At 46.7% G+C, this 47,743-nt stretch carries 43 protein-coding genes; 7 read left to right on the top strand and 36 right to left on the bottom strand.

All coding sequences use genetic code 11. The features are described 5' to 3' along the window. Positions 1–297: 297 nt before the first annotated feature. The gene (locus IT291_03670) at positions 298–588 is read left to right on the top strand and encodes a type II toxin-antitoxin system RelE/ParE family toxin (protein ID MCC6220323.1); all 291 of its coding nucleotides are present in this window, start codon (positions 298–300) and stop codon (positions 586–588) included. 3 nt (positions 589–591) lie between these two features. Then, positions 592–894 (top strand): helix-turn-helix domain-containing protein, encoded by a 303-nt coding sequence (locus IT291_03665; GenBank protein MCC6220322.1) that lies wholly within the window; start codon positions 592–594, stop codon positions 892–894. A gap of 155 nt (positions 895–1,049) precedes the next feature. Here IT291_03665 and IT291_03660 read toward each other — a convergent pair whose 3' ends face one another. From IT291_03660 to IT291_03650, 3 genes are read right to left on the bottom strand one after another with little or no spacing between them, the layout of a single operon-like run. Then, positions 1,050–4,475 (bottom strand): MFS transporter, encoded by a 3,426-nt coding sequence (locus IT291_03660; GenBank protein MCC6220321.1) that lies wholly within the window; start codon positions 4,473–4,475, stop codon positions 1,050–1,052. Positions 4,476–4,488: 13 nt separating this feature from the next. Continuing rightward, the gene (locus IT291_03655) at positions 4,489–5,871 is read right to left on the bottom strand and encodes a pyridoxal-phosphate dependent enzyme (GenBank protein MCC6220320.1); all 1,383 of its coding nucleotides are present in this window, start codon (positions 5,869–5,871) and stop codon (positions 4,489–4,491) included. Positions 5,872–5,924: 53 nt separating this feature from the next. Next, a complete protein-coding gene (locus IT291_03650; GenBank protein ID MCC6220319.1) occupies positions 5,925–6,332 on the bottom strand; it encodes a DUF4845 domain-containing protein in 408 nt (135 codons plus the stop codon). 235 nt (positions 6,333–6,567) lie between these two features. On the opposite strand from IT291_03650, the gene IT291_03645 reads away from it, so the two are divergent. Continuing rightward, positions 6,568–6,918, top strand: a complete 351-nt coding sequence (locus tag IT291_03645; GenBank protein ID MCC6220318.1) for a hypothetical protein — start codon at positions 6,568–6,570, stop codon at positions 6,916–6,918. On the opposite strand, the gene IT291_03640 is transcribed toward IT291_03645, so the two are convergent. Continuing rightward, positions 6,901–8,568 carry a ComEC/Rec2 family competence protein gene (locus tag IT291_03640; GenBank protein MCC6220317.1) on the bottom strand — a complete coding sequence of 556 codons (1,668 nt, stop codon included), beginning with the start codon at positions 8,566–8,568 and terminating at the stop codon, positions 6,901–6,903. The two genes, IT291_03645 and IT291_03640, sit on opposite strands and share 18 nt — an antisense overlap. On the opposite strand from IT291_03640, the gene IT291_03635 reads away from it, so the two are divergent. After that, entirely contained in the window at positions 8,549–9,298 is a 750-nt protein-coding gene (locus IT291_03635; protein ID MCC6220316.1) for a M48 family metallopeptidase, read from the top strand. The genes IT291_03640 and IT291_03635 overlap by 20 nt on opposite strands. Positions 9,299–9,309: 11 nt before the next feature. Here IT291_03635 and IT291_03630 read toward each other — a convergent pair whose 3' ends face one another. From IT291_03630 to IT291_03500, 27 genes are all read right to left on the bottom strand, one after another. Further along, positions 9,310–9,699, bottom strand: a complete 390-nt coding sequence (locus tag IT291_03630) for a hypothetical protein (protein ID MCC6220315.1) — start codon at positions 9,697–9,699, stop codon at positions 9,310–9,312. 5 nt (positions 9,700–9,704) lie between these two features. After that, a complete protein-coding gene (locus IT291_03625) occupies positions 9,705–10,139 on the bottom strand; it encodes a hypothetical protein (GenBank protein ID MCC6220314.1) in 435 nt (144 codons plus the stop codon). A 59-nt stretch (positions 10,140–10,198) separates the two neighbouring features. After that, positions 10,199–11,026, bottom strand: coding sequence for an EscU/YscU/HrcU family type III secretion system export apparatus switch protein (locus IT291_03620; protein ID MCC6220313.1), 828 nt, complete (start codon positions 11,024–11,026; stop codon positions 10,199–10,201). A gap of 36 nt (positions 11,027–11,062) precedes the next feature. After that, entirely contained in the window at positions 11,063–11,788 is a 726-nt protein-coding gene (locus tag IT291_03615) for a hypothetical protein (protein MCC6220312.1), read from the bottom strand. Positions 11,789–11,918: 130 nt separating this feature from the next. Then, the gene (locus tag IT291_03610; protein MCC6220311.1) at positions 11,919–12,173 is read right to left on the bottom strand and encodes a flagellar biosynthetic protein FliQ; all 255 of its coding nucleotides are present in this window, start codon (positions 12,171–12,173) and stop codon (positions 11,919–11,921) included. 18 nt (positions 12,174–12,191) lie between these two features. Next, a complete protein-coding gene (locus tag IT291_03605; protein MCC6220310.1) occupies positions 12,192–12,902 on the bottom strand; it encodes an EscR/YscR/HrcR family type III secretion system export apparatus protein in 711 nt (236 codons plus the stop codon). A gap of 23 nt (positions 12,903–12,925) precedes the next feature. Beyond that, on the bottom strand, positions 12,926–13,984 hold the full coding sequence (locus IT291_03600; GenBank protein ID MCC6220309.1) for a FliM/FliN family flagellar motor switch protein: 1,059 nt from the start codon (positions 13,982–13,984) through the stop codon (positions 12,926–12,928). A 30-nt stretch (positions 13,985–14,014) separates the two neighbouring features. Next, positions 14,015–14,500 carry a hypothetical protein gene (locus tag IT291_03595; protein MCC6220308.1) on the bottom strand — a complete coding sequence of 162 codons (486 nt, stop codon included), beginning with the start codon at positions 14,498–14,500 and terminating at the stop codon, positions 14,015–14,017. Between the two features lie 34 nt (positions 14,501–14,534). Then, on the bottom strand, positions 14,535–14,765 hold the full coding sequence (locus tag IT291_03590; protein MCC6220307.1) for a hypothetical protein: 231 nt from the start codon (positions 14,763–14,765) through the stop codon (positions 14,535–14,537). Between the two features lie 23 nt (positions 14,766–14,788). Continuing rightward, on the bottom strand, positions 14,789–15,736 hold the full coding sequence (locus IT291_03585) for a hypothetical protein (GenBank protein ID MCC6220306.1): 948 nt from the start codon (positions 15,734–15,736) through the stop codon (positions 14,789–14,791). A gap of 8 nt (positions 15,737–15,744) precedes the next feature. Beyond that, positions 15,745–16,980, bottom strand: a complete 1,236-nt coding sequence (locus IT291_03580; GenBank protein ID MCC6220305.1) for an FHA domain-containing protein — start codon at positions 16,978–16,980, stop codon at positions 15,745–15,747. 45 nt (positions 16,981–17,025) lie between these two features. After that, positions 17,026–18,543 (bottom strand): FHA domain-containing protein, encoded by a 1,518-nt coding sequence (locus tag IT291_03575; protein MCC6220304.1) that lies wholly within the window; start codon positions 18,541–18,543, stop codon positions 17,026–17,028. Positions 18,544–18,557: 14 nt separating this feature from the next. Continuing rightward, complete coding sequence (locus tag IT291_03570) at positions 18,558–21,125, bottom strand: hypothetical protein (GenBank protein MCC6220303.1); 2,568 nt, start codon at positions 21,123–21,125, stop codon at positions 18,558–18,560. Between the two features lie 32 nt (positions 21,126–21,157). After that, positions 21,158–23,416 carry an FHIPEP family type III secretion protein gene (locus IT291_03565; protein ID MCC6220302.1) on the bottom strand — a complete coding sequence of 753 codons (2,259 nt, stop codon included), beginning with the start codon at positions 23,414–23,416 and terminating at the stop codon, positions 21,158–21,160. A gap of 21 nt (positions 23,417–23,437) precedes the next feature. After that, complete coding sequence (locus tag IT291_03560; protein ID MCC6220301.1) at positions 23,438–24,352, bottom strand: type II secretion system F family protein; 915 nt, start codon at positions 24,350–24,352, stop codon at positions 23,438–23,440. 16 nt (positions 24,353–24,368) lie between these two features. Next, positions 24,369–25,394, bottom strand: a complete 1,026-nt coding sequence (locus IT291_03555; GenBank protein ID MCC6220300.1) for a type II secretion system F family protein — start codon at positions 25,392–25,394, stop codon at positions 24,369–24,371. A 10-nt stretch (positions 25,395–25,404) separates the two neighbouring features. Beyond that, positions 25,405–26,841, bottom strand: coding sequence for a CpaF family protein (locus tag IT291_03550; GenBank protein MCC6220299.1), 1,437 nt, complete (start codon positions 26,839–26,841; stop codon positions 25,405–25,407). A gap of 74 nt (positions 26,842–26,915) precedes the next feature. Then, entirely contained in the window at positions 26,916–27,842 is a 927-nt protein-coding gene (gene cpaB / locus IT291_03545; protein MCC6220298.1) for a Flp pilus assembly protein CpaB, read from the bottom strand. A gap of 286 nt (positions 27,843–28,128) precedes the next feature. Continuing rightward, a complete protein-coding gene (locus IT291_03540) occupies positions 28,129–28,320 on the bottom strand; it encodes a Flp family type IVb pilin (GenBank protein ID MCC6220297.1) in 192 nt (63 codons plus the stop codon). Between the two features lie 85 nt (positions 28,321–28,405). Then, the gene (locus tag IT291_03535; protein MCC6220296.1) at positions 28,406–28,582 is read right to left on the bottom strand and encodes a hypothetical protein; all 177 of its coding nucleotides are present in this window, start codon (positions 28,580–28,582) and stop codon (positions 28,406–28,408) included. Positions 28,583–28,620: 38 nt separating this feature from the next. Next, on the bottom strand, positions 28,621–29,940 hold the full coding sequence (locus IT291_03530) for an AAA family ATPase (protein MCC6220295.1): 1,320 nt from the start codon (positions 29,938–29,940) through the stop codon (positions 28,621–28,623). Positions 29,941–30,286: 346 nt separating this feature from the next. Continuing rightward, a complete protein-coding gene (locus IT291_03525) occupies positions 30,287–31,603 on the bottom strand; it encodes a serine/threonine protein kinase (GenBank protein MCC6220294.1) in 1,317 nt (438 codons plus the stop codon). Positions 31,604–31,627: 24 nt separating this feature from the next. Further along, on the bottom strand, positions 31,628–32,569 hold the full coding sequence (locus IT291_03520) for an FHA domain-containing protein (protein MCC6220293.1): 942 nt from the start codon (positions 32,567–32,569) through the stop codon (positions 31,628–31,630). A gap of 85 nt (positions 32,570–32,654) precedes the next feature. After that, entirely contained in the window at positions 32,655–33,620 is a 966-nt protein-coding gene (locus IT291_03515) for a serine/threonine-protein phosphatase (GenBank protein MCC6220292.1), read from the bottom strand. A gap of 221 nt (positions 33,621–33,841) precedes the next feature. After that, a complete protein-coding gene (locus IT291_03510) occupies positions 33,842–34,309 on the bottom strand; it encodes a hypothetical protein (GenBank protein ID MCC6220291.1) in 468 nt (155 codons plus the stop codon). 39 nt (positions 34,310–34,348) lie between these two features. Beyond that, a complete protein-coding gene (locus IT291_03505; GenBank protein ID MCC6220290.1) occupies positions 34,349–37,273 on the bottom strand; it encodes a response regulator in 2,925 nt (974 codons plus the stop codon). Positions 37,274–37,295: 22 nt separating this feature from the next. Then, a complete protein-coding gene (locus tag IT291_03500; protein MCC6220289.1) occupies positions 37,296–37,895 on the bottom strand; it encodes a response regulator in 600 nt (199 codons plus the stop codon). A 186-nt stretch (positions 37,896–38,081) separates the two neighbouring features. Between IT291_03500 and IT291_03495 the strand changes: the two genes are divergently transcribed. From IT291_03495 to IT291_03485, 3 genes are read left to right on the top strand one after another with little or no spacing between them, the layout of a single operon-like run. Beyond that, positions 38,082–39,422, top strand: coding sequence for a hypothetical protein (locus IT291_03495; GenBank protein ID MCC6220288.1), 1,341 nt, complete (start codon positions 38,082–38,084; stop codon positions 39,420–39,422). A 19-nt stretch (positions 39,423–39,441) separates the two neighbouring features. After that, positions 39,442–41,034 carry a sigma 54-interacting transcriptional regulator gene (locus IT291_03490; GenBank protein ID MCC6220287.1) on the top strand — a complete coding sequence of 531 codons (1,593 nt, stop codon included), beginning with the start codon at positions 39,442–39,444 and terminating at the stop codon, positions 41,032–41,034. Beyond that, a complete protein-coding gene (locus tag IT291_03485; GenBank protein ID MCC6220286.1) occupies positions 41,031–41,429 on the top strand; it encodes a hypothetical protein in 399 nt (132 codons plus the stop codon). Before IT291_03490 ends, IT291_03485 begins: the two co-directional genes overlap by 4 nt. Here IT291_03485 and IT291_03480 read toward each other — a convergent pair whose 3' ends face one another. The 5 genes from IT291_03480 to tal are packed head-to-tail and all read right to left on the bottom strand — an operon-like array spanning position 41,430 to position 47,532. Further along, complete coding sequence (locus tag IT291_03480; protein MCC6220285.1) at positions 41,430–42,605, bottom strand: acyl-CoA dehydrogenase family protein; 1,176 nt, start codon at positions 42,603–42,605, stop codon at positions 41,430–41,432. It lies immediately after the preceding gene. Positions 42,606–42,607: 2 nt separating this feature from the next. Next, a complete protein-coding gene (locus IT291_03475; GenBank protein MCC6220284.1) occupies positions 42,608–43,915 on the bottom strand; it encodes a glucose-6-phosphate dehydrogenase assembly protein OpcA in 1,308 nt (435 codons plus the stop codon). After that, positions 43,915–45,474 (bottom strand): glucose-6-phosphate dehydrogenase, encoded by a 1,560-nt coding sequence (zwf, locus tag IT291_03470; GenBank protein ID MCC6220283.1) that lies wholly within the window; start codon positions 45,472–45,474, stop codon positions 43,915–43,917. The genes IT291_03475 and zwf overlap by 1 nt, the downstream gene beginning before the upstream one ends. Next, the gene (gnd, locus tag IT291_03465) at positions 45,471–46,364 is read right to left on the bottom strand and encodes a decarboxylating 6-phosphogluconate dehydrogenase (GenBank protein ID MCC6220282.1); all 894 of its coding nucleotides are present in this window, start codon (positions 46,362–46,364) and stop codon (positions 45,471–45,473) included. The genes zwf and gnd overlap by 4 nt, the downstream gene beginning before the upstream one ends. Before the next feature lie 46 nt (positions 46,365–46,410). Then, entirely contained in the window at positions 46,411–47,532 is a 1,122-nt protein-coding gene (gene tal / locus IT291_03460; protein ID MCC6220281.1) for a transaldolase, read from the bottom strand. Between the last annotated feature and the right edge of the window lie 211 nt (positions 47,533–47,743).

Here is a 47,743-nt window from a genome sequence, read left to right as displayed (position 1 = left end):
CTAATTCTACTGTCACCGACGAGAACCAGTCACCGCTAACTAGTTAATTTTACACTGACTTTTGAGAATTGCTTGGATCTAGATTGGCCTCAATTAGGGTGAATTGCTTTCGTGAAAATCGGTGATTTACAAAAAGGATTCTTGTAAATGGTATAAACAGCAAATACTGTTTCCAGAAAGTAAAATATTTAAGTTACTGTTTGGAAACGGTATAATATTTACAAAATATTACCAATAGGTCATAATCATATTGTTGTGGATATTCGTCACTATCGGACAGTATCAGGTAGAAAGCCTGTGGAGGAGTTTATAAAGACGCTTTCATCCACAGTGCAAGAGGTAGTCTACGATGCGCTTACATTACTTGAGGATGGTGAAACGCTCCCGATGCCACTAAGCAGGAGTTTGGCAAATATCCATAAGGGGTTGCACGAGATAAGGGCGAGAGATAGTTCTGGAGCATATCGCATTATCTATTATATCAAGGTGGGTGAGGCTGTTTACTTGCTTCATGGGTTTACGAAAAAAACTCAAAAGACGCCGCAAAAAGAATTGCGACTCGCATTAAGAAGGTTAAAGGAGTTGTAAATTATGCCATGGGAGAAATTAAACCTAGAAGAACTAGCAGAGAAGCTGGGAATTGACTATTCTGAGGTTAGAGCGAAGCACGATTTAGTCAGGAAAATTAAGGCAGCACGAAAGAAGCATAGTTTGACCCAAGAAGACCTAGCGAAAATGCTTGGCAAATCCCAGTCATGGATTGCCAAGGTGGAAAGTGGCTTAGGAACAAAAAATATTTCTTTTGAGACTCTTTTAAAAATCCTTTCTATGTTGGGATATGACTATAAGATTGTCACAAAAAAAGTCTCAAACCCCGAAAAGGTAGCTGCCTAGCTATACTGTTTCCAGAAAGTAAAATATTTAAGTTACTGTTTGGAAACGGTATTTGTTGTTTATTGGCAAGTGCTTACGCACTTGCTGTTTATACCATTTACAAAAATCCTTTTTCTAAATGCTATAAATGCTTGCATATTCTAGCGACCTCGATACTAGTACGAGCGTAGCGACGCACTGTTATCAGCGTCGCCAGGACTCCCTAATCTCCCTAGCGCATATTGCTTAAGCGCCCGCAAATCGAGCTTGCCGCTGCCTAGAATTGGGAACGCATCGATGGGGATAAAATTTTCGGGTTTGGGAATCCATAGATTAGAAAGGCCGCGTTCTCTTAGTTGCTTTACAATGTGGTTAGCATCTAGTTCGCCAAGACTTAAGACTACTAGCTTCTCGCCCTTTCTCTCATCGGGCACGCCAACAACTACGCAGCGCCTTTCGTCGGTTCCTAAGACTTTTTGGATTTCTTCTTCAATTTTAACGTGCGGAACCATTTCGCCGCCGATTTTGCTAAAGCGGGATAAGCGATCGGTAATGGTTACAAAGCCGTCCTCATCGATACGCGCTATGTCGCCAGTAATATACCAGCCGTTCTCAATTACTTCTTTAGTTTTTTCCTCATCCTGCCAATATCCCAGCATAACATTCGGACCTTTTACTAACAAAAGCCCTTCAGTGTTGGGAGCAAGCGTTTGGTGCGTTTCCACATCTACAATTTTTACAGCTACTCCCGGCAAGGGATGTCCTACCGTCGACAACTTTTCACCCACCTGTCCGTTATTGCCATCGACAAAGCTATCGATATTTAACATAGCTACTGGCGAAAGCTCAGTGGCACCATAACCCTCGCGCGGCATAATGCCGTACTTCTTCGCAAAAGCACTAGCCGTAGCGACCGGAAGTTTTTCGGCGCCTACAACCACGTATCTTAAAGATGCAAACTGCTGCTCGCTACACTTTCGCGTATACATGGCTAAAAACGTAGGGGTCGTCATTATCATAGTAGCTTTATGCCGCTCAACCATCATGCCGATAGTAGCCACATCAGTTGGGTTGCTGTGATATACTACTTTAATGCCAGAAAGTAAGGGAAGCCAAAGAGTGGCCATAAACCCAAAGGAATGAAAAAACGGCAAAATGCCCACAACTACGTCTCCATTTCTCACCTGACAAACGTCGCACACCGCACAGACGTTTGAGGCGATGTTGCCGTGAGAAAGCATTACACCTTTGGGGTCTCCAGTACTTCCGCTAGAAAATATTAAAGTTGCCAAATTATCATTAGCTTCGCTTCTAATAGGTAGAAAAACTGCCTTTAAAAAAGATTCTATCTTTTGCAAAACTCCTAGCTCATTTGCTAACTCTTCTACGAAATTTATCTTTACTTTACTTGAGAGAGAATAATTTAGGTGCTGTATAAATTCTTTAGCCGAAACAACTGTTGAAATCCCGCTCTTTGCTACTGCGCTCTCAATCGCCTCTTGGGAAAGCGTGTAATTGAGATTGACAACTATTTTACCGGCTAAGAGCGCAGCTATGTTGCAAATTGCAGCCGCAGTTCCCGGCGGAAGCAGTAGCCCAATCGCAGGGCCCGAAAAACCGCTAGTCCTAAAACTTTCAGCTAGAGCAAATGCTCGAACTAAAACTTGTCCAAAGTTAAGCGCCTGACCCTGGCTATCTACCATACAAGCTCTAAGCGGGTGCCTCCTAGCTTCTGACACAAAGCCAGCGTGCAGTAGTTTGTCGGCATCTCGTCGATAACGAAAAGCGTTACTACCTAGCTCCTGCACCGCTTGCCGCACCTCGTGCGCCGGAGTTTTGCTACATAAAGGCCTTCCAAACGAAATAGTCGCTGGATATGGCAAGCGTTTAGGTCTTTTCCAGACGAACCTCCCACCCTTAAAGCTAAAAATGCTGCCCCATAGCTCGTCTAAATGCACTGGAATTATAGGTGCCTCGCTAGCGCCCTTCATGATGCGTTCAAAACCTTTGCGAAACGACAGCAGATTTCCTGTGCGCGTAATAGCGCCTTCGGCAAATATGCACACGAGCTCGCCAGCTTCGATAGCAGCGCGCGCCTGCGACAGAGATTGAGCGATCTCCCGCGGCTTATCTTCAGATGAAACCGCAATTGCGCGCACAGCTCTCGCAATTGGATTAATGAGACGATGCTCGTAGATGGGCCGATACATCAAGAATCTAATAGGCCGCTCTATACTCGCTAACAGTAACAAAGGATCTACATAAGAAACGTGATTGCAAACTAGCAGAGCTCCGCCAGTCTCTGGAACGTGCTCCTTGCCAAAAACCCTCAAGCGGTAAATAGTGTGCGAAAACAGCCAATTTAAGCAGCGAAGCAACATCTGCGGCATAGTTCGAACAATATAAACGGATACTGCGGCAGTAACGACAGCACAGCACAAAAATACCTGCCGAGGAGTTAAGCCCAGGATGTCGATAAAAACCCATACAGCTCCACTGGCTGCTAGCACGCCAACAAAGGACAAAAGATTGGTAGCTGCAATATACCGTCCACGGCTAGATGCTATGCTATATCGCTGAAGAAAAGAATTAAGCGGAACTATAAAAAAACCGCCACTTAACCCTAAAAGGGCAATAGAACTGTGCGCCAGAAATGGCGAGTCATCCACCAGTGACAACATACAGCTAAATGCCGCGATCCCCATTGCACCCAGAGGAACTAGCCCCAGCTCCACCTTCCCGGCAGAGACGATACCCGCTGCAACGCTTCCTAAGCCTATGCCTAAGGCAAAGATCGTAAAAAAGATAGCGGTTTCAAACTCGCTAGCTTGCACGGTGAATTTTTCAAATATTAACGCATTTAGCCGAATAATCGCTCCCATTCCCCAAAAGAAGCTTATGGCTATGACCGCTAAAAAAAGTTCGCGGTGCTGTCTTATTTCGCTAATAGTCGATCTAAAATCGCTTATAAAGTTAAGTTTAAATTTTAAGACATTTTCGCCCGCAACCGTCCGTGGAACAAAAAAGCTACTGAACAACCCACAGCTAGCTATCGCCAAAACTATAACACCAGGCAAGATATACGGTGGAGTCGAAACAGCTTTGACTAAACCTCCAAGTGAAGTTCCAAAGACTATGGCTAAAAAAGTCCAGAATTCAAGATAGCCATTGCCCTTAGATAAATTCTCTTCAGCCAAAATCTCCGGCAATATGCCGTACTTGCAGGGACTAAATATCGCGCTGTGTAGCCCCAATAAGAACAAGAGAAGCAACAGTCCGACAATATTTTGCGACCAAAAACAATATAATGCGCCACTCATGATGAGAACCTCAAAAGCTTTCATCATTCTGATAATTCCTGACTTGCTAAAGCGATCCGCTAAATAACCTGCATAAGTGGAAAACAGTATAAAAGGCAAAACGAGAAGTCCCTCCGAAAGCGCTAAGAAACCAACGCCCGCACCATCCTTGACAAATAGATCCAAAATGAGAAGAGAAACTACAAATCTATAAATGTTGTCATTAAGCGCACCAAGAAACTGAGTGGCCATCAGTGCTTTAAAGCCGATGGACGAACATTCTTTGGATCTTACATCTAGCAAATCCAAGTCTCACCTAGGATCTAGACGTGAGAAACTTAACGAGATCGATTTTACTAACAATGCCCGTTACGTTATCGGCCTTATCAACAACTATGGCCACATCGCTAGTCTCAAAGACGCGATTTAAAACGCTTATGGTATCGCCCATAAAAACCTTGCTCCTTATGGGCTTGCCAATAGATTTTACGGGGTCGTTCGCCCGAGCTGTAGCATTGACAAGCGCATGCAGCAAATCAACCTCTCGCACCATTAGCTCCACCTTGCCACTAGCTGGCTTTATGGGCATTTGCGATATACCAAGAGAACTCATACGCAAAACCACACTAGAGATTGCTTCCTCAGCACCCGCATACTCGATCTTAGAGCTACTCGACAGCATTACATCCTTGACGCTTGCCAAATTATTGAAAGATTCGAGGAATCCCATGTCGCGCATCCACTCGTCGTTAAACTGCTTGCTTATGTATCGATCTCCAGAGTCGCAAACAATGGCCACTACTATTTTGCCTGGCCCCAAATCCTTAGCCACCTGTAGGGCGGTAAACATTATTGTACCACTAGACCCTCCAGCAAAAATGCCCTCCTCTCGCGCCATCTTTCGGGCGGTCAAAAAGGAATCCTTGTCCGAAACATTTACAATTTCATCGATGACTGACATGTCCAAAGCACCCACCATGGCATCCTGCCCTATGCCCTCTACCTTATAAGTTCTAGGCTTCTTGACTTCGCGGCCATAAAACAGATCAGCAAAAACGCTTCCAATCGGATCGGGGCAAACCACAGTTACATTTCGATTCTGCTCCTTAGCTTTCTCCTTGAGATACCTTGCCGTTCCCGATACGGTTCCTCCAGTTCCGATAGCAGCAACTAAACAATCGACCTTGCCATCAGTATCCTCCCAGATCTCCGGGCCAGTAGTTCGATAATGGATCTCTGGATTGTCCAAATTGTCGTACTGGTTAATATGAAAAGCATTTTTTGTTTCGCGGGCAATTCTTTTGGCAACTTCCACATAGTGCTCTGGGGAATCGTGCGACACATCCGTAGGAGTGACTATGACTTCAGAGCCGAAGGCTTTTAGCATGTTAATTTTTTCCTGGCTCATCTTATCGGGGATTGTGAATATAGTTCTATATCCTTTAACCACTCCAACAATTGCCAGTCCTAGACCAGTATTTCCCGAAGTACTTTCAACTATTGTGCCTCCTGGTTTTAGATCTCCCCTCCGTTCGGCACATTCCACGATATGTGCTGCCATGCGATCTTTTATAGATCCACCTGGGTTAAAATATTCGAGTTTTGCATAAAGACAAGCCGACTGTGGAGCGACCAGTTTATTGATTCTTACCAGGGGGGTTTTCCCAATTAACTGCAAAACATTATCGAATGTCTTCATGGCAACCACCTCAATAAACAAAATTGTAAATGCAAACGTTTCCCGACATGCTATTAATAACTCCGTTGAACTCGTGGATTAAACTTAAAGACGTATAAGTCGTAAACTCTATCCTCGCCTAAATCGAGATAAAGAACTTCCTCATACTCGAGTTCAATTAAAATCTTGCCATCAAACCTGTTTATCTTTAAATCTTCTTCCTCCCCGATAGGTAACTCGAGCTTCTTAATTTGCTTCATGAGCGTTTTTCTAATCTGCTCATCACTAAAAATACTGGCCTTCGCCGCCTGATTCTCCATCAAGCCAGAAATCTCATGATAATAGTAATAAAACGGTATAACCTGATTGCCAACGTATACGCTAGAAACGACTAGAAGAATTATAAGCAGTATGGACAAGCGACCAATTCCGCCGTTCGATGACAACTTTACCTTTGCTGTACTCGCTTTTATTTTTTGCATGACCAAAAACCCCGAAAAAGATAAGAGGCCGTCCGACAAACACCTGATCCAAACAGACCAAATTAGTTTGATGACAGAAACGCCACAAAAAGCAAAATTAATTGACTTGTACCTTGCCACGCCATTTCATCTGCTGCAATCAAAGAAATCCATAACAGCTAAGTATAGGGCATTTCGATTATTACTTGACTATATTGTTGCAAATATTGGCCAATTGTCTATAAACTAAGTACCAATGATTTCGCCTAATAGTCATACGTCTCGTTTGTTGCGCGCCATCCCCGTAATTGGAGCTTTTCTATTACTGCTTGGCCTGGGCAACCTGAGCATTGGCTATTATAAGGGTTTAGAATACGAATCGATGCTAAAAAATCTTTCTAGCGCCGAAGCTGCGAGCGAAGTAACAAATGCCTTTCCGCTTCGTCGCGTTCAGCAAACAAAAACGACGCGGGATCTCTTGTATGCCCGTCGCGAAAAGGCCCAAGCTCGTATTGAGCTATACAATTTGGTTAAGACTGGTGGAAAAATTTTTTTGCTGCTAGGCACATTACTAATTGCTATCGCTTTCCTAGTAAGGCCACACTGAGTGTTCGCTTTCGTTCTTGGCAGCTATTGAGACAATAGTCACATATAAAAGAAATCCTAGCACAAACAATACTGCTATTACTTGACTTGTGGCTGGCGCCAAGGCTATGACACCCACTCTTGCGCTCTTCGCGACACTATCTAGCTCTGCAAGCATCACAAGCAAATAGTCCACGAGCCTTAGGACTATTCGAATTAGCAAGTCGGAAAATGGCAACGCTAGCCCAAAGGCAACTATAGCCACAATTCCCACAATAATGGCAACGCTAAACATAGGAACTGCTATGACATTTATGAGCGGCCCCATGGGAACGATGGAATTGAACCACAATAGCACTATTGGCGCGGTGCAATACCAGGCACAAAAGCAGGTAACACAGTTGGCAATTAAAAATAATGACAACTTGCTCCCTTTAACGCTAAGGCATTTTGCCTTTATGCGATCACAAATATCGCTGCTCCATAGCAATCCAAATATCGCAAAAAAAGTCAATTGACAGCCAACATCCAAAAATGCCGCTGGCCAAACAAAAGCTACCACGAGAAAGGCCACCAGCAGGCTTCTTATCGCTTGACGACTCCGCCCAAGAGCTAAGCCAAGCACCACCAGAGAAATAGCCGACATGGATCTAACCACCGTTGGCGACAGCCCCACCACCAGTGCGTAAAACCAAGTGGCAAAATAGCCTACAACAGCTGCCAGCAACTCGGCACGCATGAACAAAAGCAATACGGGGATTCGCCCAACGAGCCATTTTATACAAACAAATATGAGCATGTAAATCATCCCTACGTGGAAGCCAGATACCACCAAAATATGCGAAGTCCCAGTATCTCTAAAAAGTTGCTCCACTTCATACGCAACCACTGCCCGCTCGCCAACTGTAAGCGCCAGTAAAACATCTAAAGAGTCACTCGGCCCCATTTCTGCGATTAGCCGCTCAATTAGCTTGGTAACGAGGCGCTTTCGCGCACTATCCTCTATTTTGCTCGTTGCCACTACTCGCTCTACGGCACCCTGCGCGACTATTCCCCTTCTATACAAGAACCCACGATAAGAAAAGATAGGAGGACGGCTTTCTCCCTGAGTTACGACGGGAGATAGTTTTGCACGCACCGCTATTTTATCGCCCGCTATTAAGTCAGCAAGCGGCGACCACGGCAAATCTGAGGATGTGAGCAAAACTTTTCCCCCTATCTCCTCGGAATACACCGTTACTCTTAGCTCCCCTACTCTTGCGCGTTCCAGAGAGCCAACCACTTTGCCTTTTAGCAGCGAGCTCCTGCTCCTGCTAAAATGAGAATCTTGATCTATCGCAATAGCTCTCAATTTGAGGATAGCAGCTTCAGTAGGCAAGACATTAATTGCTAACAAGGAAACGGCTGCTGCTAAGGCAGCGCAGAACAGCAGGCGACAAAGGCACTTATTAATGGACGTAACGGAGAATCCTTGTCTTAAGGACAATGCCGCAAAACAAAAACACAACATACCTAAGCCGCATATGAGCAGAAATGATACTTCTCGTCCGACAATAACCCTAAGCTGACTAAGCATAATAAGCGCTAGCAACATCACTATTTCTACGCTATCGTTATTGGCAAAACGACAGGTGGCTCGAAAACAATTACATATGAATTTCCGGAATCTCATTTTTTTTCTCGCAGCATCGCTTTCTCTCTCGTGTAGCCCATCATCGCCATCGAAGTCCGGCCCTGTGCCTGGCGCTGAAAGCAATTCGATAGCCTGGTTTATTGACACTTTTGGCTTGGTAAATCATGCGCCTCTCGACCATTATTTAGACAACCTCGAAGATAAACTAGCTAAAGCTGCTCAAGTAGCTAACCTGAAGTTTACCAGAAAGCACTCAGGCGTTAGTTCTTGGGCCGTTAATTCTTGGAAACTCCTCGTCCTCGATATTGACTCAGAGAACGCATTCTTTGCTGGAGATAATGTCATCTTGCTCACAAAAGGTTTGTTAAGGAATCTGCAAAACGAGGCTGAACTTGCGGCCATAGTAGCTCATGAGATGTCCCACTCTTTACTTGGGCATGTGTTGCAATCTCCGCGCCCACCTGATGGCCATACAAATGCCCCGCAGTATTACTTCTCAATTGGAAACGAAATCGCGGCAGATGTTATGAGCACGCATATTCTCGAGTTAGCCGCCTATGACATAAGCCATGCGCTTACGGCCCTCGATATTATTTATCGCCAAAACCAGAGAAAACCGTTCAGTGAAAATGCAGACTGGGTAAAAAAAAGACAAGCTATGCTGCTAAAGCTAATAGCTACTCGCCCGCAACCCAAATATTCAATCAGCAACACTAGAGAATTTGCAAGAATGAAGCGCTACCTAAACCGTTTCCAAAAAGTAAGTTAAATATTTTACTCCTAACCTTCCTCACACCTAAGAACCAAAGCTTCCCAAAGAATCCTCATCCCGGCAAGGCGTGACGGAAGTTGTTCCAACTGTGGGGCAATCTCTATTAGCATAGTTTTAGCGCGCGACATTTCTTTTTCGGCAATAAAAGCCGCACACAAAGCCAATTTTGCGGGAAGCGTGTAGTGACTTTCCTCAATTGCAGCTCTAAAATACTTTATTGAATCCTTAAAAAGTCCGCGTTCAAGCTTAATCAACCCGACCGCCAATCGCGCTGGTGTCCTGTTATCGTCCACAGTAGAAAGGCCGCTAAAAATTCGCTCGGCTGGCGTAAAATAGCCCATTTCATAATAGAGCCTGCCTAACTCGTAGATTGCAAAGACATCCTCATCACTATACATTGTGGCTAATCCCTAATTCCCTTATTTTCTCCCACCGTTAGCCAAGTCAACACCTGCGTAAGCATTGACATCTCGCTTGAGCGCCTTTTCGCGGATGCCTCATCGATATTCGGATCGTGCTCCGACAATAATTCGATTCGTTCGCTAAACTCCTGCTTTAATGCATTGAGTCGCCGGAGATCTCCCAGCGCAGGGAGCAACACTGCAAACGGCATGACGGACAGATTTGCCTTTCCAGGATAAACCTCGCCTATTCTAGGAGGTCGCTCGCCCGTTATACCTGTTTGCTCAAGTCTAACTTGGCCACTAATACCCTGCGCACCCACTATCGGCTCATCTTCGGGCAAGGCATCGGCAGAAACTTCCAAAACATCGCCTGCCTTTCCACCTCGCTTGCCAGTTTCAACTATTCCCGTCTTTCTCCTCGTAGTTGATACCATTGTTAATAACTTTTCCTACTAACCAAAACACTATCTCTATGTTGCATTTGGTTCTTATCCTATTCTTCTTGGATTAACGCCTTCATTGCCGTCTTCATTTCTGGCGACGCCTCCGACTCTCTATTTTCAGCTTCAATCTCCGCACGTGACATCTTATGCTTATTAGCATACGCCACCACGACCACGAATCGCGACAAGATACCAACAAAAAAAGAAAAACCAAGTATTACAGCAAAAAAGAATAACAAATAGCGCCCAAACGATCGATAGTAATTGCGAAAGGCAATAGTAACCTCACTTTCCGCCTTAACTCCATTAAACTCCTGTTTAGCAGCATAATCCGCCTCAGCAACGGAGGTTCTCACAGCGCCATCTATCTCCACAAGATTCTGCGGCATTTCCGAGATACAGTGAAGCATAAAAAGGACAACCACAACTACCCAGGCCAAAACCTTAATCGTCGCAAAGAATACTTGGCTCACACGCCCTGAAAAATCGCCAAACAAATTGCGCCCTAGGGAGGCAAAACTAGCGAGACTCGGCCTAAGTGGAATTAGTGTAAACAAGAAACGAGTCTGATAAAATCCCAGTAAAACAACTATTGTTAGAACGGCAAGAAGGAAACAAGCACTTGCTTCTAACAGAACTTTAAAAGCACTTGAGACGCTTTCGGCACCTGCAACATTAACTCTACCGCCAGCCCAAAACGCCTTCAAAAAAGGCAGCAGTTCATCCACTTGTCTAAGTAAAAAAACACCTACGCCAACAAAAAAACCAATGGTAACGCCAAACGACGTGAAATCGGCGCTAAAAGCGACAGTCCCCGCTTGGCGAAGACGGCGCAACTTAGTTTCAGTTGCCGGAAATTGTTTGTTTTCGACTGACATCGGTTATGTTCTTAAACTTCCCCCTATACCTCGTTCTTAAGGTTCTTTCATTCTTGTTAACTGCGTTAACCAGCTCTGAACGGCATCCGCAGAAACCGACTTCTCGAATGTATCGACGAGTTTATCGGCCTGCCAATACAAAGTCAGTGAAAACAATAAAAGAACAATAGGCATCCTTACACTGACTAACGCCGATGTCCGGGCTAAGGATCGAAAATACCGATTTGCTAGAAAAAAAGACAAATCTACTATCAACGCAATTATTAATAGTGGGATAATGATAGTTAAACCTAGATAAGATGCTCCGCTTGCTGCTGCAACAATTACATTCTTTACTATATAAGAGCTACTCATTAGCGCGTCGAGCTCAATAGCCGGGCTAACAAATAAAATAGATTCCGCCATAAACGAGAACAACGCTGAAAGGCCACTTGAAGATTCAACAAAAGTAGTCGTGACGAAAAAAAGCAAAAAAGCCGAAAGTAAGCCGCGACCGGCGCTAAATATTTTAGTACCCCAAAAATCATCATCTTCTTCCAAGCCACATACTCGAAAATCAATCATCTCTGAGATCCACAAACCAGCAAGATTAGCGCCATAGCCAACGACGCCAATAAACACCGCCATCACAACACCCACACTAATTTCAAAAACGATACTCGAAAGAGTAGGTGCTAGTTGCGACTGAAGCAACCGCTGTATCGACAGCAAATCACAGGTCTCCACGGCTTTTCCAATGCCGAAAAAAAAAAGCATCGACACAGCCAACGCTACTGCTACAATTCTCGGCAAAATCCGCGTAGGCAGCAGACTGAGAGCCAGAGTAAACGTCGCTACACGAACAAATAGTGCGAAAAAATGCTGTGAAAAAACGCAAGTTGCATCCATTACTTCAATAATAATAATCAGTGCCGCCCCAGACTCTTTGAGAAAACTCTGCAACGTGAGAAATAAGGTGCCCACTGTAGAGGTAGAGAGCTCCGGCCACTAAAAATAATTTCAAACTAAAACTAATAACGTCATCGTTAATTTGAGTAGCAGCCTGCAAAACTCCTGCAACAATGGCTGCGACTAGCGCCACAATTACAAGAGGAATACTTAGCTCCACTGCTAAACCAAGCGCATTGACCAAAACTTCCCAGCTCATCTCAATACCCCAACTCGCCTAAGCATACGTTTGCACCAAGTTAGTAGTAATCAATATCCATCCATCGACCATTACAAATAGCAATAGTTTAAAAGGAAACGAAACTATGAGAGGATTAATCTGAGAAAGTCCTACGGCAACGAGAACATTAGCAAGCAACAAATCGATGACCAAGAAAGGCAAGAACACAGACAATCCAGTCTGGAACGCCTCTTTGAGCTGCGACACTACGAATGCCGGCGCTAAAACTTGCCAGCTACTGCGCAAACTGGCTATTTGCTTATCGGTGATGTCAGATTCCGGATGGCCACCAGCGGCCTCAAGATTTCGGGCAAGTAAGCTAAATTTTTCAACCTCCTCTGCGCGTGAATGCTTTTGCAGAAACTCCTTCCAACGAGATAAGCCCGCTTCAAATCTATTAGCAGCTTGTAAAGAGCCCTTGACGGCGCTATTTTCTCCCGGCGAAACTCCATGCACTTTCCCAATAGAACCAACAATTGTTGGCATCATGACAAAGAAAGTTAAAACTAGAGCAAGACCACTGGTCACAAAAGCCGATGGAAGCCCGCCAACGCCAAAGCCCACCCGAACTATCCCAAGTACCGTTACAATCTTAATATATGCGCTAAAAACAAGCGCAAAAAAACAAAGAACTAGCAGCCCTACTAGGGATAGTTCCAAACTACCAATAACTGACAAGAATTGTGCAAATGAAATTTCTGCATTCATTCCAACTGCATGACGCATTATGTCTATTTGGGCAAGACATTTAAAGCAAATCTTGAATTCACTTCGACAATGGTAGCCTCAGCCACTTTCTCGCCCCCAATGATTAATGAGGCAGTTGGGCTCAATACCTCTTCGGTAAGAATATAGACCCTAGGGCTTGAATGCTCGAGTAGAGTTCTCTCATCTAAAGACGCACCTGCAATTTCAATCTGTATATGCGTATTTCCAGATGGAATATTGGATTGGCGAATATCAAAATCCACTATTTGCACGGCAAATTTGCCCTTAAACTGGCAGAGACGCCCGCTTGCCCACTTCCTTCCATCTAAACGCAGAGTAACGGCGTCAGACACTGGCACCTCCAAATCTATTAGAGTACCTGCCTTGAGATAATCTATTAACATTGCCGGCGGAACTGCAATTTCGGCAAGCTGAAAACTAACGTGTCGCTCCTTCTTAGCATCCATCCGAGAAACTTGTGTCTTTTGGGACTGAACCACGTAATCGCGCCAACATCTGTCGAGAAGTGAAAGCAATCGCGGTCCGAGACCTACACAAACCACACATTTAGTATTCGCCAACTTAAAAAACAACCTCACCACCCCAACCACTTCCACAGACCGTTCATTCTGTTGCGGAATGAACACGGCGTTTAAAGGCGCGGAGCCACTCCAACTTTTGCACAAGGTCGAAATAAATCTTCGCTCTAAATACTCAATAATAATATCCGCTCCGGCATCCGTATACTGCTTTGAAACCATATCGAGTAGGCACTTTTCCGTGGCCGCATCAAGCCCAATTACAGCTGCTTCGCCATCAACCTCTATCGGCATCACTCTTTCTAAATCTTCCGGAAACTCTAGAACAGTTTGTACCTCGAAATTATCGACCTTGACATCTAAAACATGGAATAGCGATAGCCAATCATCAGCAAACGAGCCGAAGAACTTGCTCAAATCGGCTCTCAAAAACCCAACGCACAAACGAACTTCCTCGCTGTCCGGCTCAGTCAAAGCTTGAGCTGGCTGCCATACTGCAAGTTTAGCCTCGCCACTATCTGATATCTTGCCATGCGCTCGCATATTATTAATAACGCTTCATTATTATTTCCACTATTTCACAGTGCCTCTTGCCCTCGCACTGTTTACTTCATCTAAAAGAGTCTCCTCGCGAGCCTCTTCTGCCAAATACTCCGATTGCCTCCTATTGCTAATTAGCTTTTCAACCTTGCCCTTCTCTACCCTAGCCTGAACCAAATCTTCGTGAGCCATGGCAAGATGCTCCTGCGCTCTTCGATATTCCTCTTGACGTTCAGCCAACAATCCCTCAATCCCAGACACCTGCTGCACGAGTCGCTTAACATAGTGCGTAACCGAAGCGACCATATTCACATTCCCCACACGAAGCGCATCGAATCGAGCTGAACCTCGTAATTCGTTAAGTTGCGCAAGCAAGCGACTCTTTTTTTTCCCAAGCTCTTCGCATTTCTGTCTTCTCGCCTCCAACACAGACTCAACTTTCCTCAGATTGCGCGTAGCATCTTCAACCGCCACCTCTCTAGCCCTAAGCAAAGTTTCGAGTTTGTCCGCGCCATGCATATGCCAAAAACAACCTCGTTAATAACGACACTCCTCACTCCCGTTCCAAATGCGCCAGCGCCTCGCGCAATAAGCTTCCCAACAATGACATCCTAAGCTCCGGTTGCAAGACAGCCAAATCAGCCGCAGCCCGGGATAGAGCAGCGGATCGCTCCTTATCACAAAGCAAGAAGTCGCTCGCATCTCGTCCATCGAGAAGAACTCCCAATGCCACTACAGCACGCTCTCTTACCGACAAAGCCCTAAATCTGCCGAGATCCGACATAACAAAACGATCCTTTTGCTCTATTAACGCGCTCTTGGCCCTTCGCCACCTTGTAACCTTGGCGGCCTCTCAGAATTATTAAGCGGCGAATCTATCAATAAATCCTGTGACCGAACGTCGTATCCCATACCCGCCGTGTTGTAATCTTTCTTTCGTCCATGCCCAAACAATCGACCAAGGTAAAGGCCAACTACCCCAGCAGACAGCATCGCGACAACGCCCACCATTGCCAGACGATTTTGAGCATCCTTTTTTTGCGAACTAGGCACCTGAAACGCAAATGGCGACAAAGTTACCAACGGCACAAGTCTGCCGCTACCTCCGCCTCCGACATCTCCTTCGCTGTAAGCAACGATGGAGTCACCGGACGGCAAAACGACTCGCGAAAGAGAAAGAAGTACATTTTCGCTCCGCAACCCCACTACGCTGTTTGTAACTATTCGCTTTACATCCTCAACCAGAAACGGCAATTTGTCAGACTGAGATGCATAGCGAATTACTACCGAAGCGCCTACGTCCGTTGATTCTCCGAAATCTACGAGTGTTTTCTTATTAATGGAGCGGATAGCCACTCTAACATCCAAAACTCCCGGCAAGGCCCTAAGTAAATGTTCGACTTGCGCACTCTGCGCTAACGACAAACGCATCGCCGCCATGTCCTGAGTGCTCGGGATAAACCCTGTTTGCTTGGTCAATATCTCGAGACTAGGTGTCGAATCCCTAGGCAATCCATATTCATGCAAAACCTCTGCTGCGCGCACATAATCGCGCGCAGCAACGACAATACTGTACTTAGTAGTTCCCTGCGCTGACTCCGGAATGTGTTCGGCAGCAATGCCAGCTCTGTTTAAGGCTACCAGAATCTCTAGTGACTCACTTTGACCAAGACCGCGCACCAGTGCTTGCGTCTGACAGGCACAAAGGCCCAGCAACAACACACAAAAAACACAAACAACTATCCTTTTCGCCACAAAAGCCATCATACCTTCTTAGCAGCAGCATCTGCAAAGGTCACCAAACAGACAAGCACCTCGTAGTCCCCAAACCGCAGCCAATCGCCATGCTCTAGCGTTACGGCGTCTGAATATTCGTAAAACCTGCCCTCGTTTCGACGACGAACAAAAGTCCCACCCTCGCTAAGTAAATCCTGAACCCTTAATCCATCTGATACGCTCGCCCTAACGACGCAATGAGGTGTAGAAATTGTCTCGTCCTCTATCACCAAATCCACGTCCTTAAGCTTCTCAGCAGAAACAAAAAATCGACCAGTTCGAATCTCAGTAGCACTTCCTCTACCCTGCTCATCGTAGCGCACAAACCAACCAAACAGTCCACCCTCCTCTAATTCTCGCGGTTTGGCAGTAGCTTCTACGCTCTTAGCTGAACTCTTAGGGGCCTCCTTATTACTCTTGACATTTGGCTGAACAGATACATCGCCTTGCGTCCTCATAGGTTGCTCCAGATTTTCCTTCTTTCTCTCCAATCCCGGCTCTTCCCTTGCTGCTACGTGTAGCGTTCCTGCACTGGTTGCGGTGGTCACGTCCTGAACCTTCTTTTTCTTTCGCCTACGTGCCTTTTTTCTAAGCGACAACTCACCCTTAGCGAGCGTTGAGGCAGAAAGCCCAGACTGAGTCTCAGCGGTTTTCGGCGCTACATCCACTGAGGTGCGCTTGCCCTCGGCGACGCTTTGCGACTGAGGAACAGCACTTGCCTCAGCTGTCGAAGGCTTTGCCTCCACCTGTAAGCCAGGAGACGATGTAGCAGTTCCAGCGGATCCCGCTGACATATTACTCGGAGAAATTTTTGCACCCTCCCCTTTCTCCTTTGTCCCGCTCAATTCGAGTGGACTCTTCCACTGCGATGTCTCCTTTGAGACGCTAGCTAATGGCGATTTTTTTGCGGCCAAATCTAGCGGTCGCAACCTAAACGCCTCAGTTGGCTTGTCAGCGGGCTTTTCGCTACTCGCTAGATTCATGGACGAAGCGGACTTAACCCGGTCGACGATAGCCTTAGCATCGTCAGACGACAAAGACATCGTCCGTTGCCTAACACGGCTAGAAGACCTATTGGGCTGTTCCTCAACACTGCCTTCGGCAGACTCAGCCTCCTTGCTAAGAAGCTCGCCACACATCCTACACCTACTAGCAGACGCTGGCACCAAGCTCCGACACCCGGAACAACGCGTAAACGTTAACTCAGTGTCATTTATACTCATAAAACCATACCTCCGAAAAATTAGCTCGATTTCAATATCAATTATTTATATTAACCGACTTCCACCCACGAACCAAATCAACAATTCAGCAACCACTAGCGCTAATACAACCACGGCTAACCACAAAAAAACCTGGCCAAGCCTTCCAATGCCACCTTGTGCGCTAGCATTCTCTTCCAACATTCCATCAGTCATATCGACCGCGCTAGAACTATCGCCAGAAAACAAAACCTCTCCGGCCCTCTTTTGCCTCGCCTCCAGACCAGAAATATTAGCGTCTCGAACGCTCTGGGCTCGTTGCACTAAATCCTCAAATGCACCTCGCGCCCTCTGTAAAGTCGGTTCGTCGCCGCTTTCTCCGCCAGACACCTGCCCCATAATCGCCCTATCGTCTTCCACTTCAATAGAATCGGAACCATCGCCCCCGCGCCGCCCTGCAACACCACTTACCGCGGTCCACGGCAGGCCCGCAGATTGTAATTGGCTCGCTCCACTAACTTTCGCCTCATCCGCCTCAGAAAAACACAGCGATATTTCCACGCCCATTCCTAAGTCGAGAACCGAAGTTTCCGAGGTTGATAATTCGACGGGTTTACCAGCAGGCAACTCCTGACCATTTAGCGACGTACCGTTACTGCTAAGATCAGTCACCGATAGAACTCCAGTATCGCTGTAATTAATCTCGGCATGATTGCGAGACACATGCGCCGCCTCTATCCATATATCACTACAAGGGTCTCTTCCAAGGGTCACTCGCAAGCCAGGTAAAAGCACTAGCCGACGAGGCTGAACTGCCTCATAGGAAGAAACTAGGCATGGGTAGAGGTGCGCCTCCTCCTTAAGCTGCCGCCCACTAGCCTTAGCTTGGCTTACCGCCGCTAGATCGTCTTGATCCTTAATTACTTGGAGAACAAACTCGGAACCAATAGTAACCAGACTATCTCGCTTGAGCGATTGTCGACCATTGACGCGCCGACCCTCTACGAAGCTGCCATTTTTACTACCAAGATCCTCTATCCAAAAGCCGCCGCGTTCAAAACCAATGCGAGCCTGCTCACTAGAAACATCCGCAGCATCCAGCCTTAATCCACACTTCCTAGATCGTCCAATAATCAGCGGTTCATCCTCCGGGAAAGACACCATAACAGAAGCCGCCCCTAATATGCTAACGGCCGGAAAAACCGGGCTCTCATGCGAAAGTGCCTGGCGCAAAATGCGAACCCCCGCTCTATCCGGAGACTCGTTACTTTGCAGCTGCAAGTCGACATCTAGTGCCGTGATATGCAGCGATACCTCCGTTAACTCCAGTTCCACATCGCCCGAATAAACACCTTCTGCAAAGGGCAGTGGACCGCTGTTGTTAGAAGATGATTTAATGATTGGCTGACAACGAAATTGCCGTCCCAAACCGCGAGTCAGCTTCAGATCACATCTATTAGCCGCAAACCCCTCGATCACAACGTGTGCATAATCACTCGCACCAATGACTACATGCTGTCGCCTTACTAGCAACACCTCTGGTTGGCTTATTCCATCATTAAATTTTATTTCAAGTGCAAACATAAAAAGCGTTTACTCTACTCGCCATTTGACAGCATACGTGCTGCGTCGCCCTTCCTAGTTACCCAGTGTAGCTCCTCGTATAAACTTCGCACATCTTCATCTCTTTCCTTATCGTAGGCGCGAGAAATCCCCCTAAGAACCGTGAGGTCGTTTCTCCCCTTAAGTGCACGAATAGCGCCAATCCGAACTTGCTTGCTATCGTGACGCAACAGAGGCAAAAGATCTTCATGAGAAGAAATTTCTCCCAAACGCTCGAGCGCAATTACAATTAAGGATTCAATATCGGCTCCCACTAGTAAATTCAGCAAAGAACTGTCTTGAGCAAAGGGCATCAGAACATCAAAGGCATAGTTAATCTGATCGTCCTGGGCTATTTTACTGCTACCCAAAATTCCAACAGCTTTTACCAATCGCGTGCGATATTCCCAATAGCTTTTCTTAATCCACTTAATTAACCCACGAGCCGGTTCAGTGTTTAGAGTCCGCGACGACAACGCATCAAAGGCCGCAAGCGCAATGTTTTCTTTACTAGAGATGGCGCAAATAGCTAACAATACTGGCTCAGAATCTAAAGACATCCATCGCGCCAAAGACACCAAGTCCTCTTCTTGTAGCTCGCCTCTTGCACCGCGTATTAAGGTCTTTCGCACCTGCGCCGGAAGGAACTGCCGATCCGTCTCCACCAGTGTGCGCAAAAATATGGCCTGAAACGGTGGGATGATATTGCGCTTTAGCGCTTCCTCGGCCACTTTAAAAAGCAAGTTACTATCTCGCTCTGAAAGCTTTACCAAAATCCACGCCAAATCTCGCGGGGCAAGTTCTGACAATAAAGCCGTTACCTCGCCCTCAAATTGCTGCGCCAAAAGCGAGTTTCCCAATATGAGCGCACCAATGTGTAAAACCATGAGGTTCTCTTCATCTACCTCATCCGACATAAACTGCCTCAGAGATGGAGCAAAACGCCCACTCTTATCATCGAGCGCAAGTGCGGCAGCAAGCTGCAAACCAACAAGTCTGTCAAAACTAAACGCTTTGCTTAGGGCAAAGCGGCGCTTCTCTACTGGCAATACCGGATCGCAAGCCTCAAACAAGGAGTCGTAATATGGCAATTTAGTCGAATCGCTACCAGACCTCTCTTGCCCCTGAAACCATCGAAGCACTACGTCGGAACTCAATGGAAGTCCTGCCTTCTCGATTCTCGTCAACACCAATAGCTGCGCCGAGGGCCGCAATGTGGCGATATCAGAAGCTTTCATAGCTGCAACCAAGGCTGCAAAACTAAGCGGATCTGAGCTATCAGAAATTTTTTGCAGAGTTGCTTGGCCGTCTTCGACTGGCGTATCCCCATCAGCTACTTGGGCTAAATGTGCTTTTAACTCCGCTGCCAACGGCTCCACATACGCAGCCGACAGCAAGGCACCGGTAGATACTTCGACATCGGGATTATCATCAGAGAGGAATCGCACTACTTGAGCCACGCCAAAGACTGCTATCGCAATGACAGCGGCCCCTATCAGTGGCCGTATTCCTTTACTCGCTAAAGTCGAAAATATTACTGATGGTTTTCGCTCCTGTTTTCCGGGCTCTGTATTATGTCTTGACTGCGCTTGCAAATCCCGCCTAGCAGTAGACTGAGTAGCGGGGCGAATCATAATTGTCTTGCTAGAGGATAGCTTACTATCGGCGTAGGACTGCGATGTTCCCAGATCTACACCGCCCCTATGGAGATGATGTTTTAGCGCCTGCAACAACTGAGACGCATCTCCGAAGCGCTCGTAGGGCCTAGCACTTACGCATTTTTTTACTATATCGTCAATCCATGGGGGTATATTCTGCTTAATTTTCGATGGAGCCTGAGCTGCTCCCCAAACGTCAACGGCCGTCATGAGTTCTTTCACGTCGTCTACGGCGTATCGACCTGTAAACAATCGATAGGCATATACCCCGAGTGCATATACATCCGTGCTCGCAACGATACCAACACCACTGCGATGTTCAGGCGATAAATAATAGAGCGTTTTCGGCGGCGGCAGCATTGTAGTTCCATCTGCTGCAACCTCACATCCGCCTATTAGAGAAACTGTTAGGACTTTTCCATCGGGCGCCAAGATAAAACTGTCTTCCCCAATATCCTTTAACACAATGCCGGCTTTATGCAGCTTCGCTACTATACTTACAATATCTAGGAACACTTTCAGCTGTTGCTCGACTGTAAGTTTTACCTCTAAACAAGGCGTCCCTTCGACAAATTCAGTCGCCAAATAAGCTTTGCGCGAAGCATCTACGCCATAATTGCGAAACTTTGGACAAGGTAGTTCAAGTGTTCTTAGGCGCTCTAATCGGTTAACGTATAGCGGCACGGCATTGTTTGTACTCGCAAGACCGTAGCGCAAAAGCCATAAGAGGACTGTCGAGTTATCGCTCCTATCGAGCGCCTTAAATCCATCCGATGTTCTGGCAGTATAGAGGTGCTCGATGATTTGAAATCGCTCGTCTACGCGCTCAGCAATAGCATAAGCATTAGCCGGCTTCGCAACGGAACCGGCTTTTTCGTTAATATGACCTTCCAAATCATCCCTCATAAAGAACATTACATAATATTCAACAAAAAACTCTAGGAGAGATTTAAAACTCCAACTATTTCTGGAGCAGTAACTCCGTCTAGCTCTTCATAAGCTAACGTGCTCAACCATTCGCGCCCCCCCAGCGTCTTATGGCCAAAAAATTCATCGGCCATAGATCTAATATCGGCAGAACACAAGAGAACAATAGGAGCGATACCCCTCTCCAAAACCGGCTTAAACAAAGCACTCGCTGCCCCATACATCCCTGCCGCCACATTAGGATTTAGCGGAGGAACTGCGCGGCGCTTTTCCCAAGAAGGAATAATAGCGCGAAATTCCTCTTCAACTTCATCAGATAATACAAATGCTCTAAATTTGCCAGTTCTTGACGTAATATCTGCAACAATACCGCGACTTAACACTTGGCGCAAAAAAGAGTGGAGCATCGAAAGCCAAGTCTGTCTTTCTTCGTCAGCCGAAGACAGAGACGAAAACTCAACTATTCCCTCGAGGATGAGTTTTAAGTCTCGTATATTTACTCGCTCCCGAACCAAGCGGCGCAGGCAGTCTGTAAACTCAGCCATCGATATGACTTCCTTATCAAAAACCTCTGTATAAAGTGCCTTCGCGTCGCCCTTAACTACTTCCAAAAGATCTAGCACTTCTCCCAAACCAAATAACTCTTCAATATTACCACAAGCGGCCGCTAGCACCTCTAGCGCGAGGTACTCGTAAGGCTCTAGAAGCTCCACGCCAATTCTCTCTAACGCGCTAATCCCAACTGCCCGCCGATCTATCCAACAAGCCGAACATTGCGTAACCGGGTGACGAACGGAATTCACAATTGGAATACCAAGGGCCGCTAAGGTCGAAGGACTCACTCTGACAAATAAAAAATCTCCATGAATCTCTCCAGAGGCACAAGGAGTTTCTCGAACTAGAACTACATATCCGCCCTTAGTTAATTGCTCACCACACATAAGTTGAATGTCCGGCAGGACAAAACCTCGTTGTAAAAACACATTTCGTCGCATCCTAGCGACAAACGATTGAAACTTTTTTAGGTTCTGATTAGCAGAACTTTCGAAATATCTGGTTAACACCTCAGCATCTACTTCCAGCCTAAGAGCCTTAACAGTCTCGTGACTAGGTCCTAGCGCCAGCATTACTCCCTGCTCTAAAGAATGACCAGAAGATATTGCTGCCGGCAAATACTCATGCTCGACCGCTCGCAAGACTCGGAGTTGGAGCTGCTGAGGCGCTAGATGCATCCCCGCTGGAAGCGCAGCCTGAGCTGAGCTTAGCAGTGCCTTACGGGAATCGCGTTTGAACCACAGAAACATCAGAGCCAACCCCACAACCGACATCGGGATTGCCGGGAGACCGGGGACGACGCTAAGCAATAAAAGCATAATCCCTGAGATTGCAAGCACACGCGGTTCCGCTAATACTTGTTCAATAATGTCATCACTAACGGAAGAGGTTCGACGCCCTGAAACCCTAGTTACCACTATGCCAGCGCATACAGAAATTAGCAGCGACGGTATTATATTAACCAATCCATCGCCTATTGTGAGAACCCCGAATGTATTTACTGCGGCAAAAAAATCCATGCCGCGCCACAGTCCAATGCTGACACCGCCTATGCAATTGATGAAGGCAATTAGGAAACCTGCCAAAGCATCTCCCTGAACAAACTTCATCGCACCGTCCATGGAGCCGTAAAACTGCGATTCACTTGCCAATTCGCTACGCCTTATATCCGCTTCCTGCCTGCTCAAGTTTCCCGCCCGTAGTTCAGCGTCGATGGCCAATTGTTTCCCCGGCAGCGCATCCAAGGCAAAGCGCGCAGCAACTTCTGCCACCCGTGCCGCTCCTTTAGCGATCACCACAAAATTGACAATGGCGATAATGCCAAAAATAATCGCTCCTACTATAAAGTCTCGCTGAACCACTAAACTGCCAAAAGCCTCGATAACCTGACCAGCGGCCCCCAGCCCCTCATCTCCTCGGACGAGAATTAAGCGGGTGGTAGATACGTTTAAACTTAAGCGGAACAAGGTAGTAAGCAGCAGTAGCGATGGAAAGGAGTAAAGCTCGCGAGCTTCGAGTATAAAAAGCCCAAGTAGCAAAAGAACAATAGCAACGACAAAATTGAGTATTAACAGCAGGTCGAGTAATTGCCTAGGCAAGGGGACCAACAAGAGGACTACAAACGCAAGGATTAACGTACCTATCGCCACCCCGCTTAAGCCGACACTTCTAAAAACTGTGACTATAAATTCCCAGAAGTGTTTAATGAAGAACATGGCAATCACTCCATGCCGACGTTAGCTAAATGCCGACATGATTTTAACTGCGATACCCGCAAAGAGTAAGGAAAAAAAGCCCGTAAATACCACAGCTAGCGGTCCAGTTGCTTTAACTGGGAGTGCCGAAATGCGCCCTTCAACTTGAATCTGCCGCTGCGTCATCACTGCATCGGCCAGTTCCTGAAGTTGCTTAGAAAGCTCACCACCGTGCCTAGCGCACTGAGCAAGAAACATAAAGGCATGTTTGACCTCGTTCATTCCATGTGCGGAACCAACTTCCTCTAGAGCCTCCGACAATCCCAATCCGGAGCGAATTAGCTTTTCCACATGGATAAACATCTCAGTAACTGGATTATGCGAATTGCGCTCGTAAGCCATCTCCACAATTTGAGCAATACATGGACCGACATCTAATGCACTGCTAACTCCAATAGCTACTTGCTCGATAACTAATGGAAGGTAATACATAGTATCCTCCTCGCGCGCACGAATCTTTCGCTCTAGCCACGACATCGGTAGGGCATAGCCAACAAAGGCTCCCATGATTATTCCAAGCACAACTAATACGGGAATTTTTAGCCATGCCCACGCACCATACGCCATAACAATTGACATAATCACCGGAAGCACTACTTGAGACTGAATAAACCGCTGACGCACGCGATCTCCGTAAAAGCCAGCCCTAAACAATTTAGTATTTAGATCTCCTTCCTTCTTTTTTGCCGTAGCGGCTCCAGTTATCTTCTTTATGTCCTCAATATCTATTTGAATCTTATTGCCGTGCTTGTCTCTTCGCCCAGCTGAACTCATGAGTTCCCGAACTTCCGTTCGACTCTTGCCAGCGCGCCCACCAAAAATGACAAACGCTATAGCACTAAGCCCCGCAACAGCTATAATGACAGCAATTAAGATGGCCAGATTAACTACGCTCATCTAGACGAATTCCTTCCTACACCTTTATATTGGTTACCCTGCGCGACCAATAAAACCCGATAATAATCGTAACGAATCCAAATTGAAACATCGATTTGCCCAGTGGGTGAGTCAATGCGGGCAAGACAAGCCCAGGCTGGAAATAAGTGATATAGAGCATAAGCCCAGTCATGATACACGCAATAGCCCAAAGAGACCCTCTCTCCATGCCAACTGCAGCGATAGCCTGCTCTCTAAATTGTTGGCGTTTGCGAACTTGTTTGGCTAGGCGCTCGAGCGTAGTCGATAGCGTACCGCCGACGCGCTTGCTCAACAACAAACTCTGAACAAAGAGCTCCAATTCCGGATGTGCAATATCCTCTCCAAAAGCATTAATAGCCTGCTCTTCTGTAAGTCCCAATCTAAGTCGCTCAATTAAAAGTGCCACCTCGGCCCTTACTAGAGAGTCTTCATCAAGCCCTTTAGACGCAGCTTCTAAACCAGTAATCGTGCTCATGCCGGTCTTAAGCAGACTTACATACTGAAGCAGCAAAACTGGATAATCCACATCAAAAGCTTTAAAACGCTTCATCATAGAGCGCTCCAGCAGCCACGACAGAAAAGTTGGCCCCAGTGCTAGCGCCAATAACTGAACCATTCTGCCCGAAATGAACCACGTAGGCACAAACAAACCTAGGGCCAAACACACTTGAATAGCTCTAAATTGCACCGGCGTAAGCTTCCACTTCCCATAATGAAGCCGCCTCGCCAAGTCCATTCTAGTAATTTTTGAGGCCGACGAGCTGCGCTCTCCTTTTATCTCGCTTTCTGCCGCCGCAGCCAGAGCCAGGTTCCTACCTTTCTTCTCTCTATTCGACATGCCCGTAGAACCCTGAGCAGCTCTTTCCCTCTGCGCGGCCACCATCGCCCGCAATGAATCGCTAACTGCTAACTGTTCGCGAAAACCAGTTTTGTTACCACTACCAACAGTAACAACGATGACAGCAATAGCTATCACCACCACCAACAAGACGAGAAAAATCAAAACTGTGCTTAATTCCATCGGTAAAACTTTAGCGACGAGCTACAACTTCAGCGGATCCCGAAGTATTAGAGAAGCCCAAAAATTCGGGGGCTTCTCCGAGAACGATACCATTTCTCTCCAAAACATCTTCGTAGTTACTAGACCACGATTCCACGCGCCACCTGGGATTATCTCCTTGTTCGACTAATTTAAACATAGGCCGAACCTGAATATTCCCTTCCACAAAATGGCCGACTTCAATAACCTCTGCCATGCGAACTCTTCCCGAAACCCTTTCGCGACACTGCCAGATTACCACATCAACTGCTAGAGCGATCTGCTGTCGCAATATGTCAGTACTTACGCCGCGCTGAGCCCGCCCCAATAAACTCTCCAAACGCGTTAGCGTCTCGCGCGCATTTCGTGCATGAATAGTCGACATCCCGCAGTGCCCGGTTTGGGCGCTTTCCAAAAAAGCCTCCGCGGCTTCGGGAGTGCGCATTTCGCCGAGAATTACCCTGGACGGACACATTCTCAACGTCGTCTTAATGTGCTCCTGCAAAGTCACCTCGCCTACACCTTCGGTATTTGCCGGTCGCGACACCAAACTGCGATAATAGGGATGTTGGTAGTTTAGCTCAGGAGTATCCTCTACGCCAACAATAGACTCATCGGATCGAAACTGCGTACCTAAACATCGCATTAGAGTAGTCTTACCCGTTCCAGTCTCTCCGGACACCATAAACGTATGTTCGCATGTTCGAACCAGTGCGGCCAAATAATTTACTATTAGCGGTGGGGCCACCTGATAAGCAACGAGACTCTCGAGAGTTGGTTCAGAAACTCTTGGAATGCGGATAGTCATGAGGGGTCCACGCGAACCACAAACGCTATCGTGAATTACGCATATTCGCTTTCCATCCGAGAAAGAACAGTCCACAGTATGCTGCTGCGTCGAGACACTTCGCCCCAAGCGCAGGAGAATCCTATCTATAAAGGACGCATATGCTTCCTTGCTCGGCCAATGAATGGGAGTAGATTCGCTCACCTTACCGCGTTGTAGAACAACGGTTTGGTAATCATAACAATGAATATCTGTAACTTCGGGATTATTAATCAGAGATTGCAGCACCCCCCACCCCAAAAGATCTCTCTTAAGGTGGACTATTATTTCAGCGCGATTTACGTCACTTATAACATGCCCATGTTTTCTACAAACTAAATCAATTGCACTAGCTATTGCTTCTTCGTGAATTTCGCGTTCATCCTTGGCTTCGTTGCCGTCCATCCCAGAAACCAATTCCCGACGCGCTTCTCTCAAGATGGAGTTTGCAATAGGTGAAAGCGATGCCTTCCCCACATCTCTGGTTGCCTGCGCACGATTGCGAGCACGCGTCGGCTCACTGCTATCAACTTCGGCCTCGACCTCGGCTGCACCACTCCGCGTTGAGAACAGACCTATGAGATTCTCTCTTTCGTCTTTCATCTAAAAACTCCTACAAACCTCTATATAAACGCTCGAGAAACAGGCGCCTGTTTAGAGGAGCCAACGCCACATTATTACTCCTCAGTATCCAAAGACCACCTACCGCGTCGCAAAACATACTTATCCTGCCTGCCAGTTTTAGGGTTCATGCGATACAAGACCCCTTCAGCGGGCTCCACTTCTGGCGCGTCTTCCTGGTCACTAATAATATTTCCGGGCTTAATGATAACCGGCCTGTCACTAGGCTCATCATCTGGGCCACCCCTAGAACTTCTAAGCGACAAACTAAGCGTTCCCATAGTACGCGCAAGCTCTATGCGCTTAGAATCCTTTTCGGTAACCATGAGAGTTACAGTTGTTCCCTGAGCTGAAACCGGCTGCTTGTTGCCTTGATCGCTTGCAGTCATTCCAGCAACTGATAAGACTTGAGTAAAAGATACGAGAGTTACAACAGCTTTCTCGCCCGACTTCTTATCCGTATAAGTCAACAAAATGTCGACCCGAGTACCTGGACGCGCCCATCCTTCTACGCCAGAACGCGCATCTACAGTTATCGTTACAGCCCTATACCCAGGCGGAATATTGTCTATGAACGACCCACCTGCCGACTCGGTAACATCTTCTAGCATTATAGGAAAATTCGCATTAACCATATTTTTAGCAAATTTGCCCATAACATTGGCTTTGTCTCTAGCGAGGATCGCACCTGCTGGAACCCTATCTGGACTATACGACTGGTCGACGAACAGATGCGGCATGAGCTGGGTTCCCTGCTCTATTCTCACATTTGCAACCAGCACATCGACATTTTGCGAAAGAGGAACTGCTGCCTGTACTGCCGCCGGATCGTTTACTAAAACGTCCTGTGTTCCAGAATTGTTATTAGCAACAACTACGATTAAGATTAGAAGCACTGCTATAACGGCAATTAAAGCGCCAATCAGATACCTAACCTTAGTGGCATATACTTGAGCGGGGCTCGCTCCAAAGCGTGCAGCCATATAAAAACTCCCTTTTCGCTAAGACGAGACTGAATCCGCAAAAGCAATAGCAAATCTAGTCTTGCTTTATAAAACTAACGCACTAAACAATGAACACAACACTACTTCCCCAGCGCAAGCTGGCGGGCTTTCTTTTAAGTTAGCCAAAAAATTACTGCAAAGCGCCACGCTACAACAGCGTATAAAATCACAGCACAAACTTCAAATGAGCAAATTGCTTTTTATAGCTAAAATGGCTATGCCATAACTAGCTATAAAAAGACAACTTGCCAAAGCCTTACAGTCTTTATTGGTTAGCTTGATCTATACTACTTCCAATGCTCGAGAACGCCTGGCAAGCCTGCTCTCCCAAGAAAGTAATTGCAACTATACACACTACAGCTATAAGAGCAGCCAATAGAGCATACTCCAACATAGTTGCCCCCTTTTCCTCCTCCTGTCCAACGACCTCTAACTCATTAATATTTTTCTCTTCCATTTCTCATCTACCCTTACGTTTACGTTACACTAATCAGCATGCCTTACAGCTACGCACAACTCTAAAACATCACATACCCGCAGCTCTAAGTCACGCCTATTTTTATCAAAAAGCCAGCACCCCCTAGGTGCCAATAACACATAACGGCAAGTTTCTTAGCAAAGGTAACAACAACTACCAAGAAACAACATGCCATAGTTACCAACAATGCAGTTACATATGACCTACACACCTGCCCATACACACGTCTTGCACGAAACATGCCAGCGTTTTTCGTGCAAAAAATCACCTGTGTTACTACTAAGAAACCAAATTATGCTCATCCTCCTCAGCTCGGTGGCCGGACAAGGCCCCTACATTGCCTCCACTTTCTGGTTTCATTAGAAATCTCTCCCACCAGGAGTTACTGCGCCTCCTACCAGCGGCTCCTTTTTCACCTTCCGGCCCAACCTGGGAAGGCATGATAATATTTAACTGCAAAGCAATCTCTTCAAGCGCGCTTCTGGTGGCCTTTTGTCCCATACTATAGAGTGTTCTACCGCTGCCAGGCCAAAGCGAGGCTTTTGGGTCTACTGGCACCGGTGGCAGTCGCCAAGGTCTCTCTCCCAAGCGGTGCACTGGTTCAAGCTCCGCTTCTATCTGCGGCACGGCAAGTAAGGAGCCGCTATAGCCATTGACGACAAAACTAACTCTCTCTCCCCCGCCGATTACGAGCATTTTTACGTAGCTAAGAAAGAGATCTAAAGCCGTGAGGCCTAGGACGGTGTCGTCGATAACGATTAACACCTCATCAGCTACTCGCATTAAGGCACCAGTAGCCGGACCGATCCTTCCAGCAAGATCTATGAGAATCACGTCGTGCATAACTCGGGATAAATCCAGTATTCTTTGCGCAATTAGCATTGCATCGGTATGACATACCAGATCCATGGCCTCAGCCATTCCATCTGGGGGCATGAGAACCGATACGTCCTGGCTGACTGGTATAAGAGCATCGCTCAGGCTTTCTCTGGAAATATCGCGCGAACCATTTACCCAGCTACTAACCACCTTAGCTTCTGCACCACCTACTGTTAGAGATCTACATAAATCCCTTGTCTCGACGTCTAAATCCCAAAGCATTGTCCTTCGCCTATAGACGCTACAAACCTCAGCTAAGGCCGCACAAATACTAGTCGCCCCAGTGCCACCTTTTGCGTGAGTGACGCAAATTACACGTCCCTCTCGAGCCCGACCCTCGCGGCGAAACTCGTTGTAAACAGCTACTAATTCCTGCAACAAATCTAAAGGAGAAGAGCTATCAGGAAGAACCTTTCTAACTCCCACGGCATGAGCAAGTCGAAATGCCCCTCCCGAATAGGCCTCGTCAGTGACGTACATAATTACGTGTAGCCATGGCATGAGACCGAGTATGCTCCTCGCAAGGGCACTTATCCCATCTCCTAAACCGGAACACAAAATTACTACATCAGCTTCACGTATATTTGCTTCGTAATCTCGATCCAAAACGAGCTTAACCTGCAAATCGAGCATCTCTATATCACTTCTACTAAAAGACTCTATGCGCTTTGCGCATACAGCATGCCCCTCAGCAGATCTATCAATTATTAAAATTCTCATTAAAAACCGTTAATACGCTACCAACGCAAAATGCAACTCACTCGATACTTCTTATTACGACACAATTACTAAAGCACTTAAGTAAGTATATATCTTTGGCATTCTAAGTTTTTCCAAAAACCCTCACCAATAATCCAGTTGATATAAGGCTGGGCTTAAATATCATCTCTCAAATGTTGCCACGATTTATAATTATAATCTAGTCATAAAAGAATAACATTAACTAAGATAAGATTAAGCGATACAGCGAGTTGTTCCAAAACTTTATCACCATTCGCAAGAAACACTGACTACAGCCGCGACCCGTTAACCAACGCAAAAATGCCAAAAACACAATAAAACTCAACTACTTAATTCCTCTATAACTAGGAACAGCAGTGCGAGGCGCTTGGCCAAAAAGCTCCGGTTCATAATAGCGAAGCCCCAAAATGCCTAATCCAAAACCCAAAAGCACCACAAATAGCCAGTAAATAGCCGTTTTTATTATGCTTTCCTTCTCGGAATAGAGGCGAGACGATAACTCCTTAACTCTATCTGCTGACAGGTGAGAGCTTCCTATGTTTACACTCAGAGCGGCTTTTTCTCGTGGAAACTCATACGTCGCTGGGCTATTGCGATTGATGGCATCGGCAGAAGTCGACTTAGAAACGCGATTCAAATCCACTCGCTTTTCTGAAGAGGGCCTATCCTCTCTACCGCGCCGCCGCAAAGTCTTATTATGCGAAGCCACAACTCCATCGCGCCCTTCTGAAAGCGGCAGAGTGATCGGCTCCATAGGCGAAGATTGCTTAGGCTGAAGATCTAATAACTTCACATCGTCCGGAAGAAGGGCCTGCAAATCCAGAAACATATCATGAGCTGTTTGATAGCGATCTCCCGGATCGCGCGCCATAGCTTTGCTGATTATACTATCAAGCTTAAGTGGACAGTCTTTTCTGAGTTTGCGCGCCGATGGCACATCAGATCTTAGCCTTAGCGTCATAGTCTCAATGACGCTCTCTCCCCTAAACGGCGTTTCTCCAGTAAGTATCTCGTAACCGATAACACCGATTGCATATAGATCAGAGCGCGCATCGACCTCTCCACTTTCCAAATATTCCGGACTGACGTAATCGATAGTTCCAACAACTCCCCCGTGTTCGGTAAGCTTTGGCCCCGTGCCGCAACGCGCAATGCCAAAATCGGTAATCTTAACATCGCCCTGCGCAGTTATGAGAATATTTTCCGGCTTTAAGTCTCTATGAACGATCCCAGCCTGATGGATGGCTTCAACGCCAGAACACATCTGCGACAATATGCGAATCACTTCGTCAATAGGCAGTTGCTTTTCAGAGGCTATGCGATCGGCTAAATCTCCGCCTCCAATGTACTCCATAGTGAAAGCTACTAAATCGCCATCTCTAAAGTATTCATAGGCTCGAACCACATTGGGATGACTAACGCCATAGGACGCCACAATCTCATTGCGAAAGCGCTGCGCAGCAACTGAATCGCGCGCCACCTCCGAAAAAAGAACTTTCATGGCCACTAAGTGGCCAGCAAGTTCGCGATGGCGACAGGCATAGACCATCCCCATGCTCCCAGTTCCGAGGCATTTCACAACCTCGTATCGCCCGTTGACGATACTACCTGGCTGCAAATTAAGAAAATAATCGTCGCTCATCAGTTAATAAGCAGATAAAACAAATTACTCTTTCGCTTCGTCATCCTTTTTCTCTATATGCGGAATCACACAAACCACAAACCGCCGATTGCCAAAGCGCAATGTATCGCCATGATTAACAGTCCCCATGGCACCAGTGATTTCTTCCTCTACACTCGCACCACTTCGCAAAACACCTGTGCCGAACTCCGAGAGTTGATCTAGCACTTGAATTTTTCCGTCGGTCGTAGCCCGGATAATCGCATGCAATGGCGAGATGCTTTCATCTTCAATTAAAATAAACTCTCCATGGCTAGTTGGCTTGGAAGTTAACAACCATCGCCCAATTCTAATGTCTACCACCTCACCGCTTGAGCTGTTATCAAAACTAACCAAAAACCCTACTATCTTAGACCGAGGCTTTTCTGGCTGTGGCGAAGGTGCCCTCCTTACCTCGCTCTCTTGATAAACAGAAGCGCGCTGCTCATGTCCTGGAAACACTGGCGCATGCCCAGAAGCAAGATTTCGCGTTGGGTTTTGCTGACTGCCAATAGATGCTTGATCACTTGGAGAACCTCTATCCATCTCGAACAATCCAGCACGCGATTGCGATGGCATAGTCATTTTACTCGTGTTCTCCCGCCTCCCTAGCCTGCCAGACTCCTCTCCTGGGACACCTGTCCGCCTCAGTGGATCCTCAATAGATTTTCCCACTGACGGCGTTTCAAAGCCGCCTGTAGACGCTTTAGAAGCAGGCGAAGAAAATTCAGGTTTCGCACTCGGCACATATCCTCCAAATGCACCCTCTCGTGGAGCCTCGCTATCGGTTCCAAGCATAGCCCTCACTTGATCGGTAATTTCTGGCGTAAGCATTACAGTGCGATTGCGCGCTCGCGATGCCGCTATGCTTCCCATCCCTTTGTCTTCAGTTTCCCTAGAATCGCGCTTTTCCTTTTCCTTGTCGAAATCTTGACTATCTTCACTCATTATTCTCACTCCAAAACTAGCTCTACAAAAACCAGTACGTTATCCCAAACATCTTTTCTCTCGGCCTAACCAAATCTCACAGCTCTCACAGCTGCAACAAGACTCCCAAAACCGCAACCATACTCCCAAGAAATGCCAGCAAAAGGATCAATACTATTTTCTTCCCCATGGAAAGCTGGGGGAGAGTTGACTTCTTCGTCGCTCTTCTGCGATCCGATGTTCGATCTTTGCCATTGCGAAATTTTCCGGGGCTTTCCTCCCGCAGTTGCCCCTCTAGAGGCAATATGGAGATGGTGATATTATCGTAACCCCCTCGTTTCTTTGCCAACTCCACGAGCCTAACGCAGCTCTCCTGTGGGCTCGTCTGCGAAACGACCTCCGCAATCTCGTTATCAGAAACAAGGCTATACAATCCGTCACTACATAAAACGAGACTATCCGTAGGAGCTCCGTCCTCGACATCCCAAATCCAATAAACTTGCGTCGCCAAATCTAGATGAGGCTCAGCGCCTAAACAACGAGTGAGCACATGCGCCTGTGGGTGAGAAAGCGCATCATCTTCATCTAGCAAGCCCTTATCGACGAGATCCTGAACGTAGGTATGATCTATAGTTAACTGCTGAATCGAGTTATCTCGCACTAAATATGCTCTGCTATCGCCAGCATGAGCGATTACTGCCTCATTATCCTTTACCAGCAATCCCACAATTGTAGTACCCATGGCGCTAAATGCGGGATTCTGCCTACGAAGCACAATAACTCTATTGGCTTCTTCAATCGCACTGACAAGAGCTTCCTTTCTGCTAGCATATTCCCGCGTTTCTAATCCGCGACGAATCGCGTCAATAGCTAGCTGCGCAGCTAGCTCGCCGCCCATTACTCCACCCATGCCATCGCAAACCACCCATGCCCTGCCCGCTCGCGATTCAATTGCAGCATAGCGATCCTCATTGAGGTCTCGTTCACAACCAACATCAGTAATGGCAGCGGGAATTTGCAAATCACTTCTGTCGTTGACAAGCCCCTTTACCGAGCTTCGTCCATCAAACATCTTAGCCTCCTTAAACTAACAACCTACAAACATAGAAAAGACTACAACCCTTCTCACATTCATCTACATATATTTCTTCAAAACACGAACCGCTATCGCTACAAAGACGTGTCGAAAAATTCTAACTTCTTCCTAGACATTTAAGGCTCATAACACATATACTTACACGGCAGATTATCTAATAATCTTAATATCTAATAACATTTTCCGAGAAAATCATTCTACAACTTCCCAATTTCAAATAAATTATCACTACCTTCCTCACACAAACGAGCCTTAAACCCACGAGTGCGCAACCATGCTGCTAAATTTGCCCATTCATGCTGGTTAATATGGCCGGCAAATTTTGTGTCACCCCTATGCTCGCGTATGGGAAAACCAGCACTAATCCACCTCTGTTTTAATATCTGAAAACGCCCGCCAACAATTGTTCGCAGTTGCGACAGAGATGTAATGCCAATCCACTCCACATTACCTTCGCCGAGGCCGCCCACCAACAAACGAGCATCGGCTAGAAAACCCCCAAAAAACTGCCTGGCCAAGTTGTAAACTATAGCTTGCCGCCGATGGCAAATAGCATCGGCTACCAGCTTCCTAATAGCCTCCCTATCTGTTTTTGATGCAACAATGCGGCCTCCGATATCGCTAATAGCGATCATCAACTCACCAAGTTCTTTTTTGTTCTCCATATTCCACATGACCTTACTGCTTTTTTCTGACTTCAGCAGCTATATTCTCTCATGTACTAACAATTGAATCTTTTCGTACAATTCTCTTTGTCCAATGGGCTTAGACACGAACTGTGTTTTACCTAATTTCTCAATATCATCTCCAAAGTCAAAATCGCTCGAACCGCTAACTACTAGAATAGGTAGCGCCAAGCCGTATTTCTCCCTAAGCAGTCTCACCATTTCATAGCCATCGCCATCCTCCCCAACTCGCAGATCAGTAATCACAAACGCTGGGCGCTTCCCCGTATCGATGGCCTCGCGTGCTGCTGCTATAGTGTGGGCAATCACGGGCACCAGATTAAATGCTCGCGCAATTCTAGCATAGCTTTGAGTCACCGCTTGCTCATCATCGATCATGAGCGCCCATGGTTTTTCATCGGTAACAGCATCAACGCTTGCTGGTTTACTTCCTCGAGGTAGAGTCAACACAAATGTCGATCCCTTACCAGCCCCTCCAGACGAAACATCCAGCCCGCCACCTTGCGCCTCGGCAAAACACCTGCATCTCCACAGACTAGAATCCCCAGTAGCTCTGCCGGTTCCACTCGAAGCCGCACCATAAGAAAGTATACTCTTGGCCTCTTCCTTAGAAAAACCCGGGCCCGTGTCTGTAAAATCCATCCATACCCACGCATCGGAATATCGCAACGCAACACTTAAAGTGCTGGATGGCTTGGAATAAGCAATCCCATTATTCAGAAGAGTTCGAACGGCCGTTTCCAGGTGATCCCGACTGGACACGCGAACCCACACGTCCTCCTGTCCACCTAGATCCACCTCAACCATAATCCTTCTGCGCTGCGCTCTAATCCGCGCAAACGATAATGAGTCCTGCATAACTTGCCTAAGATCCACGAACTCTCGCGGTGACAATCCCTCCTTCTTTTCGAATTCTCGCTCCCTCTCAATATCAGACACAACTGTCGCCATAGTCCGTGCGGTGACGCCAATCCGCCTAAGATACGAAACCACATTGCTGGCCTTTTTTTTCTCATCCCTTTCATCGCGTGACTTTCTTTCGCTTTTAAAGTCAACACTGCAATCCTCCAGCGCCATCTCACAGGAGGAAATTACATCCTGAATTGAATTGTTAATCTCATGAACCAACAAGCTCATCTCGTACGAGTGGTCGGCTGCGCTATTTCGGGCTCGCCTCTCGGAGGCCGACCTAAGATATTTCTCATACAAATATTCGAACCCAAGCGACACCTGATCGCCTAACGCTCGCGCAAGATTGAGGTGACTGCGCTGTATGAACTTGGCTATTGGCATCCTCAACGCCACAAAGACTAGCGCCGATCTATTTAATTCCATTTTTCCTGGCATATCAGCCGGAAATATAGTCTCGGTCTGTAGGAATCCTGGTACATTCAACTCAATCAGGATTCCGTGGTTTGCAAAAAATACTCCAAAACGCCTATCAAAGAACTCCAACGGCGAGGGGAGCCAATCTAAAACGCGAATATTCACACTAAATTCGCCATCAACTGGTGCATCACTTTCAGGGTTTCGCCTATCGATAGGCCATTCCATTCCATTTAAAACATAAGCCCTAGCATCTCGCACAACCTCGAGATGACCAGTTCCTTTTGACACCAACGCTCCATGAGACGAAAACAGTGTCGTCAAGTAATCTGCCAAAACTCGCAAAAATTCTTCTGCCGCCCGACAGTGCACTATCGAGCGACTAAACTCGGTCAACAGATAGCGCTCCCTAATACTCGCATAGGAAACCATGGATAACAAAACCATGAAGATACAAGTAGCAGTAAAAAAGGAGACCCCCATCAGTCCATATCCACCAACATGTACAAAATTAAGACCTACCAACAAGCCAGCAATGATAAGGGGCGCTAGTTCGCTAATCGCCCAAGGAATTAACCCTATGCACGCAACCAAACCTATAGGCACCACTCCCCACACTTGCTGTTTTGAAAACAAGTAAAACGTCATACCGCCTGCCAATAACAATAAGAGCAGTGCAAGCAATGCACCGAAATAGCCAATATGCGACCGAGGGACGTCGCGTTTGGAAAGCAAGAACAGTCCGCCCCAAAAAAGCCACAACATTGCCACCCCAGCTCGCATGTATGAAACATCTCCTAACAGCACAACGAAGACGAGGCTCGACATAGTGATTAATACCAAGAGCACCAAAACCATTCGTTCAATGCGCTTTGCCTCAAAACCAAAGCGAGAATCGCTAGGAATCTTACCAATGCCTGCTATCACGTCCCCCACTTTTGTGCCGTGACGAGTCTTTGCTGCTGATGAATATTGCCCTAGGTCAGAGAGAAACTTTGATAAATAAACTAAGCGATGGCGCTGCACTAACGCTGCTACGATTATAGACGATATTATCGCGACGCAGAGCAAAAGAAGCTCAAGCCCATTAACTTTAATCGTGGACAAAAACACCTCGAGATATACGTCACTCCTAGAAGCGTTACTTAAGACAAATAGACAAAATCCGACAAAAGCCAGCACCGCCCCCAACAACATCTGCATCCCGAGGGCCCACGGCAAAGTAACGGTGGTATAGGACAAGTAGGTAAGGACAAAAATGGGCTCGATAATCCTAAAATCCCTGGGAATAAGTCTCGCTTCGCCAAACAAAAAATTGCTAGCCAAAAGAGATGCAGCGAGAGAAGTGCCTATAACGATGAGTATACCCCTATACCGATGTTTCACTACGCGAAAAAGCAACGGAATAGAAGCAATCGGCAATAGTGCGGAAAGACGCAATAGCATAGACCCAATTCCCCCAAGGGCAACAATAACTATCTCGATAAAAAGAAGAACGAGCGCCAAGGACAGCTGTAAAAATACGCAAGTAGCAATATGATCGCCACTGTGTGCATCCTGAAGCCTATCTATTGTCTCAACAGAATTGCGGTAAATGCGTTCGGTTTTTGCGTCCATAGGAAAAGACTTTAGCCTGGCATTAGCCAATCTTAGGATTCATTTCTTTCTTGCACGAGCCGCATATTACTCGCCCTTCAACTACAGGGGGAAGCTGAGTCTTATCCGCAAAAGAAACTATATAATCTGAACAGCCACAATAAGTGCAAGCTGGGATTTCTCCACTATCATTTAGAAACAGGCCGCGCGACGGCCCATTTACACATAGGCGCAAAAAATCCTCTAGCGAGATCCCTTTAGTCGTTTGCAAACTCACACTCCCGAGCAAACCCTGAACAGTTTCTAGAATTGCCCGGTTTTCTGCCGCAGCTGACGCCTTAACTATATAGGCGGACGCACCCTCATCTAGGAATCTCTGTTTTAGATGGACAGAAGGATTGCCTGTCAAAATTATCACATAAGAAGCGCGTTTTGAACGCCTCAAGGATTCAAATAAATAAGATCCGGATTTATCGCTTAAGCCTATGTCCAGGATAGCCAAGCGATATTTATCCAAATTCAACAACCTCTCGGCCTCCTGAACGCTCTCAACAGCGTCCACTGAAAAATTCGCATCGAGGAACAACCTTTCAAGGCGTTCCCTCTCACTAGCACCATCCTCAACTACTAGTATATCGCGCATAAATCTTCCCAATGCCTCTTATCTATCACTCTGGAATCAACGCAATCGGATGAAGCGTCTTAACTTAGGTTCTACAAAAAATCTATCGGACACGTCTAATCCAACGCCCTAGTATATATTTAGACTCACTATGGTGTATATTAGGCACGTGAAAATTATTGGTTCGACAAAGGATATTTGATTAATATGATTTCCGTGCAATTCGATGTGTGCATTATACTGAACGAACGGGAACCTGAGAAACAAAACTTTGCTCGGGAACTCGAACAACGACTATCGGCACGCAAATGGTCATGTTTTCGACTTAAACCTTCGAGAAACATGTTGGAAATAATCCTGGAACGCAAACCGAGACTACTCATCATCGACTATGTTCTGGGCGATGTAGGATCGGCGATGGATATTCTTGCCGAAATACAGAACGAACCTGTTAGTGCCATTTTGTATACAGACGAACCAAGCCTGAATGTGGCAGTAACCGCCATAAAGTACGGAGCAATCGATTATATAGAGATGAGCTCTCAACAAAGCTTGGAAAGAGTGCTGCTAGCTGCACAAGCAGAGCTCGACCGGCTTGCATTAGTTAACAGTCAGACATCTGCAGCTAATGCACATAATTCGCAACAACACCTAATCTGCCAATCCGATAGTTTTAAAGCCTGCGTGAACGAAATTAAATCTCTCGCAATACGACCGATAGACGTATTTGTCATAGTCGGTGAGGCGGGGGCTGGACGAAATACCCTAGCACGCCACTATGCAGCTATGCGTAAAAACAAAACATTCGTTACCGAAATCGACCTCGAAATTTGGACAGATGTTCTATCTTCTCTATTTGGCAACCCTAGAGATCCCCGCATTGAGCCACTTCTATCATATGGAAACGTAGTGTTTATTGATCATGTGGAATTCGATCCAATTGGCGAACTCCTTAACAGCGTTCTCGAAAACCGCCAAGCTCTCTCGACAAATCGGCATGTTGGCGAATACACTACACTCGTAGTGGGCACTAAGTGTCGCAGGACAGCCATGGGATGGAAAAAACTGCTCGATATACCTACAGTCGAGGTTCCGCCTCTTAGAGAAAGGTCTGCTGATTTTTTTCCCTTAGTGCAACAGTTTATAGAGGAAGCCGTTGTTAATTCGCATCATAAGGTTGAACTTACACAAACTTTCTTAAAGGAATTAATAGCTAACGAATGGCCTGGAAACATAAAGGAGCTTCGTGCAGTAATAACGGAATCTGTTTACCAAGCCGTCGCCAGCGGGGATAACCCAACAAGCCATACTCGCCGCAAACAGTCCCAAGGACCGATAGAGCTTCCCCTTACCCTTGCAGTCGACATAAAAGACGCATGGGAGAAGTGCTTTTTTGCCCAGAACGCCTTACCCGATCCACTGCTTGCTCGAAAAACGCTGGATGAATCGCTCGGTAACTTGCGGGTGTGCGCAGCTAAGCTCGGCACTAACGTGCCTTTGCTGCTTCAGATGCTAGAAGCTAGTACAAACAATGGAAAGTCAGTATAACTAATAGAAGGATCGCAACATGTCCGGGCAGCAATCCACGCATAGCGCAAACCAACAGTTAGACTCTTTCTCCCTCGACATTTGCATCCTAGGCTCTCCCGACTATGCTAGATATCTCGCGGCCATCTTGCGCAGCTCTGCCGCCGCCTCTCACTACAAGAACATGCAAATCACCTCCACCTCGCCCATGGAAGCGCGGTCGAAAGTGTTCTCCGAAAGGCCCGACGTATTAATAGCGCATATTGACGCCAGGATGGCAGTAAGCGATCTCGTCTGGCTTCGCGCCCTATTAAGTCAACTCCGCGAAAGATTCGACAACGACATTTACATCATTATAGCACTGTCCAATCCCTTAAAACTAACTTATGTCGGCGCACTTCTATTTAAGGATAGCTCATCACTAAAACCTTCCGGTCTCATCGATAACGTCGCTATCGCGCCTCCATCCGGTATGCCAACTATTGCTACACTTGAGCAACAGCTTCTAGACCTTCTTCCTCTTGTAATATCTGAGATGAAGCGGAGAGAATCCGGTCAATGCCCATTGCCACATTTATGGGAGGATGACTGGGTGCCTATTATGTGCGATCCGAAGAGCCAACACACGTGGATGCAGTGGTTGCCGCGCTATGCCAGCTACACAAACGAAAACGCCCTAATCATTGGGCCCACTGGTAGCGGCAAAACTAGATTAGCCCGAGCGCTGCATAAACTTTCTCAAAGACGCGGGCCATTTGTTAGCATTACACCACGAGATTTTTCGTCAACGGAGCTCGTGCAAGCAGAACTGTTCGGCGCCGTTGCTGGAGCCTACACTGGAGCCGTGGAAAAGTGGGGATTGGTCAAGCTGGCAGACAGTGGCACGTTATTTATAGACGAATTGCAGAGCATAGATCAGGACCTACAAGGCAAGCTGATAACCTTTATCGAAAATAAAATTTACAGAAGGGTCGGCGAAGCCGATAGCCATGTCGCCGATGTTCGATTTATTTTTGCGACTAATCGCCCATTGCACGAGCTCGTGGAGACTGGCTGTATTCGCGAAGACTTTGCCTATCGACTTGAGCGTCTACAACTTTTTCTCTCTTCTATAGACACGCGCAGGCTCGATATAGCAGCGGGGGCAAGCTTTTCTTTGGCAAAGGTGTTAATCGAACGCGCATACTCTAGTAAAACAGACTCACAACACCAATTAGCAGAACCAGTTTCAGTCGAGGGCCTAACTGAAGATGCTTATCGCCTGCTAATCAGTGCCACATGGCCAGGGAACTTGCGACAACTTGAAAATACTATTGCGCGATTGGTCGAATTAGCAGATATAAAAAACAGTCGGCTAATCGATTTTGAATGCATGAATACAGCCATGAACGACCTTTTGAGGGAGCCAGAACTTACACCGCGTGATGTTTTTCGAGAAGCTGCCTTACTCACCGCAGCATCAGTAGCAAATCACCAGGTCGATTCCCTAGAAACTTGCCTAATGGAGCTTGAAGAAAACATAAGAAACAAAGCTCTTGAACTTGCCGGCGGCGACATTGAAGTGGCCGCCAAGTTTATAAAGGACTCAAAAAAGGCTATGGAACTCTTTTCTGCTACTAGACAGTTGCTATGACAATGGAATTCGTTAGCATCTCCAAATTCCTGTATCTGACAAAACTTTCGTGTGCGGATGTGCTTTCAATGTTAGAAAATGGCGTACTTGGCACATCTAAGGACGAGAGTGGTAGACTTTTGATTGACATTAGCTCCGTAACGCCAGAGACACTAGCTCGTCGCCCAAATCCTTTGGTGGCGCAAGCTACGGCCAGTGACCTCGCCATATTCGAGGAAGTAATCGCTTCGGAAGTAATTGCTCAAATGTGTCCGCTTATAGATGAAGCAATTGCACTGGCTAAATCCTGGCATAACGAGACTATGAAAAGCACAGAAGAGGAGGCAGCAGCGCCAAAAAAGAAAACACGCCAAGCGCCGACCTCCCAGCGAGACACTAGCAACTCCGTAGACTAACTAATTAGCCGTACGCGGTAGCCCAAGAATCCTTTCGGCAATAATATTTCGCTGAATCTCCGACGTGCCCGCTGCAATAGTTCGGCCTCGGGAGTAGAGATAGCGATACTGGTGTATGCCATCCCTGACCGAGTCAGCTCCTCCCGTAATCGGGGCCCAATCCCCAAGAAGCTCTAACGCAAACGAGCAAATCTCTTGAAATGTTTCACTCCAGATTAGCTTGTCCAAGGATCCCTCCGGCCCAGGAGTAGCACCCTCGCTATAGGCAATGAGATGGTTGATGGCTAGCGCCCTAATTGCCATGTTCTTAGCTAACAAGCGCCCGAAGCTAGCGAGCGATTGATCGTTATTGGGTAACTGCCGCAACACTTCAGCGCTGTCTTTCAGTGCGGCATGAGATTGCAGATGCCTGGCAAATGTCAATACAACTCGCTCATACATCAACGTAGATATGGCTATCTTCCAACCATCCCCCAAGTTCCCCACTATATTTTCCTGCTCAACTTCTACATCCTCGAAAAAAACTTCATTAAACTCATCGTCTCCAGAAATCTGCATTAAGGGCTTAACGCAGATACCACTTGCCTCCATGGGAACGAGAAAATAGCTAAGCCCCTCATGTTTACGAGCATTCACATCTGTTCTCGCCAACATAAAACACCAGTCAGCATACTGAGCAAAGCTGGTCCAAACTTTTTGTCCATTGATGCGCCAAAATACGCGCAAACCATCCTGAACCCTATCGGCCCGAGTACCTAGCGAGGCCAAGTCACTTCCCGCTTGAGGCTCGCTAAAACCCTGACACCAAATCTCTTCCGCCGAGAGAATCTTAGAAAGAAACCGCTTCTTTTGCTCCTGGCTACCGTGCTCGATTAGAACTGGCCCCACCATCGTTATGCCAAACAAATTGATTAGCTGTGGGGAATTGACTTCAGCAAGCATTTGCTGAATTAAGGCCTCCTCGACTAAACTTAAACCCCGTCCGCCAAACTCTTCTGGCCAGTGCACTGCGACCCATCGCTCAGAGGCAAGTTGCCTTTGCCACTTAGTGCTAATTTCTACAAAACTTTCCAAATCAAGTCGCCTAACCACCGCCGGTGGCGGATTAGCTTTGAGCCACTTCGCAAAATCTAGCTGCAGTTTCTCTGCCGATTGTCCTAATTTTAACGACAACATAGTTACGCCATCAACTCGCCCAGTTTATGCACCATTGTTGAAATTATAGCTAACTCATCGCCATCGCCAGAAGCTCTTATTTCCGAAACTAAAATACGCGCTAGCGAAATATCTAATTTGGATAAGGCCTCTCCCCTTGCAACTCTTGCACTTGGCACTCTCGTATCGGCCGCAAAATCGAATATAACTTCGTCCACGCAGGCGCTAAAACTATTATCTATACTATCTCCACGAGAACAAAAAATGACTTTGAGTTCCTCGGAACCAGAAAGATTGCGGCTTAATACCTCAAAACCTCTCGGCTCTCCACTAATTTTCCTTACAGTTGTCGGAGTAAATCCAAGTCGACTTAAAATCCAAGCACCCAGCAAACACGCATCAGACGGCAATTCAACAAATTCATCCGACAACTGGCTACAAACAATCACCACTCGCACAATGCGTCTCACTGCTCCCTGCTCTCTAGGGAGCTCAAAAAGGCCAGCTACAGAATCGCAAAATCCCTTAAGCCTCACCCAGCTAAGGTCGCGCACACCCAGATTGCCATGTCCAGAGTTTTCCAAACTGCCTGCACAACCAGACGCTCCGACAATACCATCCTCCTCGCGAGCCCTTTTACATAGACTACCAACATGCTCAATAAACCTTGGCCCATTGCTAAGGTATTTAGAGAACTGCCGCGAATCATATATTACGCGATCGCAGATGGGCCACAGAAGAGAAAACAACTCCATTACTCCACTTCCATCTTCGCAGCTACGACGCCCTTTGCTGCCACAAGGGAAAAATGGATCGCAATTTAGCACCATGACTGCCGACACATCTGCTACTAACAGCCCCAAAAGCAAGCTCGGAATTCCAGCGAAACCCTCCCGACTAGTCCTTATGTAGACTTCCTCCGAACAAACGTGTGCTCCAGAATGTGCCAACGCGCAACGCGATGAGACAAACGTCTCGATTGGCAAAACACTTTTGTTCGCATCGCTGTAATTTTTTTCCGCCGAGAACTCGACTACAAAAAAACGCGAGGGATGTGCAATGCAAAGCTCTCCAATTAACTCGTCTACATCGTGCTCGACACCCGTTTTCTCCGATGAGCAAAGAAAAATAATATTCGAAAATATTGCCCTAACGCGCGGGCTGGACTGAAGGCTTTTTGCGCGTTCGGAATCTTCTGCAAAATCTCGCTCGGCGGTCTGTCGCCAGATAGCTCTTAAGGCCGACTCGACTTTGTCTAAATCGACTTGGAAATATCGATGCAAGAGCGAGGAACTCTTTTCCGGACATCCGCCCGGCTTGTCGCTAGTCACTACAAGCGCCTCCACCCGCTAATGCCAACGCGCTTGGAAATGAGCTCATCAGCTGCGACTGGGCCCCAAGTTCCTGCCTTGTAGCCATAAACCGGACAAGAAGTATAACCCTTATCGCTCCAAGCGCCCAGTATTGGCATTACTATTTTCCACGATTCCTCTATCTCGTCATTTCTAGTAAACAGGGTTGCGTCTTTGCGCATGCAATCGAGCAATAACCTCTCATACGCCTCTGGCGGCTCCACGCCAAAAGAGGTTCCATAACTAAATTCCATATTTACCGGCTGCACCTGAACTTTTGGGCCGGGAGGTTTTGCACTAATCTTAAGGGATATGCCTTCATCTGGTTGAATCTGGAACGATAGGATGTTTGGCCGCAATACGTCGACCTCTTCCCCAGAAAAAAGCGTAAGCGGGACTTTGTGAAAGTGAACCGATATCTCTGTAACCCTTTTGGGAAGGCGTTTTCCGGCCCTAATAAAAAAGGGAACCCCTGCCCATCTCCAGTTATCGATCATTAGTTCCATAGCGGCAAAGGTTTCCGTGACCGAATCCTCACTTACCCCTGGTTCCGCCAAATATCCGGGAACGTCTTTACCAGCTATATGACCTGCCAGATAGCGACCTCGAACAGCCTTCTGCGACACTTCCGATTGAGGGATAACTCGCACTGAGCGCAAGACCTTTACCTTCTCATCGCGGACGGCATCGGCTTCAAACGCCACTGGTGGCTCGAGTGCAACCAAACACAGGAGCTGCATCACGTGATTCTGCACAATGTCGCGAAGGATACCTGCGCGATCGAAATACCCTGCCCTGTTTCCGACACCCACCGATTCGCAAACAGATATTTCCACATGCGAGATATATTTGTGATTCCAGATTGGCTCAAATATGCCATTCGAAAAGCGAAAAACTAGCAAATTCTGAACCGTTTCTTTGCCCAAATAGTGATCTATTCGATATATCTGATCTTCTCGCGCATAACTAGCTAATGCCCTATTCAACCCTCGTCCCGAAGCGAGATCGTGACCAAAGGGTTTTTCTATAATGACGCGAGCAAGCCCGGGCGACTCCGAAGAAAAAACGTGCTCGGAATTGAGAAGGCCAGCAACCGATAACTGCTTAGGTATAATCTCAAAATAATCCGGTGATGTCGCTAGATAGAAGATGCGGTCGTGTTGAATTCCAGACTCTCGATCGAGCGCCTCTAATTTTTCCTTTAATAGCGCATAGCCCTTTGGCGCATCGAACTCGCTTGAGAGGTAAGAGACATGTGATGAAAAAGTTTGCCAGGCGGCCTTATCGCTTAGCTTCCTTCGCGAATGTGCTTTTAATGACTCCTCGAGGACTTGGACAAAGGCCTCGCCGGACATATCGCGACGAGCGACTCCAATCACTTCAAATTGCTTTGGCAATAAACCGTCTACAAACAAATTGTACAGTGCAGGAACCAGTTTGCGGCTGGTCAAATCTCCTGAAGCCCCGAAGATTACAACGGCACAAGGTGGCAACTCCCGCAATGATGTCAATTCGCTCGACTTAAATGGATTAGTCATTTTTTAACGGCATGGCCCCCAAATTGATTTCGCATAGCTGCAAGAAGTCTATCGCTAAAAGTATTCTCCCGACGCGACCTAAATCGCGCCTGCAGTGAGGCCGTGATGACTGGCGCTGGAACCGCGAGATCGATTGACTCCTGCACTGTCCACCTTCCTTCGCCAGAATCTGAAACATAACCTTTTAGCTCTTCGAGCTTTGGATCCTCCTTAAGTGCTGCCGCAATTAGCTCTAACAGCCATGAGCGAATTACGCTGCCCTGGTTCCACAACTGCGATATAGACGGCAAATCGAACTCAAACCTCGAGCTCTCAAGCAAATCAAAACCTTCGGCGTAGGCCTGCATAATGCCATATTCGATTCCGTTATGAATCATTTTTGCATAATGCCCAGCACCGCTCGGCCCAACGTGCAAGAAACCATTTTCCGGAGCCAAGGTTTTAAATACTGGGCTAACGATATCGACGGCCTTTTTATCTCCGCCTACCATCAGGCAATAACCCACCTTTAATCCCCACACCCCCCCACTAGTCCCTGCATCTAAATAGTAAATGTTTTTAGACCTAAGCTTTAGTTCTCGCTCTATCGTATCAGTATAGCGGCTATTGCCGCCATCAATTAAAATATCCTCCGCATCTAGCAATGGGATTAAGGAAGCAATAGTTTCGTCTACAATCTTTCCTGCTGGCACCATCATCCAAACTACTCGTGGCCTATTCAGAGCTTTTACCAGACCTGCAAGCCCATCCGCTGCTATCATATCCTCATTTTGGAGTTCAGAAACAGTGGCTGCGTTCATATCGTAGCCAACAACTTCATGTCCTCCGCGAATCAACCGCCGCACCATATTGGCGCCCATTTTACCCAAGCCCACAAAAGCTATCTGCATATAAACATTCTCCTAGGAAAAAACCCAGCGCACTTGTAAAACAATTTTACTCAGCAATCTTTTTAGAGATGGTCTCACCAATTGCCAAAAAAGACTCTTCGAATTTCTTTACGCCATCGACCTGCAAATCCTGAAGCACTTTATGAGTATCAATGTCTAAGTCTTCTAGAGAGTCCTTTACTGCCTTTGCCTCCGCGACCATCTTATCCAGAGTTAAGGTCGCAATGCCATGATCTGCGAATGCCTCGAGCGTAGCATGCGGCATAGTGTTAACTGTTTCTGGTCCAATGAGAGTTTCTACGTACATCACATCTCTATAGTTTGGATTTTTTGTGCTCGTACTTGCCCATAAAGGTCTCTGAACGCTTGCTCCTTTGTCTCTCAAAGCTTTAAACCGATCACCATGAAATATTTCCTTAAATGCTAGATAGGCAAGTTTTGAGTTTGCTATGCCAAACTGCCCTAGTAATTCCTTAGCCCGTTTGCCCCGTGCGGCATCAGCGCCGTCTATAATTTTCTGTAGCTTTGCATCTATAGCGGAATCAACTCGACTTACAAAGAAGCTTGCAACTGAGCGCACTTTATCCACTGGCAAGCCCTTTTTAATCCTGGCTTCTAGTGCCTCGCAATAAGTGATAGCCACCTGTCGGTAGTTTTCCACTGAGAACAATAGAGTGATATTTACGTTAATTCCCTCTTCCAGTAATTCTCTAACAGCCGGCAAACCGTTTTGAGTCCCAGGTATTTTTATCATAATATTGGGTCTAGAGAGAGCCGAGTGAAGTCGCTTAGCCTCGACAACAGATTCTTTAGTGTCATGTGCCAAGAGTGGCGAGACTTCGATACTAACAAAACCGTCGTTGCCCTCACTAGATTTAAAGATCGGCGCCATTATATCTGCTGCATCGCCGATATCTTTTACGGCGAGTTGTTCAAAAATATGGTTAGTATCTAAGCCATTCTTGCGCGCCGACTTAATTTGATTATCGTATATAGCACTGCCGCCAATGGCCATATTAAAAATGCTGGGGTTCGATGTGAGCCCCCTTACTGAATAGTTTTCTATTAGGGATTTAAGAGTCCCATCGGCAATCATATCTCTACTAATGTTATCGTACCAGACACTTTGGCCAAGTTCAGTCAATTGTTTAAGTGCATTAACAGCCATTGGGTTAGATTCCTACTAAAGTAAAACAAAATAACAGAATTTAGATGCAAATGCGGACAAGCAAATAGAAAGTTTTGTCGCTACTTTTGCTTGCCCCTTTACGAGAGTCGACTAATATTGGCTCTTTAGCAAGAGTAGAAATTGTAGGTTCTCTATAAATCACTTTTTACCTAATCTACACTTAAGAAAGTAGGTAATCGCGGACAGTCGT

Source organism: Deltaproteobacteria bacterium (assembly GCA_020845775.1).
Lineage (GTDB): Bacteria > Bdellovibrionota_C > UBA2361 > SZUA-149 > JADLFC01 > JADLFC01.
Note: the sequence above shows the minus strand (reverse complement) of the source record. Positions and strands in the feature narration are given on the sequence as shown.

What these genes read in the sequence shown, in the direction of transcription:
- IT291_03665 (MCC6220322.1), top strand. Translation starts at nt 592, where the DNA reads ATGCCATGGGAGAAATTAAACCTAGAAGAACTAGCAGAGAAGCTGGGA.
- IT291_03655 (MCC6220320.1), bottom strand. Translation starts at nt 5,871, where the DNA reads ATGAAGACATTCGATAATGTTTTGCAGTTAATTGGGAAAACCCCCCTG.
- IT291_03650 (MCC6220319.1), bottom strand. Translation starts at nt 6,332, where the DNA reads ATGCAAAAAATAAAAGCGAGTACAGCAAAGGTAAAGTTGTCATCGAAC.
- IT291_03645 (MCC6220318.1), top strand. Translation starts at nt 6,568, where the DNA reads ATGATTTCGCCTAATAGTCATACGTCTCGTTTGTTGCGCGCCATCCCC.
- IT291_03635 (MCC6220316.1), top strand. Translation starts at nt 8,549, where the DNA reads ATGAATTTCCGGAATCTCATTTTTTTTCTCGCAGCATCGCTTTCTCTC.
- IT291_03640 (MCC6220317.1), bottom strand. Translation starts at nt 8,568, where the DNA reads ATGAGATTCCGGAAATTCATATGTAATTGTTTTCGAGCCACCTGTCGT.
- IT291_03630 (MCC6220315.1), bottom strand. Translation starts at nt 9,699, where the DNA reads ATGTATAGTGATGAGGATGTCTTTGCAATCTACGAGTTAGGCAGGCTC.
- IT291_03625 (MCC6220314.1), bottom strand. Translation starts at nt 10,139, where the DNA reads ATGGTATCAACTACGAGGAGAAAGACGGGAATAGTTGAAACTGGCAAG.
- IT291_03620 (MCC6220313.1), bottom strand. Translation starts at nt 11,026, where the DNA reads ATGTCAGTCGAAAACAAACAATTTCCGGCAACTGAAACTAAGTTGCGC.
- IT291_03610 (MCC6220311.1), bottom strand. Translation starts at nt 12,173, where the DNA reads ATGAGCTGGGAAGTTTTGGTCAATGCGCTTGGTTTAGCAGTGGAGCTA.
- IT291_03605 (MCC6220310.1), bottom strand. Translation starts at nt 12,902, where the DNA reads ATGAATGCAGAAATTTCATTTGCACAATTCTTGTCAGTTATTGGTAGT.
- IT291_03600 (MCC6220309.1), bottom strand. Translation starts at nt 13,984, where the DNA reads ATGCGAGCGCATGGCAAGATATCAGATAGTGGCGAGGCTAAACTTGCA.
- IT291_03595 (MCC6220308.1), bottom strand. Translation starts at nt 14,500, where the DNA reads ATGCATGGCGCGGACAAACTCGAAACTTTGCTTAGGGCTAGAGAGGTG.
- IT291_03590 (MCC6220307.1), bottom strand. Translation starts at nt 14,765, where the DNA reads ATGTCGGATCTCGGCAGATTTAGGGCTTTGTCGGTAAGAGAGCGTGCT.
- IT291_03580 (MCC6220305.1), bottom strand. Translation starts at nt 16,980, where the DNA reads ATGAGTATAAATGACACTGAGTTAACGTTTACGCGTTGTTCCGGGTGT.
- IT291_03575 (MCC6220304.1), bottom strand. Translation starts at nt 18,543, where the DNA reads ATGTTTGCACTTGAAATAAAATTTAATGATGGAATAAGCCAACCAGAG.
- IT291_03570 (MCC6220303.1), bottom strand. Translation starts at nt 21,125, where the DNA reads ATGAGGGATGATTTGGAAGGTCATATTAACGAAAAAGCCGGTTCCGTT.
- IT291_03565 (MCC6220302.1), bottom strand. Translation starts at nt 23,416, where the DNA reads ATGTTCTTCATTAAACACTTCTGGGAATTTATAGTCACAGTTTTTAGA.
- IT291_03560 (MCC6220301.1), bottom strand. Translation starts at nt 24,352, where the DNA reads ATGAGCGTAGTTAATCTGGCCATCTTAATTGCTGTCATTATAGCTGTT.
- IT291_03555 (MCC6220300.1), bottom strand. Translation starts at nt 25,394, where the DNA reads ATGGAATTAAGCACAGTTTTGATTTTTCTCGTCTTGTTGGTGGTGGTG.
- IT291_03550 (MCC6220299.1), bottom strand. Translation starts at nt 26,841, where the DNA reads ATGAAAGACGAAAGAGAGAATCTCATAGGTCTGTTCTCAACGCGGAGT.
- cpaB (MCC6220298.1), bottom strand. Translation starts at nt 27,842, where the DNA reads ATGGCTGCACGCTTTGGAGCGAGCCCCGCTCAAGTATATGCCACTAAG.
- IT291_03540 (MCC6220297.1), bottom strand. Translation starts at nt 28,320, where the DNA reads ATGGAAGAGAAAAATATTAATGAGTTAGAGGTCGTTGGACAGGAGGAG.
- IT291_03535 (MCC6220296.1), bottom strand. Translation starts at nt 28,582, where the DNA reads ATGTTTCGTGCAAGACGTGTGTATGGGCAGGTGTGTAGGTCATATGTA.
- IT291_03530 (MCC6220295.1), bottom strand. Translation starts at nt 29,940, where the DNA reads ATGAGAATTTTAATAATTGATAGATCTGCTGAGGGGCATGCTGTATGC.
- IT291_03525 (MCC6220294.1), bottom strand. Translation starts at nt 31,603, where the DNA reads ATGAGCGACGATTATTTTCTTAATTTGCAGCCAGGTAGTATCGTCAAC.
- IT291_03520 (MCC6220293.1), bottom strand. Translation starts at nt 32,569, where the DNA reads ATGAGTGAAGATAGTCAAGATTTCGACAAGGAAAAGGAAAAGCGCGAT.
- IT291_03515 (MCC6220292.1), bottom strand. Translation starts at nt 33,620, where the DNA reads ATGTTTGATGGACGAAGCTCGGTAAAGGGGCTTGTCAACGACAGAAGT.
- IT291_03510 (MCC6220291.1), bottom strand. Translation starts at nt 34,309, where the DNA reads ATGGAGAACAAAAAAGAACTTGGTGAGTTGATGATCGCTATTAGCGAT.
- IT291_03505 (MCC6220290.1), bottom strand. Translation starts at nt 37,273, where the DNA reads ATGGACGCAAAAACCGAACGCATTTACCGCAATTCTGTTGAGACAATA.
- IT291_03500 (MCC6220289.1), bottom strand. Translation starts at nt 37,895, where the DNA reads ATGCGCGATATACTAGTAGTTGAGGATGGTGCTAGTGAGAGGGAACGC.
- IT291_03495 (MCC6220288.1), top strand. Translation starts at nt 38,082, where the DNA reads ATGATTTCCGTGCAATTCGATGTGTGCATTATACTGAACGAACGGGAA.
- IT291_03490 (MCC6220287.1), top strand. Translation starts at nt 39,442, where the DNA reads ATGTCCGGGCAGCAATCCACGCATAGCGCAAACCAACAGTTAGACTCT.
- IT291_03485 (MCC6220286.1), top strand. Translation starts at nt 41,031, where the DNA reads ATGACAATGGAATTCGTTAGCATCTCCAAATTCCTGTATCTGACAAAA.
- IT291_03480 (MCC6220285.1), bottom strand. Translation starts at nt 42,605, where the DNA reads ATGTTGTCGTTAAAATTAGGACAATCGGCAGAGAAACTGCAGCTAGAT.
- zwf (MCC6220283.1), bottom strand. Translation starts at nt 45,474, where the DNA reads ATGACTAATCCATTTAAGTCGAGCGAATTGACATCATTGCGGGAGTTG.
- gnd (MCC6220282.1), bottom strand. Translation starts at nt 46,364, where the DNA reads ATGCAGATAGCTTTTGTGGGCTTGGGTAAAATGGGCGCCAATATGGTG.
- tal (MCC6220281.1), bottom strand. Translation starts at nt 47,532, where the DNA reads ATGGCTGTTAATGCACTTAAACAATTGACTGAACTTGGCCAAAGTGTC.